We start from the raw sequence: 57,671 nt of genomic DNA, 5'->3' as shown, positions 1-57,671 counted from the left end.
TCCCAAGCGACCTTCTAATTGGCCTGCGGTATTTAAATTTATTGCTTCCCTGGCGGATCAACTGAGAAATAAAGGTGTTTTCAATATGCTGTTGTCAGACGGGCAGTTTGTCATGGCTTACTGTTCTACTCAATTGCATTGGATTACTCGTCGTGCCCCTTTCGGCAGGGCTAAATTACTTGATCAGGATGTTGAAATCGATTTCCAGCAGCACACCCAGCCAGGGGATGTCGTATCCGTGATTGCCACCCAACCTTTAACCGGAAATGAAGTCTGGCACCGTATTGAATCAGGTGACTATGTGCTATTTCATTTTGGAGAGAGAATAATTTGATTCGCTGTTCCAAAAGGGTAACGGGTTTTCTGGTTTTACATTAATAACATATTGCCCGTCTATGACGTTAACTGTGGCAGGAATGCTATTTTGGACAAAATACTCATAGGCGGGCTGTGATTGTTTCCAAAACAAGTCATTGTCGTTATTTTGGTGCCGCTTCCATTAAATTCCTGCCGGAATATCCTTTTGATTTATCGAACTCATTGGGAAGACTCAAATTAACGGCGCGATAATTAATTTTTGATTAAAAATCGCCCTGGCGTAGAGAAAAGTGATAGAAACATTCGTCTTTATCGAATGGTTGACGGTTTAGCAGAGAAATTATTTTTATTTGCTTGAACTGTGTCACTTGATTAATCAGACAGTCAGTGGGGGAGGTGTTAGAATTACTCCGGCGAAAATTAAGAGAAACTTTGTAACGATTATCGGAGTGAATAACTTGAGACATACTATTGCTCAAGGTTTTTTGTATTACTAGAGTCGCTGCATTACCTCACGGGAATACCGCAAGGTAGTCTGTAGTATATGATTTAACTGATAAACTTGTGCAAATCTTATGATTAAAATTAAAAAAGGACTCGACCTCCCGATAGCAGGAGCGCCTGCCCAAGTTATAGAAGATGGTCCGACAATTCGCCATGTTGCTTTACTGGGTGAAGAATATGTTGGAATGCGTCCTTCTATGCTGGTTAAGGAAGGTGAGCATGTCAAAAAAGGGCAAATTCTTTTTGAAGATAAGAAGAATCCAGGGGTTGTTTTCACTAGTCCTGCAAGCGGGAAAGTTGTCACCATTGGACGTGGAGAACGTCGTGTTTTGCAATCCGTTGTTATTGAAGTGAGTGGTGATGAGAAAGTCACATTCGATCGCTATGAGCGTGCTGAACTTGCTGGCCTGAGCCGTGAAAAAGTAGAGAAAAATCTGCTTGCGTCAGGATTGTGGACAGCGTTGCGTACACGTCCTTTCAGTCGTACCCCTGTCTCCGGTTCCACACCAAAGGCAATCTTCGTTACGGCAATGGACACCCAGCCACTGGCTGCTGATCCACTCGTCGTTATCGCAACTCAGGAAGAGGCTTTTGTTGATGGCCTGAATGTTCTGTCAATATTGACAGAGGGGAAAATCCACGTTTGTTACGGCGCTGGAAATATTCCAACAGTGGGAAATAACGCTCAAATCACCTACAACCAGTTTATTGGTCCACACCCAGCCGGTTTGGTGGGCACTCATATTCATTTCATTGAACCTGTTAGTGCCCAAAAAATGGTTTGGCATCTGGGTTATCAGGATGTTATTGCTATCGGTAAACTGTTTACTACGGGTGAGCTTTACACTGATCGTGTGGTGTCTCTGGCGGGACCACAGGTTAAATCGCCACGCTTGGTACGTACTCGGTTGGGGGCTGATTTGCTGGAATTGACGCAAAATCAGTTGCAAGAGGGTGAAAACCGTATTGTTTCTGGTTCCGTACTGTGTGGTGCAAAATCAGATGACGTTCGTCATTATCTTGGCCGCTTCCATACGTCAGTTTCTGTACTTGCTGAAGGCCGGGAAAAAGAGCTGTTTGGTTGGATTGCGCCAGGCGCTAATAAGTTCTCGATTACCCGCACCACAATCGGCCACTTCCTGAAAAAGAAACGTTTTGCTTTCTCAACCACGACAAACGGTGGGGAACGTTCTATGGTGCCAATTGGCAACTATGAGCGTGTCATGCCACTGGATATTATGGCAACTCACTTACTGCGTGACTTGCTTGCAGGTGATTCTGATAGCGCTCAGGCGCTGGGTTGTCTGGAGCTGGATGAAGAAGATTTGGCATTGTGTACCTATGTTTGCCCAGGCAAATATGAGTACGGTCCAGTACTGCGTGAAGTGCTGACGAAGATTGAGCTGGAAGGGTAATTCATGGGCCTGAAAAATTTATTTGAAAAAGTAGAGCACCACTTTGAGGCCGGTGGCAAACTGGAAAAGTATTATCCTCTCTATGAGGCAGTAAGCACCGTTTTCTATACGCCGGGCACAGTGACAAAAGGAAATGCCCATGTCCGTGATGCCATCGATCTCAAGCGCATGATGATCCTGGTGTGGCTGTCTGTTTTCCCTGCGATGTTTTGGGGCATGTATAACGTCGGGAATCAGGCAATACCAGCCCTGACTCATTTATATAATGGAGATGCCTTACAGCAGGTTTTGGCTTCTGATTGGCATTACATGCTTGCTCAGTATCTTGGTGCATCATTAACACCAGATGCAGGGTGGGGCAGTAAAATGCTGTTAGGAGCAAGCTACTTCCTGCCAATTTATGCGGTTGTATTTGTCGTGGGTGGCTTCTGGGAAGTTTTGTTTGCCATTATCCGCAAACATGAAATCAACGAAGGTTTCTTTGTTAGCTCCATTCTGTTCGCGTTGATTGTTCCACCAACACTGCCATTGTGGCAGGCGGCTTTGGGGATTACTTTCGGCGTGGTGATTGCGAAAGAGATCTTTGGTGGTACTGGTCGTAACTTCCTTAACCCGGCTTTGGCGGGTCGTGCTTTCCTGTTCTTTGCTTACCCCGCCCAGATTTCTGGTGATTTGGTTTGGACTGCGGCTGACGGTTTTTCTGGTGCAACGCCTTTGTCCCAATGGGCAACTGCGGGTAGCCACGGCTTGATAAATACCGTTACCGGTCAGCCAATCACTTGGATGGACGCTTTTATTGGTAACATTCCAGGTTCAATTGGTGAAGTATCCACTTTGATGATTTTTATCGGTGGGGCCATCATTCTGTTTTCCCGTATTGCTTCATGGCGCATCGTTGCTGGTGTGATGATCGGTATGATTGCAACGTCTTATCTGTTTAATGCGATTGGTTCTGGCACTAACCCAATGTTCGCTATGCCGTGGTACTGGCATATGGTTCTGGGAGGCTTCGCTTTTGGTATGATCTTTATGGCGACTGATCCTGTATCCGCAGCGTTTACGGATAAAGGGAAATGGGCATACGGTATCCTGATCGGTGCTACGTGCATTTTGATCAGGGTTGTAAACCCAGCGTATCCAGAAGGAATGATGTTGGCGATCTTATTCGCTAACCTGTTCGCGCCACTGTTCGATTATCTGGTCGTACAGGCCAATATTAAGCGGAGAAAAGCCCGTGGCTGATAATAAACCAAAAAATAATGATAGCATCGGCAGAACATTCCTCGTTGTTTTTGTGCTGTGTCTTGTATGTTCGATTGTGGTTGCTGGTTCAGCCGTGGGTTTGAAAGCGCAGCAGCAGGAACAGAAGCTGCTGGATAAGCAGCGTAATATTCTGGATGTGTCTGGTTTGCTAAAACCTGGTATGACAACTGAGGAAATTAAAGAAGTCTATAACAGCCGTATCCAGCCTGAATTGCTTGACTTGAAAACAGCGATGTTGAAAGAGAGTAATGGCAATTTTGACCTGAATAATGCCCTGCGCAGTGACGAAACCAGTATTGCTTTGTTACCTGAGCAAGATCTGGCGAAGATCCGCCGCCGTGCCAATATGGCGGAAATCTATCTGGTCAAAGATGAAAGCGGCAAAACGACTGAACTGGTTCTGCCAATATATGGCTCTGGCCTATGGTCAATGATGTATGCCTTTATTTCCATTGATATAGATGGTGTCACTTCTCACGGCATTACTTACTACTCTCATGGTGAAACCCCAGGTTTGGGGGGGGAAGTTGATAACCCACAATGGCGTAAGCAGTGGGTAGGTAAAAAACTCTATAACCCGCAAGGTGTTCCGGCACTTAAGATCGTCCGTGGCGGTGCAGGTGATAACCCTTACGGTGTAGATGGGCTGTCCGGAGCAACCCTGACTTCTAACGGTGTTCAGCATATGTTTGATTTCTGGCTGGGTGATAACGGTTTTGGCCCGTTCCTGAAAAAAGTACGTGAGGGAGCCTTGAAAGATGGCTGATAGTAAAGAGATAAAACGCGTCCTGCTAGGGCCGCTGTTTGATAATAACCCAATTGCATTGCAGGTTCTGGGGGTGTGTTCAGCGCTGGCTGTGACTACCAAATTGGAAACTGCGTTAGTCATGACCATTGCAGTTACCCTGGTCACAGCGTTTTCTAGCTTTTTCATTTCATTAATTCGTAACTACATCCCCGGCAGTGTGCGAATCATCGTACAGATGGCGATCATTGCGTCTCTGGTTATCGTCGTAGACCAGATCTTGCGGGCTTATGCCTACGAAATTTCCAAACAGCTATCGGTATTTGTGGGCCTTATCATTACAAACTGTATTGTCATGGGACGTGCTGAAGCTTATGCCATGAAAGCACCACCCGTTGAAAGTTTTATGGATGGTATCGGCAATGGTTTGGGCTATGGCGTCATCCTGTTGCTGGTTGGTTTCTTGCGTGAACTGTTTGGTTCAGGAAAATTGTTCGGTGTTACGGTGCTGGAATCTGTCAAGAATGGCGGTTGGTATCAACCCAATGGTTTGTTCCTGCTGGCACCGAGTGCATTCTTCATTATTGGTATGCTGATTTGGGGTTTACGGACTCTGAAACCTGCGCAGGTTGAGAAGGAGTAACAAACAAAATGGAGCATTATATTAGTTTGTTTGTCCGCGCAGTCTTTATCGAGAATATGGCGTTATCTTTCTTTCTCGGTATGTGTACGTTTTTGGCGGTATCAAAGAACGTTAAGACGGCTTTTGGCCTTGGTGTAGCTGTAACCGTTGTATTGGGCATTTCCGTTCCTGCCAATAACCTCGTCTACAATCTGGTACTCCGTGATGGAGCGCTGATGGATGGGGTGGATTTGAGCTTCCTGAATTTCATTACCTTTATCGGGGTCATTGCTGCACTGGTACAGATTCTGGAAATGATCTTAGACCGTTATGTTCCGGCACTTTACAACGCATTGGGAATTTTCCTGCCGTTGATTACGGTGAACTGTGCAATTTTCGGTGGTGTTTCATTTATGGCACAGCGTGACTATAACTTCAGTGAATCCATCGTATACGGTTTCGGTTCAGGTATGGGCTGGATGCTGGCAATTGTTCTGATGGCTGCTATCCGTGAAAAAATGAAATATGCGGATGTTCCGGCAGGTCTGAAAGGATTGGGGATCACCTTTGTCACCACCGGTTTGATGGCATTGGGCTTCATGTCCTTTTCCGGTGTGCAGCTCTAAAGGCGAGAAGAATTCATGGATATAATTATTCTAGGCGTAGTCATGTTTACCCTGATTGTGTTAGTACTAACGGCAATGATTTTGTTCGCAAAATCTAAGTTAGTGAACACCGGGGATATTAAAGTTGAAATCAATGGCGATGAGGATAAAAGTTTCTCTGCTCCCGCCGGTGATAAGTTGTTGGGTATGCTTTCCAATCAGGGGATTTTCGTCTCCTCTGCGTGCGGTGGCGGTGGTTCTTGTGGCCAGTGCCGGGTGAAAATTAAGGAAGGCGGTGGTGATATTCTGCCAACGGAACTTTCCCACATCAACAAGCGTGAAGCAAAAGAAGGCTGCCGATTGGCATGTCAGGTCAATGTTAAACAAGACCTGAAAATCGAACTGCCAGAGGAAATTTTTGGTGTTAAGAAATGGGAATGTGAAGTTATCTCCAACGATAACAAAGCCACTTTCATTAAAGAATTGAAGCTGAAAATTCCTGATGGGGAAGTGGTGCCATTCCGTGCCGGTGGTTACATTCAGATTGAATGTCCTCCCCATGTTGCCCGTTATGCTGATTATGATGTTCCACAAGAATATCGTGAAGATTGGGATAAATTTAATCTGTTCCGTTATGTCTCTGAAGTCAAAGAGCCGACGGTTCGTGCATATTCAATGGCGAACTATCCAGAAGAGCATGGCATTATCATGCTGAACGTGCGTATTGCAACGCCACCACCAAGAAACCCAGATGTTGCTCCGGGTATCATGTCTTCTTATATTTGGTCGCTGAAATCAGGTGATAAGGTAACGATTTCTGGTCCGTTTGGTGAATTCTTCGCGAAAGACACGGATGCAGAAATGATCTTCATCGGTGGGGGTGCAGGTATGGCACCAATGCGTTCTCACATCTTCGACCAGCTTAAACGTTTAAACTCCAAACGTAAGATTTCCTTCTGGTATGGTGCGCGTTCTAAGCGTGAAATGTTCTATACCGAAGATTTTGATCAGTTGGCAGCAGAAAATGAGAACTTCACATGGCATGTGGCACTGTCAGATGCTCTGCCGGAAGATAATTGGGATGGCTATACAGGCTTTATCCACAATGTCCTGTATGAAAACTACCTGAAAGATCATCCAGCACCTGAAGACTGTGAATTCTATATGTGTGGGCCTCCAGTCATGAACGCTGCGGTCATTAAGATGTTGAAAGATCTTGGCGTAGAAGATGAAAACATCATGTTGGATGATTTTGGCGGTTGATGGTATACCCAATAAATTTTGGGTTGCAGCTAACATGATTTAACGATAAGCGCCCACATTTTGTGGGCGCTGCGATTTAGAAAAGCCACAATAAGTCAGAAAGAGTAAGTTATGCTGAGTAAAAAAATTATCAATTGGGGTGCATTGCTGTTTGCAACTATGATGCTGGCGGCATGTGATGGCCCTAAACAGCAAAACCTGAATGGACAGACAATGGGGACTTATTACTCCGTTAAATATGTTGCTGATTCGTCTGTACCTGCCCCAGAAGTTCTGCAAAAAGAGATTGATCGTCTGTTAGAAGAAGTGAACGATCAGATGTCCACTTATCGGCCAAATTCTGAATTGAGTCGTTTTAATCAAAGCCGTGAAGTGAATAAACCATTTCCGGTATCTGCTGCTACGGCAAAAGTTGTCAAAGAAGCTATTCGAATTAATAAACTGACAGACGGTGCACTGGATGTGACTGTTGGCCCGTTGGTAAATCTATGGGGATTTGGGCCGGAAGGACGCATTACCAAGGCACCGACGGATGAAGAATTAGATATACGCCGTGCCTGGACGGGGATCGATAACTTGTCTGTTGAAGGCAATAATCTGATTAAATCCATCCCTGAACTGTATGTTGATCTCTCTTCCATCGCCAAAGGTTATGGTGTTGATGTTGTTGCTGAATATCTGGAATCTCGTAACATCAAAAATTACATGGTTGATATTGGCGGTGAAGTTCGCACATCGGGCAACAATGGCAAGAAAAATCCATGGCGGATAGCGATTGAAAAACCATCAGACAACGGCATGGCACAGAGCGCTCAGGAGATTATTGAACCGGGCAATATGTCTGTGGCAACATCGGGTGATTACCGCAACTATTTTGAACAGAATGGCGTGCGTTATTCTCACACTATTAATCCGAAAACCGGTAGGCCGATAACGCATAATTTGGTTTCAATTACCGTGATAGCACCGACGTGTATGAGTGCTGATGGTTTTTCTACAGGTTTAGATGTATTAGGGCCAGAGAAAGGTATGGAAGTGGCTGAGAAGCTGAATATTCCGGTCTTTATGATTGTTAAAACCAAAGAAGGCTTTGAAGAGCGCTATAATACCGCTTTTAAGGCATATTTACAGAAGAAATAAGAAAGGGGGAAAGGCGATGGAAGTCTTTATTGCCACTTTTATCTTTTTCTTGCTGGCTTTTGCAGGCATGGCACTGGGCTATATTTTTAAGCGCAAAAGCATTCAAGGAAGCTGTGGTGGCTTGGGAAGTATTGGCGTAGAAAAAGTGTGTGATTGTCCTGAACCTTGTGATGCCCGCAAAAAACGTATGGCGAGGGAAACTGCCCGTCAAGCCCAGTTGGAGAAGAATCGCATTCTTTGACACTGTTTTTCCGTCAAGTAAATTTGCAGTTAAAACAAATGCCCTGCTGCCAGATAAACAGCGGGGTTGTTTGTTCAGGGATGGCTGTTCAATGCGTATTAAAAAGGTGACATTCCCTGTGGGCTTGATGCAAATAATTTTTCACTGAGCTTATTGAGATACCCAAACTTTCCGCAACTTCTTTATAACGCCAGCCCTGGAGTTGAATGAGTAGAAATGTCTGCCGGACTTTTGCCGGAAGCTCATCCAGGGTTTTATCTATCTTTTCTAACTGTTCTAACAGCATAAGTTGATTCTCAGAAGAATTTGCTGAGATTTTAGGCTGTTCACTGACATATTTCAGATAATTATCTTCCAGTTTTTTTCTGCGCCAGTAATTGGAGAGAGTTCTGCGCGCTATCGTCATTAAAAAGGCTCTTGGCTGGCGGATATTTTCAAGATCCGAAGATTGCATCAATTTGATGAAAACCTCATGAACGAGATCTTCAGCCTGATTGGGATAAACACTGTTTTGTCTGAGCCAGTTGCATAACCAATGATGGTAATCGGCATAGAGTTTCTGGGTGATTTGATTGTGCTTAAATGTGCTTTTTTGCACCGCCATAATGATATTGCCTGATAGGATATAACTGATAATAGTTATTATTTGTATTTGATAAGCGGAAGTCAATGCAGCGTTTGGAAACCTAACCCTCTTAAGGTAAGAGGGTTAGGGATTGGATGGTTAAGTGTCAGTTAGAATTGTTGTGAAATACTGAATTTGTAATTCCGGCCAATACCTGAAATCTTATCTCCTAAGTAAGGATAGTAATCACGGTTGAACAGGTTATCGATAGTGACTCGTGCTTCAAATCCTTTTATAAAAGAAGGACGCCAGCTTGCAAACAGACCGTGCAGGGCGTAGCCCTTACTTTTATGGAATGACCAAGAACCTGCGTCTGGATCTCCATCTACGGGGGATCGATCTTGTTTGCGGATAAAATCACCTTTCCATCCCATTGCCATCTGCCATTGCGGAATTTTAAACCCTAACATGGCATGTGCAGAAGTTGGCGGTATTTCTGCAATCCAAGTTTTATGCCCTAACCATGGATCACGTGGAGAAGCGTCACGCTGTCCACGAATAGTAGAGAACGAGAATTTTCCAAACAGCGTGCGGCTGTCGTAGAAGGTTTCTATTTCTAAGCCTTCAATAGTATATCCCGGTAAGTTGCGGTAATTTCCCAATGATGTTCTACATGAATTGGTTGAGCCACTATCAAGTTGGGCTTTACAGTAAATACCACGCCTTCTAAAGATCTCATCTTTACCACGGTTACGGAATAATGTGGTACGAATTTGCAGGCTATCATCTTCAAGTATTAAGTTATCGAAATCGAGAATTGCACCGAGGCGTATTCCTGCCATTCTTTCAACGGCAAGATCGCGGCTGGAGCCTCTAAGGTTACTATTGCTCCCTTGTACCTCATATTGTTCATCGACTATTGGAGCACGCCATGTACGGCTGATATCTGCAAACAATGAAAGGTTTTTATTGGTTTGCCACAGAATGCCTAAATGAGGTGACCAACCAGTATAGGTTACATTGCTATAGTCATGATTAACTTCTGGTGATGCATCGTTATATACGGATGCGTTATTTTCTTTCCCCCTATTTTTGACATGATCATAGCGAACACCCGGCGTGACGGTGACGCTGCCTATTTTCAGGGAATCTTGAATATAGAAGCTGTAAGCTAATTGAGTTCCAGCAGGCATATAGCCTGGTTGATAATAACCATAGTTATAGTTTTTATTCTTTATTTTGCCTTTATCGAACATCAGTACATTACGTTCGTTTTTATGCCAACGGGTTCCCACCAATAATTCATGTTCAATGATACCTGTTGAGAATATGCTTTTATTGTTGATATCAACCAGATTATCGGTGTAATCAACCCAGCTTTTATTACCCATTAATACACTGAAATAGGAGGAAGCATTTTCTGGGCGACTATCGTCTTGTTTGGTTTTGGAATACGCATAGAGCATCGTCAGGTTTAGCCATGGATTATTTTCTGGTGCGATATTCCATTTGGCAGTGTAGTTTTGATCAATTTGATCACGAAAGACCAATTTTCTTTTCCAGGCGCCATCCCAACCGTATTGCTTTACATCAAGGGCTGATGGAACGGCAATCTTACCTCGTTTAGCCGCCCAAGGCTGCCAGCCATCCGATTCAGATCGCATAGCGGACAGACTAATCGTATGAGCGTCACTGGGATAAAAGTTGGTTTTCAATAAATAAGATGTTTGGTTGTTTTGTGAAAACTCAAAACGTGTGCCATCAGGGAGTTTAATATTGTGTCCATCCCGCTTGCTTACATAAAGCAACCCATCAGCAAAGCCGTTAGGATCTCTGCCGTATATTGCGCCACTATTGATCCACTGCCTGTCATTCGTATGGTAGCTTTGTTTAACAAAGCCACCCCAATTCTCATCAGGACGCAGTAAGTCATTCGCATCTTTTGTCACGAGTTTGACAGAACCACCAAATCCACCATTACCGTTGAGTAAATTGTGTGGCCCTTTATCAACTTCGACCCGTTTGATTAATTCAGGCTCAATAAAGATGGAACCCTGCATATATTTCTCGAATCCTTTTGGTGCATCGTCCAGCGTGATTTTGATATCTTCCTGGTCTCCCATTCCCCAGATATTCAGCGTTTGTCCACCAGGGCGCGGGGAGCCTGACATTGAAACACCAGGGAGTTGGTCGAGTAACTGAGCAACATTGTCGGCTTGAGTGCGGTCAATATCCTCCTTTTTGAGCACTGAACTTCCTGCATTGGTGCTGTTGTGTAAACTTTTAACAACGGAAAGTGTGGGTAATTTTATCACCTCATTTTTCTTTTCAGATTTTTGTTCTTTGAGATCTTCAGTTGCGTAAACAGCGCTGGAGAATGCCGCTCCCAATACTAATGTACCGGTTAAAATTTTCTGAACCATGGTAGCGATTGGGCGTTTTTCTAATTTTTGACTATTATTTGCCATAAATTTCCTGAAATGTGATCAAATGAAATACTTTCAAAGTAATAAGTCACCTGAGAAATTAAAAAAGGTAAATAAAAATGAGAATTATTTTTGTTTGCTTGGGGTTTTGGGAAGCATACCATACGATGATGAGGTTTATCCCATGGATAGTGAGATTTTTGGCATTGAAATTTAAGTTCAATTTCCTTACGTACAAGGGGGTCGTCAATGAAGAAAAAGATTCTTGGTTCTCTGATCTTGGCTGCTATCGTAGCCTTGCTCGCTGGCTGTGATGACGCATCTAAAAAAGCGGAAGATCCGGGCCAGCAAACTGAAAAAAGCGCACAGGAGATAAAGGAAAACGCTTCGCGCGAAGGCCATAGTTTGGTTGATAAATCGAATGAAGTTGCTGAACAAATGAAATCCAAGGTAACGGATATACAGAGTCAAGCGACTAAAACAGCGAATGATGTGATGGAGGCGATGAAAGCGAAAACAGATGATATCCAGCATCAGGCTAATGATAAACTCGATCAGCTTTCAGATACTATGAAGTCGAAGACGGAAGAAATAAAGTCTGAGGCTGATAAAAAGGCAGATGACTTAATTAATCGTCTTAAAAGTAATGATCTTAAAGGTGACAGTGATAAAAAAGAGGAAAATTAATTTATCTTCTTACTTCAATATATTATTGGTATAAAGTGGATTGCATCATAAGGGTGATCTAACAAGGGTCGCCCTTATTATTTGTAACTTAAATCGAGTCTTGATTTATTATTTTGGCTTGACTTACTTATCTATTTAAAAGTAGGTTGTGGATAGATTTTGTAAATTATAATCAGGATATAATAATGAAAATAAAGTACAGCATAGGAAGACAAAATCCCGAATTAATTCAGCAAGCATTTGCCATTCGCAAACAAGTATTTACGGATGAACAGGGATTTGATGCAGAGATTGATATTGATGAATATGATGATATTGCTTTGCATGTGGTGGTATTTGATGGTGAAAAATCAATAGGGGTATTACGGGCGATCCCGAAAGATAATAACATGCTCAAAGTTGGACGTGTTGCGGTATTGAGGTACTATCGCGGGCAGGGAATAGGTCGTAAAGTTATGGAATTTATTGAAGATTATGGCAGGAAAAATAACATTGAGACTATCGTTCTATCTGCACAATGCCATGCCCAGCCATTTTATGAAAGCCTTGGTTATCAGGCCCAAGGTGGAATTTATTTGGAAGAAGGTGCAGAACATATCTTTATGACTTTGAATTTAATATCGTAACAAGATAATTATTACTATTCGTAATATAAATACGGGAAAGATGAGTGTTCAAATAATATTGCTTGAATATCTCAATTTCCCGTATTAGTGATTTATTCAGTTTTTGTGAGAATAAATTGATTGATCAACTGTTTTTACTCATTGCCGGACAGGAACATCACTGGCAACATAATATTTTGCCTGACTGCGGGGCAGAGGAGAAATTCCCCTGATTTTATCAGCAATTTTTTCAGCCATCATAATTGTTGTAGCATTTAAATTACCGGTAATAATTATTGGCATAATAGAGGCATCAATAACACGTAGATTTTCAATGCCATGCACTCGTCCTTGACCATCCACGACCGCCATTTCATCTGTTCCCATTTTGCAACTGCATGATGGGTGAAATGCGGTTTCGGCATGTTGACGAATAAAGGTATCTAACTGCTCATCTGATTGATTTTCAACACCTGGGCTGATTTCACGTCCACAATATGGCGCCAGTGCAGGTTGCGCCATTATTTCCCGTGTAATGCGAATAGCAGCACGGAACTCCTGCCAATCTTGTTCTGCTGACATGTAGTTGAATAAAATACTGGGATGCTGACGAGGGTCTCGCGATTTAATTTTTACCCGACCACGGCTTGGGGAACGCATAGAGCCTACATGGGCCTGAAAACCATGTTGATTGATGGCATTACTGCCATTGTAATTAATGGCAACAGGCAGGAAATGAAATTGAATATTTGGCCAGGCAAATTTTTCATCGGTACGAATAAAGCCACCTGCTTCAAATTGATTGCTGGCACCAATACCTGTTCCTTTGAATAGCCATTCAGCACCAATTTGAGGTTGGTTATACCATTTCAATGCGGGATAGAGGGAAATGGGTTTGAGGCATTCATACTGCAAGTACATTTCAAGGTGATCTTGCAAGTTTTGCCCAACACCTGGTAAGACATGCACCGCAGGAATACCAAGCTCGTTTAATACTTCTTCGGGGCCAATACCTGAACGTTGCAAAATCTGTGGAGATGCGATCGCACCGGCGCAGAGTAAAACTTCTTTACGCGCTTTTGCCTGGGTTAAATCTGAGCTATTGCCTTGATAAAAATTGACGCCAACGGCTGCTTTTCCTTCAAATACGAGGGTATCCGTTAACGCATGAGTCATGATAGTGAGATTGGAGCGTGAACGTGCTTGATCCAGGTAACCGCGGGCTGTACTGGAGCGGCGTCCTTGAGGGGTAACGGTGCGATCCATCGGCCCAAAGCCTTCTTGCTGATAGCCATTCAGATCGTCAGTACGTGGATAACCAGCCTGGACACCGGCTTCTACCATCGCGTGAAAGAGTTCATTGTTTCCTGCCTTGGGTGTTGTGACACTGACAGGCCCGTCTGCACCATGATACTCATTTTCGCCAATATCCCTTGACTCAGCTTTGCGAAAATAGGGTAAGCAATCAAGATAAGTCCAGTCTTCCAGACCAGATAGTGTTGCCCAATGATCAAAATCCAGCGCATTGCCACGGATGTAGCACATGCCATTGATGAGTGAAGATCCACCCAGCCCCTTACCGCGCCCGCATTCCATGCGCCGGTTATTCATATAGGGTTCGGGATCGGTTTCATAAGCCCAGTTATAACGGGTTCCCTGCAAGGGATATGCCAGCGCTGCTGGCATTTGAGTACGGAAGTCGAATCGGTAATCTGGCCCACCTGCTTCCAGCAGCAGGACAGTCACATTGGCATCTTCCGTTAAACGAGTTGCAAGCACGTTACCCGCTGAACCAGCACCGATAATAATGTAATCAAAAACCATTGTTATCTCCTCTGTTTCAGGCGTGGATTAAAATAGGGATTCAAAATTGCCTAATTCCACCTGTATTGATTTGGTTTGTGTGTAATTTTGTAGTGTGACCAGCCCATTTTCCCGGCCAACACCAGAATGTTTATAGCCACCGACAGGCATGGCTGCCGGAGATTCTCCCCAGGTGTTGATCCAACAGATCCCGGCTTCTAGCTGGTGGATCACGCGATGTGCGCGGGAAAGATCTTTGGTGACTAATCCTGCACCCAGGCCATAATGTGTATTATTGGCACGGACAATGACTTCATCTTCCGTTTCATAAGTCAGGATAGACATCACGGGCCCAAAGATTTCCTCCTGTGTGATCAACATATCATCGGTACAGTCACTGAATACTGTCGGTGCAACAAATGCACCTTTTGCTAATTCGCCCTCCATCAGACGCTTGCCACCACAAAGCAGGCGGGCATTGCTGTTTTTACCGCTTTCGATATAGCGTAAAACAGACTCCATGTGTGGAAAGCTCACCAGCGGACCAAAGTTAGTGTTGGGATTGAGAGGTGAACCAATTCGGATGCGTTTAACACGCTCAAGAATTTTTGTTTCAAATTGTGGGAGCAGTGCCCTGGGGACAAAGACTCGTGTTCCGTTCGTACACACCTGACCTGAACTGAAAAAGTTTGCCATCATGGCAATATCAGCAGCACGATCCAGATCGGCATCATCAAAAATGATCAGCGGGGATTTGCCACCTAATTCCATCGTGACTTCTTTTAGGGTGGAAGCGGAAGCATTTGCCATCACCTTTTTGCCGGTCACAATCCCGCCGGTAAAAGACATTTTGGCGATTTTAGGGTGAACAGTCAGATAATGTCCGACTTCATGACCGGCTCCGGTTAACACATTGAAAACACCATCAGGCAAACCGGCTTCAGTATAGATTTCAGCCAACTTCAAAGCGGTAAGGGAGGTGACTTCACTGGGTTTAAAAATCATGGCATTGCCGGCAGCCAGAGCGGGTGCTGATTTCCAGAGGGCAATTTGGATAGGGTAGTTCCATGCGCCGATGCCTGCTACGATCCCCAATGGTTCACGGCGTGTATACACAAAAGAAGATTCACGTAATGGGATCTGCTGACCTTCAAGGGCTGGAATTAAGCCAGCATAGTATTCCAGTACATCGGCACCCGTGACGATATCAACCTGCCGGGTTTCAGAAAGGGGTTTGCCGGTATCCAGTGTTTCCAATTCAGCCAGTTCATCATTGTGTTCACGCAAGATGTTCACCGCCTTGTGTAAGATCCGTGAACGTTCCACCGTGGTCATGGCTGCCCAGATTTTCTGTCCTTTATGGGCACTTTCAACTGCTAGATCAACATCTTGTTTTGTCGCAGACTGAAATTGAGCAATAACTTCACCATTAGCTGGGTTAATTGCGTCAAAAATTGTATTATCAGGATTGGTGCTATCAACATAAGCACCGTGGATATAAAGTTTTTGTAATCCAAAATGAGCCATAGATTCTCCTTAAGAGTCTATCCATTAGGTGATAAGTCAGAACTTATCAGATGCTCCGAGTTTCTGTTCGATATAATCGATAGTAATTTTGAATGTCCCTGCTATATCAAAAGGCTTCCTGCTTAATGCACTTCGCAGCCAAATGCCGTCAATCAATGCAGCAAGACCTTGTGCAGCTAGCCGTGCTTCTGCTTTTGGCATGGCACGTTTAAATTCAACACACAGATTGGAATGCAAACGGCGTTCATTGACTTGTTGTAACCGATACAGGTTTGGTTGATGCATACTACTCGCCCAGAATGCTAACCAGGTTTTCATTGCTGCGCTGTTGATCTGGCTGGGATCAAAATTGCCTTCGACAATGGCTTTCAACCTTTGCGTGGGAGTTGCGTTATCTAGCAAGCGTAATCGGCGTGCTACAGCCATTCTCAGCTGATGTAATAGATAACGCATGGTAGCTTCCAATAAGCCGTCTTTGTCCTTGAAATAGTGGCTGATAATTCCGTTGGAAACCCCCGCTTTTCGGGCTATTTGCGCAATAGTTGCTTCCTGCATTCCAACTTCATTCACAACGATTAATGTTGCATCAATGAGTTGCTGTTTTCTTATCGACTGCATTCCAATTTTGGGCATGATTTTATGCTCAGAAAATCAATTATTCGGACAGTATTAAACTTTTTTTTAATTGAATATTCAATCAAAATTAAATATGTTTTATCACAATAATTTTACAATGAGGGAGTGAATTTGTTTAAGATATCTTAAATTTTATATTTAATTCAATATGTTATATGAATTATGCTTTTCATCTGTTTTAATGCTATTAATTTCAGGAACTGCCTATGAATACACAAGACAGTCCAAAAAACACCCAGAAGGACACCCTGAATTCTGTCGTTTTTTTCACCTCTGCCGGACTGATTATTGCATTTTCTTTGTTCACTATTTTTTTCACAGATGCAACCAGTGTTTGGATAAAAAATACACTGAATTGGGTGTCTAAAACTTTTGGTTGGTACTATTTATTGGCCGCGACACTTTACATTGTGTTTGTTGTTTTTGTTGCGGCTTCCCGTTTCGGTTCAATCAAATTGGGACCGGAGCAATCTAAGCCGGAATTCAGTTTGCTGAGTTGGGCGGCAATGCTGTTTGCTGCTGGGATCGGCATTGATTTGATGTTTTTCTCGGTGGCTGAACCTGTTACGCAATATATGCGACCGCCAACGGGTCAAGGGGAAACCATTGAAGCAGCTCGTCAGGCGATGGTGTGGACACTGTTCCACTATGGCCTGACGGGCTGGTCTATGTACGCTTTGATGGGAATTGCACTGGGATATTTTAGTTATCGTTATAATTTGCCCCTGACTATCCGCTCGGCACTTTATCCTATTTTTGGTGACCGCATTAAAGGATTAATCGGTCATACTGTGGATATTGCAGCCGTAATAGGGACCATTTTTGGTATTGCAACGACGCTGGGAATTGGGGTTGTGCAGTTGAATTATGGTCTGAAAGTACTTTTCGGATTACCGCAAGGATTGGGGGTTCAGGGAGGATTGATATCATTATCTGTGGTGATAGCCATTATCTCTGTCACTTCTGGAGTAAACAAAGGCATTCGATTTTTGTCTGAATTAAATGTCCTGCTGGCTCTTGGCTTGGTTTTGTTCATTTTGTTTATGGGCGATACCGAATTCCTGCTTAACGGATTAGTGCAGAACGTCGGGGATTATATCAGCCGTTTTATGAGCATGACACTGAACAGTTTTGCATTTGAACGCCCAACTGAATGGATGAATAACTGGACGCTGTTTTTCTGGGCATGGTGGGTGGCCTGGTCGCCGTTTGTAGGGTTATTCTTAGCGCGTATTTCCCGTGGCAGAACCATTCGTCAGTTTGTTATGGGAACATTAGTCATTCCATTTGTTTTTACACTGCTGTGGCTATCGATTTTTGGTAACAGTGCGTTGTATGAAATTCTGCATGGTAATCGTCAACTGGCTGAGACCGTGCTACAACACCCAGAACAAGGTTTTTATAATTTGCTGTCACTTTATCCGGCATTCACATTCAGTGCTTCTGTGGCTACCATTACCGGACTACTGTTTTATGTCACATCGGCCGATTCTGGCTCGTTAGTGTTAGGAAATTTCACCTCTAATCTGAGTGATATTAATAATGATGCACCGAATTGGTTGCGTGTTTTTTGGTCTGTGGCAATTGGCGTATTAACGTTAGGTATACTCATGACGGATGGTATTTCTGCTTTGCAAAATACCACGGTCATCATGGGGCTTCCTTTTAGTTTTGTGATCTTCTTTGTGATGGCGGGGCTATACAAGTCTTTGCGGGTGGAAGATTTCCGTAAAGCCAGTTCACTGCAAAATACCTCACCCACTCTTATGCATGACAATGGTTCATTGAACTGGAAGCAGCGTTTGAGCCGTATGATGCACTTTCCTGGTACGAAAAACACTCAGCGAATGCTGGATATGGTGTGCCGCCCCGCGATGTTAGAAGTGGCTAAAGAGTTAGTTGTGCGTGGTGCAAAAGTTCAGTTTAATGCACTGCCAGCCAAAGAGGACAAGCGGCTGAATCCATTAGAATTGATTGTTAATTTAGGTGATGAACAGAATTTTATCTATCAAATCTGGCCGCAACGCTATTCTGTGCCTGGATTTACCTATCGAGCGAGGGCGGGCAAGTCTCACTATTATCGGTTGGAGACTTTTCTGATGGAAGGAACTCAGGGCAATGATTTGATGGACTATACGAAAGAGCAAATCATTAGCGATATTCTTGACCACTATGAAAAACATCTGAATTTTATTCACTTGAACAGAGAAGCACCGGGGCAAACACTGATTTTTCCTAGTTGAGGATAAGTGGAAGAAAGATAAGTGGAATATAGTAGAGAATAAGAGTAGCTGATAAAAAATCGTCTGTGTTATAGGAAGTGACAGGCGATTTTTTTACTAAAATAAATCATGTATTGATTTTATCATTCAATCTTGACGGGAGTTGAGTACATGTTTGCATTCGGAAAAATCAACGCGTTGAATTTTTGCTGAAAAATTAGCTAGAGTTTCATGATCTCTTTCTGTATATTTATACAGTTGTTTGGCATGGGGAGAGCAGATGCGAAAAATTATTCATATTGATATGGATTGCTTTTTTGCTGCCATCGAAATGCGGGATAATCCTTCCCTTCGCGGTATTCCGGTTGCAGTTGGCGGGAGCGCTGATCGAAGGGGGGTAATTAGCACGGCAAATTACCCTGCCCGTCGTTTTGGGGTGCATAGTGCGATGTCCACCGCCATGGCATTAAAGCTTTGCCCCCAATTGAAAGTTATTCCTGGCAGAATGGCGCATTATAAAGAAATATCTCAACATATCCGCCAAATTTTTTCCCGTTACACTGAATTGATTGAACCTCTTTCTTTAGATGAAGCCTATTTGGATGTGACGAATTGCCATTATTGTCATGGTTCTGCCACGTTGATTGCTCAAGAAATTCGTCAGATAATTTTTGATGAATTGCAGTTAACCGCTTCCGCAGGCGTTGCACCCGTCAGGTTTTTAGCCAAAATTGCTTCTGATATCAATAAACCCAATGGGCAATATGTTATTTCTCCTGAACAAGTAGAGGCTTTTGTTAACTCATTGCCATTACGCAAAATTCCTGGTGTCGGAAAAGTCACAGCCAAGCGTTTATCAGACATGGGATTGGAAACCTGTTCTGATGTGCAACGTTATGACAAGCTGACACTAATAAAAAGTTTGGGTAAGTTTGGATTGTCACTTTGGGAACGCTGTCACGGTATTGATGAAAGACCAATTACACAGGAACGCTTGCGTAAATCGGTTGGGGTAGAAAGAACTTTGGCGCAGGATATCCATCAATGGCATGAATGTGTGGAGCTGATTGAAAAACTTTATCCTGAACTGAAAAAACGGCTAGAAAAGGTAAAACCCGATCTCCGCATTGCCCGTCAAGGTATCAAATTAAAGTTTGATAATTTTCAATTGACGACACAGGAACATGTCCATCCTATGTTGGATAAACTCGATCTGATTCAAATAGCAAAACGGGCCTGGGAAACACGCAGGGAAGGGCGAGGAGTCAGGTTGGTTGGGCTGCATGTGACATTACAAAACCCACAACTGGAGCGTCAGCTTTTATTGGAATGGTAAGATGTAAAGAACGAAGTCTCCCCCACAATCAGATGGCAGGGGAGAGGCAATATAACTTTCTATTACTCGTTAGCTGGAATAGCTTTTAGAATTGCAGTGAGTAGCTGCCAATATTGACCGACACTCTTAATATGTACTTTCTCATCAGGGGAATGGGCACCCCGAATGGTTGGGCCGATAGAAACCATGTCCATAGCAGGATACGGTTTTTTGAATAGGCCACACTCTAAACCAGCGTGGATCACCATAATATTCGGCGTTTTATCGAAGAGTTGGTGATAAGTTTCGCGTACTAAATGCATGATTGGAGAATTGGCGTCAGGCTGCCAGCCTGGATAGCTGCCACTTGCCACGGTTTCTGCTCCAGACAGTTTTGCCAGAGAATGCAACATTTCAGCAACGTACACCTTGCCACTTTCAATAAGTGAACGGATCAGGCAGATAATTTCGACTTTCTCTTCGTCCATGGTGACAACGCCTACGTTCAGTGAAGTTTCTACAACACCTTTGGCAACATCACTCATACGAATAACACCATTCGGCATGCTATTGAGCATGGATATAAAGCGAGCCTGGCAATCCATTGTTAGCGTTTGTGATGGTGCTTCGGTTTCATCTAACAAGAGAGTGAGGTTATGTTCAACCACGGAGTATTCGTTTTTCAATGTCTCCAGATAGCTGTCTTTTATTTGACAGAGTTTTTCAACTTTATCAGCAGGAACAGCAATCACGGTAGAACCTTCACGAGGAATGGCATTGCGCAGGGTTCCACCTTGCAGATGAATTAATTTCAGACCCAACTCATCGGAATACGCAGCTAGGAAACGAGCCAGTAATTTGTTGGCATTACCCAATCCAAGATGAATATCGCCACCAGAGTGACCACCTTTTAATCCCTTAATAGTTAATTGCAGCGTTTTATAGTTAGTCGGCAGCGCTTCGCGGGACAGGCGTAAGGTGGTGAAAAAATCAATGCCACCCGCACAACCCATGTAGATTTCGCCTTCTTCTTCCGAATCGGTATTGATCAGAATATCAGCTTGCAGCCAGCCGGATTTCAAGCCGAATGCGCCATCCATACCTGTTTCTTCAGTCATGGTCAGTAAAACTTCCAATGGGCCGTGTTTAACGGATTCGTCCGCCAAGACCGCCAGAGCGGAAGCCATACCAATACCGTTATCCGCGCCTAAAGTTGTACCATCAGCTGTAATCCAATCACCATCGATATAAGGGCGAATAGGATCTTTTGTGAAATCGTGTTGGGTATCGTTATTTTTCTGTGGAACCATATCAAGGTGCGCTTGCAGTACAACAGCCTTGCGATTTTCCATACCTTTTGAAGCTGGTTTTCTGATCAAAATATTACCCACTTCATCCCGCTCTACATGGAATCCTTTATTTTTTGCCCACTCAATAATATGGGATGCGAGCGCTTCTTCATGATAAGAAGGATGAGGAATGGAACAAATTTGGGCAAAAATATCCCATAAGGGTTGTGGGGATAGCGTTGATAATTCGGACACGGCGAATCTCCTGTAACTGGATCTTAGTGAGAAGAAAGTGGTAATGTTTGACATATCAGGGAATTTTTGTCATCTGCATTGACCTAATATCCATGCTATGCTTGAGAATATCATTTTATTACCAGCAATGGGCAGTAAGAATGAGGGCTTACCTTGTTTTTACTGGTTTTTGTTGGTTCAAATCACTATAATCTCGCGCAACCTTTTTTCCGCAAAAACACTTTTCTGAAATATTCTTTATTTAGTTTCCAGGATCTAATTTTATGAGTGAAAAATATGTTGTAACGTGGGATATGTTGCAAATACATGCCCGTCAATTGGCGCAACGTTTACTTCCCGTAGAACAGTGGAAAGGCATTATTGCCGTTAGCCGTGGTGGCCTTGTTCCGGGAGCGTTACTGGCTCGTGAATTGGGCATTCGCCATGTCGATACTGTCTGCATTTCCAGCTATGATCACGATAATCAGCGCGAGTTGAAAGTGTTGAAAAAAGCAGAAGGTGACGGCGAAGGGTTTATTATCGTTGATGATCTGGTTGATACCGGAGGCACTGCCCAGGCAATCCGTGAAATGTATCCGAAAGCTCACTTTGTAACAATTTTTGCTAAACCCGCCGGTCGCCCTCTCGTGGATGATTATGTTATTGACATTCCCCAAAACACATGGATTGAGCAGCCATGGGATATGGGAGTCGTGTTTGTTCCACCAGTTTGTGAAAAGCAGTAAGATTTTTCTTTTGTCATGACGAAACAAAACCTTTCAGAATCGCTGTTTAAGCCTCGGTTTAAACATCGGGAAACTTCTACACTGGTGAAATATACTCGCCCACAATCTGTAACTACCAGTGATAGTATGCTTGGTGGGGAGCGCCGCGAGCGTTGGTATCGTATGATTAATTGGCTCGCTTGGATCTGGAGGGGAGTCAATCCGCTAGAAATTCAAGATGTCCTCAGTCGGATTGCTGTGACAGATGCCGAACGCAGCACTGAACATTTGTTGGATACTGTGGTCGGCTATCGGAAAGGAAACTGGGCATTTGAGTGGTCTCAGCAGGCAATGTACTGGCAACAGGAAGCGTTGCATACTGAAGAGACGGAAAAAGCCGGAGCATGTTGGTTAAAGGCTGCAACGCTATATAGTATTGCAGCTTATCCTCATTTACGCGGTGATGAACTGGCAGATCAGGCCATTGTGCTGGCTAATAAAGCCTATGAAAACGCGGCACGTTTTTCTGACTATGAATTAAAAAAACTGGAATTCCAGCTGGAAGGGGGTAAAAGTGTTACTGGGTTATTGCACTTGCCTTCCCATATACAGGGGCCTTGTCCAACGATATTAGTTTGTGCCAGCCTTGATAATGTCCAGAGTGATTGCTGGCGGTTGTTTCGTGAACATTTCTCGCCTCTTGGTTTTGCCATGTTAACGCTGGATATGCCTTCTGTTGGTTATTCCGCTAAATTTACCTTGACGCAGGATACATGTGTACTTCATCAACAAGTTTTACAACAACTAAATAGCGTGCCGTGGATTGATCATACCCGTGTAGGTGTATTTGGTTTTCGTTTTGGGGCAAATATCGCGGTTCGGCTTGCTTATCTGGAGCCGAAACTTATTAAAGGAGTATCGGTGGTAGGCCCGATTGTGCATGAATTACTGCATGATGAAAAATTACAGCAGAAAATTCCGTCAATGTATATCGATGTCTTGGCCAGTCGCTTAGGGATTTATCACGTTGATGAAAAGAGATTGCGTTCAGAATTAGCGTGTTATTCGTTGAAGAATCAAGGGTTATTGGGCCGTCGTTGTACTGTACCCATGTTTTCGGTGTATTGGGAAGATGATATTTTCAGCCCAAGGAAAGACTCGAAGTTGATTGCTATGTCATCAATAGAGGGTTCAGTACGAGCTATTCCTGCAACATCAGTTTATAGTGGTTTTAATAAGGCATTACACGAAATACGTGTATGGTTGAAAGATAAAGTTTTATAAAACAAAATTTATAACTTGATATTTTTTAATCGTTTGATACAAAGGTGTTCTGTATATAAGGAGACCTTGGTATGACTTTACCTGTAAGTTATTCTAAAAATAGGTTGTTAAAGCGTTTTTCTGCATTAGGGCCGTATGTACGTGAATTAAAGTGCCAAAACGGTTATTTTTTCTTCGACTGTTTGGCCGTTTGTGTCAGTGCCAAAGCGGCCCCGGAAAAACGTGAATTTTGGGGATGGTGGTTAGAGCTGGAAGAGCAGGATCAAGGTTTTGTTTATCACTATCAGATAGGCTTGTTTGATAAGCAGGGTGAATGGAATATCATGAATATCAAAAAAAAGGCCGATCTTGAGCATCTTGAATCAACACTACAGGCATTCCACAAACGTCTGGTTGATTCTTTTGCAACTCTCAAACTGACATTGATCCCATCTGAGAATACCGTCACCCTGCAAACGCAAGTGATAGCGTGATTTTGTTTTTAACCTGCTTTTGCTAAATTTTGCGTTATGTCAGTTGGCATAACGCTTCTCTCCTGTTAAAACTGAACGTTGTTTTTTTAAAAATTGTTTTTTCAAATTAACTGTAATGGCAGAAATATGATGAATGGCAGCCAAACATTGGTTGTAAAACTGGGAACGAGTGTTTTGACCGGTGGCTCTTGTCGTTTGAATCGTGCCCATATTGTGGAACTGGTTCGTCAATGTGCTCAACAGCATGAAAAAGGTCACCGTATTATTATTGTGACTTCTGGTGCGATTGCCGCTGGGCGTGAGCACTTAGGATACCCTGATCTTCCGGCAACTATTGCTTCAAAACAATTGCTGGCAGCCGTTGGGCAAAGTCGCCTGATCCAATTGTGGGAGCAGCTTTTCTCTATTTATGGTATTCATGTTGGGCAAATGCTCCTGACCCGCGCAGATTTAGAAGATCGTGAACGCTTTCTGAATGCAAGAGATACCCTTCAGGCTTTGCTTGATAATCACATCGTTCCCATTATTAATGAAAATGATGCCGTTGCGACAGCAGAGATTAAAGTGGGTGACAATGACAATCTTTCTGCACTGGCTGCTATTTTGGGTAGTGCAGATAAGCTATTGCTTCTGACAGATATAGCAGGGCTTTATACCGCAGATCCTCGTAGTAACCCTGATGCAAAATTGATCTCTGAGGTGCATGACATCAGTGATGAGCTGAAAATGATGGCCGGGGACAGTGTTTCGGGATTAGGGACGGGAGGAATGGCAACAAAACTTCAGGCGGCAGGTGTGGCAGGGCGTGCTGGAATTGATGTCATTATTGCTGCGGGTAATAGGCCGGATGTTATTGCTGATGTTATTACAGGAAAGTCGGTTGGAACACGCTTTCATGGCCTGGCTAGCCCAATGGAAAACCGTAAGCGTTGGATTTTTGGGGCACCTCCGGCAGGGGAAATTATTGTCGATCATGGTGCAGAAGCGGCGATTATTGGGAAAGGCAGTTCGTTGCTGCCAAAAGGGATCAAAAACGTTAAAGGTGATTTTTCCCGCGGTGAAGTTATTTGTATCCGTAGCTTATCGGGCAAAGATTTGGCTCATGGCGTGTGCCGTTACAACAGTGATGCATTACGCCTGATTGCAGGCCATCATTCACAGCAAATTAGCCAGATATTAGGTTATGAATATGGCGCTGTTGCGGTTCACCGTGATGATTTGATCGTAATTTAATGCATTGATCGTGAGTTAAGGATTTCACCATGCTAGAGCAGATGGGAAAAGCAGCCAAAGCAGCATCGTGGCAGTTGGCGCAATTGAGTACCAACCAGAAAAACCAAGCGTTGAATCACATTGCTGATTTGTTGGAGACGGAGATTGAAGTGATTCTTGCTGCCAACCAGCAAGATATGAAGCAAGCCCGCGAACAGGGAATGAGTGCAGCACTACTCGATCGGTTATTACTGACACCGGAACGGCTGAATACCATTGCCAATGACGTGCGCCAAGTCTGCCGTTTGGCTGATCCTGTAGGGCAAGTTATTGATGGGCAATTATTGGATAATGGATTGCAATTGAGCCGTCGCCGAGTTCCATTGGGCGTGATTGGCGTGATATATGAAGCCCGCCCCAATGTTACCATTGATGTGGCGTCGTTATGTCTGAAAACGGGTAATGCAGTGATATTGCGTGGTGGCAAAGAAACTCACCATACAAATCAAGCGATGGTTAAAGTCATCCAGCAGGCATTGGAACAAAGTGGATTGCCGGCAGCTGCGGTTCAGGCTATCAATAAACCTGATCGTGAATTGGTGGCTGCATTGCTGAAAATGGATCGTTATGTCGATATGTTGATCCCTCGAGGCGGGGCTGGGTTACATAAATTGTGCCGGGAACAATCGACTATTCCCGTGATTACTGGCGGTATTGGCGTTTGTCATACATTTGTGGATGAAACCATCAATATTGAAAAAGCACTGGAAATCATTACTAATGCGAAAGTCCAGCGTCCAAGTGCCTGTAATTCACTGGAAACATTATTGGTGCATGAAAAAATAGCAGCCGATTTTCTGCCAGTTTTGAGTACCAAAATGAAAGAGCAGAGCGTGATATTACACGCAAGCAAATCAGCAATGACATTGCTGAAAGATGGCCCTGCAACTGTCGTTGAAGTGGCAGAGGAAGATTACTGTGATGAATGGTTATCTTTAGATATGAATGTGGAAATTGTTAGCGATATCGATCGAGCTATTGAGCACATTCGTACTTATGGCACAGCCCATTCCGATGCGATACTGACGGAATCTTTGCAGCAAGCTGATTACTTTGTACGCCATGTGGATTCAGCCGCAGTATATGTAAATGCCAGCACGCGCTTTACTGATGGCGGACAATTTGGTTTGGGGGCTGAAGTGGCTGTCAGTACTCAGAAATTACACTCCCGAGGCCCAATGGGACTTGATGCACTGACAACGTATAAGTGGATCGGTTATGGTGATTATTTGCCTCGTAGTTGACCATATCCTACTTTAATTAGATTTTATTGAACTATGTTGGGTCACACTTAAATTTTCAGTGTGACTTTTTAATCCATCAAAAATACCTTTTTACACTAGTGTAAATATTTAGTGACTACACTCTGTGTTTAGGCTTAATTTTATAGACTCTTCGGGAAAACAACGAAATGAAACAAACTCTATTCATCGTAGGTGCACGAGGTGCAGGGAAGACGACAATAGGTAAGTTGTTGTCTGAAGCGCTGTCGTATAAATTTATTGACACCGATGAAAGTATTCAGACCATGAGTAAAATGACGATAGCTGATCTTGTTGAACAATATGGCTGGGAACATTTCAGAAAATTAGAAAGCCAAACGTTGAAAGCAGTTAGCCAAAGTGAACGTATCATTTCAACAGGTGGAGGAATGGTGCTGTCGCTTGAGAATCGCCAGTATATGCAACAAAATGGTATTGTGATTTATTTACAGGCATCCGCAGAAGTTTTGAGTCAGCGATTATCTCTTAACCCAGAAAATTCACAGCGTCCCAGTCTGACAGGGAAGTCCATTATAGAAGAAATGGAGGGAATATTGGTTGAAAGAGAGCCGCTATACCAAGAGTGTGCCAATTTCATCGTTGATGCCAATCTCGCAACAGAAGATATCGTATCTCACGTTAAATCTTATATTTTAAACCAGAAAAACAAACGAATTTGATATATCAACGGCGTTTAAGTTTATTTTCTAACTGACAGGGAAATCTGATATAACAAATCGCCCATACAACTTATAGTATCGTTCTATTTACTCACTTTAATTTTATTAATTATATTTGAGATATGGATATGCTCTTAAATTTTATTCGATTACTTATTCGTGTACTCTTCAGGGTTACCATTGAAGGTGATACCAAACAGTTACAACAACACACCAAATGCATTATTACTCCCAATCATGTTTCATTTCTGGATGGCCTGTTAATTGGGCTATTCCTGCCGATAAAGCCTGTATTTGCTATTTATTCTAATATTGCAACTCGCGGCTTTCTCAAATTTATCAAATCTTATGCGGATGTTGTACCTTTGGATCCTAATAACCCAATGGCAGTCAGGACATTGGTTAAAGAAGTGGAGAAAGGGCGTCCGATTGTGATTTTCCCTGAAGGGAGGATCACCGTAACTGGCTCCCTTATGAAAATTTATGATGGTGCCGCTTTTATTGCCGCGAAATCAGGCGCAAAAGTGGTACCAATCCGAATTGAGGGGGCAGAACAAACGGTTTTTGGTCGGTTAAAAGGCATTGTGAAGCTGCATTGGTTCCCGAAAATCACCCTCAAAATTTTACCTGCCGTTGATCTGCCAATGCCGGATGCACCTGATTCAACAACACGTCGTCGTTTAGCAGGAGAACATCTCCACGCTATTATGATGGATGTGAGAATGCAGACGCGCCCAAAGGAGACGTTATTCAGCGCTTACCTAACTGCACAAAAACGCTTTGGCCGTTTTAAGTTCTGTATTGAAGATGTGAATTTTAAAGAAGATAGCTATCATTCATTACTGAAAAAAATATTGGGAATTAGCCGGATCTTAGAACGCTTTACACAAGAAGGTGAACACATCGGCCTGCTGTTGCCGAATGCGACTGTGATGGCGGCTACCATATATGGTGCTTCGTTAAAAGGGCGAGTACCGGCTCTTTTGAACTATACGGCAGGAAGCCGCGGCATTAAGAATGCCATGCAGGCGGCAACCATTAAAACCATCGTAACATCCCGCCAATTTCTGGAAAAAGGACAATTGTCTCATCTGCCAGAACAGGTGACTGAAGCTAATTGGGTATATCTCGAAGATTTAAAGGACACGATCACGCGGGAAGATAAGCTTTGGATATTGTGGCATTTGATTTTCCCTTCCAAAGCCATTTTGACTTCGCAAAAGCCGGATGATGATGCATTGATCCTGTTTACGTCAGGCTCAGAAGGTGCACCAAAAGGTGTTGTTCACAGCCATACCAGCTTATTGGCGAACGTGGAGCAGATAAAAACTGTTGCTGATTTTACTCCGCTGGATCGCTTTATGTCTTCATTACCACTGTTTCATGCTTTTGGCCTAACAGTTGGTCTATTTACTCCATTAATGACAGGCAGTCGTGTATTCCTTTATCCAAGCCCCTTACATTATCGTGTCGTGCCTGAACTGGTCTATGACCAAAATTGTACCGTGTTATTCGGAACTTCGACTTTCTTAGGCAATTATGCTCGTTTTGCCCATCCTTATGATTTTGCCCGTCTGCGTTATGTGGTGGCTGGAGCAGAAAAACTGTCCGAAAACACCAAGCGAGTTTGGCAAGATAAATTTGGTATCCGTATTCTGGAAGGTTATGGGGTGACGGAGTGTGCGCCGGTAGTGGCAATCAATGTACCGATGGCGGCAAAAACGGGAACAGTCGGGCGGATCTTACCTGGTATGGAAGCCCGTTTGTTGCCTATACAGGGTATTGAAGGAGGAGGCCGCTTACAGCTACGTGGGCTAAATGTTATGAAAGGATATCTGCGAGTTGAAGCACCTGATCGTTTGGAACCACCATCTGCCGAAGACGCCGAAGGGAATAATCAAATCGGGTGGTATGATACCGGAGATATCGTTTCTATTGATGAAGAGGGTTTCTGTACGATCAAAGGACGGGTGAAACGATTTGCCAAGCTTGCAGGGGAAATGGTTTCTCTTGAAGCGGTAGAACAAATAGCTTCTCACGTTTCTACTGATGCGCTACATGCGGCTACAACCAGGAGTGATCGAAGCAAAGGCGAAGCACTGGTATTGTTCACTACAGATGCGAATCTAAATAGAAACAGAATGCTGGGAGTGGCGCGTGAAATAGGGATGCCTGAGTTGTCGGTTCCACGTGATATTCGTTATGTGAAGCAACTTCCTTTGCTTGGCAGTGGCAAACCGGATTTTGTCACCCTAAGAGAAATGGCCGAACAGGAGTAAGGAAATGGAGACACAACCTCTACTAACCCGCGGAATGAAAGCAGTATTGCTGTCACAATTTCTTTCTGCTTTTGCTGATAATGCTCTGTTCTTTGCCATCTTAGCCCAATTAAAGGCAGAGTCTTACCCTGAATGGAGTTGGCCAGCACTGCAAATTGTTTTTGTTCTGGCTTATATCATATTTGCCCCTTTTGTCGGGCAAATTGCTGATCGGTTTGCAAAAGGGCGTGTCATGCTCTTTTCTAATGGCGTCAAATTGCTTGGCGCCATCAGCATTTGTATCGATATGAATCCTTTTCTGGGATATACCTTAGTGGGAATTGGGGCAGCGGCCTATTCTCCTGCTAAGTATGGGATATTGGGGGAGTTAACAGATGGTGGGCGTTTGGTAAAAGCCAATGGCATGATGGAGGCTTCTACTATTGCAGCTATCTTGATTGGCTCAGTTGCTGGCGGTTTCCTCTCTGATGTTAGCCTGGTACTGGCATTAGGGCTTTGTGCCTTATCGTATGGTGCTGCAGTCGTATCCAATTTCTTTATACCTCGCCTGGCGGCGGCTCGTAAAGGAAAGGGTTGGAATCCCAAAAAAATGTTGGGGGATTGCATGACGGTTTGTGCTTCACTTTGGCGTAATCAGGAAACGCGCTTCTCACTGGTAGGTACTAGCCTATTTTGGGGAGCGGGTATCACGCTGCGCTTCCTGTTAGTAGCATGGGTTCCTGTTATGCTGGGGATTGATGGCAATACGACCCCTACATTGATGAATGCAGTAGTTGCGATTGGTATCATTGTTGGAGCAGGTTTAGCTGCGCGGTTTATTACATTGAAAACCGTGCGTCGCTGTATGCCTGCGGGGATCTTAATTGGGTTCATGGTCATTCTTTTTGCTACTCAGCAATCAATCATATTTTCCTACTTAATTTTGATCGTCCTTGGCGTATTTGGTGGCCTTTTTGTCGTTCCATTAAATGCGCTATTGCAAGAACATGGAAAGCATTCGATGGGGGCAGGCAAAGCCGTTGCTGTGCAAAATTTGGGCGAAAATAGTGCTATGCTGGTAATGTTAGGGCTGTATTCGGTTTCCGTTATGGCGGGAGCTTCGGTCGTTGCTGTTGGCATTGGTTTTGGTATCTTGCTTTCTTTGGCAATTGGGGGGCTGTGGATTTGGGATCTGCTTCGGAAAAATTAATTTCTTATAGAATTGAAGGCCTGTTATGGATGAAAAAATCCTGAATCAGCTTAGTATTGAACTTGGAAAGAGATTAAAACGGAAAAAATTATCCGTGACCTGTGCAGAATCTTGCACAGGGGGTTGGATAGCTAAAGTGATCACAGATATTGCGGGAAGTTCAGCCTACTTTAATCGTGGTTTTGTGACTTACAGTAATGATGCTAAGCATGAAATGCTGGGCGTCTTGCCAGAGTCATTGGCGCAATTTGGTGCGGTAAGTGAGCAGATCGTAAAAGAGATGGCTACAGGGGCATTAATTGTCGCTAAGGCCGATGTTTCTGTTGCGGTCAGCGGCATTGCTGGGCCAGAAGGAGGAAGTGAGGAAAAACCGACTGGCACAGTTTGGTTTGGGTTTGCCTTTTACGTTAATGAAAACATCCAGACTGTAACATATCGCCAGCATTTTTCGGGGGGGCGCAATGCTGTGCGTCTGCAAGCCGTCCTTTTTTCTTTGAAAACCTTATTGGATGAAATCATAAAAAATTAGCTTGATGCTGTATGATTATACAGTATAATCATACGGCACTTTGGTATCAGAAACAGTTTATCAGCAGTGAGGCAGCCCCTTCATTGCTTGCGAAGGAGTAAACATGGCTAACGATGAAAACAAACAAAAAGCACTAGCAGCAGCGCTGGGCCAAATTGAGAAACAATTTGGTAAAGGTTCCATCATGCGTTTGGGTGAAAACCGCTCAATGGATGTTGAAACCATCTCTACCGGTTCCCTGTCACTGGATATTGCATTGGGTGCGGGTGGTTTGCCAATGGGCCGTATTGTTGAAATATACGGACCAGAATCTTCCGGTAAAACAACGCTGACACTGCAAGTCATTGCCGCTGCCCAGCGCGAAGGCAGAACTTGTGCTTTTATTGATGCCGAACATGCTCTTGATCCGGTTTATGCGAAAAAACTGGGTGTAGATATTGATAATCTGTTGTGTTCTCAGCCTGATACTGGCGAACAGGCATTGGAAATCTGTGATGCCCTATCACGTTCTGGTGCGGTTGATGTGATTATTGTTGACTCTGTTGCCGCATTAACACCAAAAGCAGAAATTGAAGGTGAAATCGGCGATTCTCATATGGGCCTGGCTGCACGTATGATGAGCCAAGCGATGCGTAAGCTAGCGGGGAATTTGAAAAACTCGAATACTCTGTTGATTTTTATCAACCAGATCCGCATGAAAATTGGTGTAATGTTTGGTAACCCCGAAACGACCACAGGTGGTAATGCGCTGAAGTTCTACGCATCTGTCCGTTTGGATATTCGCCGTACTGGTTCGGTGAAAAATGGCGACGAAGTGGTTGGTAGCGAAACGCGTGTGAAAGTGGTCAAGAACAAGGTTGCTGCACCATTTAAACAGGCCGAATTCCAAATTCTCTATGGTGAAGGCATCAACACTTTTGGTGAGTTGGTCGATCTGGGTGTTAAACACAAAATGGTAGAAAAAGCAGGTGCATGGTATAGCTATAATGGTGAAAAAATTGGACAAGGTAAAGCCAATGCCACTATGTATTTGAAAGAACACTCAGAAATTGCATCCGGGTTGGATAAAAAACTGCGCGACTTATTGTTGAATAATACAGGTGAGTTCAGTAGTGCAGCTACGGATTACGTGACAGATTATGAAGACAACGGCGAAGAAGTGAATCACGAAGAGTTTTAATTACTTATTTGTCTTCCAATTCAGTCATAATACAGAACTAATTTGGCTTTTAAAAACCACATCCATATCCGGTGTGGTTTTTTTTATGCCTGTTTTCCTGGAGGAAATAAACATCCTTGAAATAGGCGTATTGAAACAGGTGTAACGAACAGACTTTCAGAAAATCTTTAGACGAATTACAATGCTGGAAAGCGAATGGATTTATATGGGATTTTACTTCTTATGGAAGACACTCTATCTTAACCCTACTTTAATTTATTCGTGAGTTGAAATGGTGACGCGATATACCACCTCAACCATTCATAGATCTGTTTTTTCAGCTTGATTTCGGGACAATTATGAGCAAAAGCACCGCTGAGATCCGTCAAGCGTTTCTTGACTTTTTTCATACTAAAGGGCACCAGATAGTACCAAGCAGCTCGTTGGTGCCAACCAATGATCCAACATTGTTGTTCACTAACGCAGGGATGAACCAGTTTAAAGATGTTTTTTTAGGATTGGATAATAGACCTTATTCTAGAGCAACAACGGCTCAGCGCTGCGTTCGTGCTGGCGGTAAACATAACGATTTAGAAAATGTGGGTTATACAGCCCGTCACCACACTTTCTTCGAAATGTTGGGTAACTTCAGTTTTGGCGATTATTTTAAACAAGATGCAATTAAATACGCATGGGAGTTATTGACCAGCGAAGAGTGGTTTAACCTGCCAAAAGAAAAGCTGTGGGTTACTGTCTATGAGACAGACGGTGAAGCTTATGACATTTGGCATAAAGAAGTCGGTGTTCCAGCAGAAAGAATCATTCGTATAGGGGATAACAAAGGTGCTCCATATGCGTCAGATAATTTCTGGCAAATGGGGGATACTGGGCCATGTGGTCCTTGTACGGAGATTTTCTACGACCACGGTGAACATATTTGGGGAGGCCCTCCAGGCAGCCCAGAAGAAGACGGTGACAGATATATTGAAATTTGGAACATCGTTTTCATGCAATTCAATCGTCATGCCGATGGCACTATGGAGCCGTTGCCAAAACCTTCCGTTGATACTGGCATGGGGCTGGAGCGTATCACAGCCGTCTTGCAACACGTCAACTCCAACTACGAGATTGACCTATTCCAAAGCTTAATTGCTTCGGTTGCAGAAGTGACAGGAGCAAGAGATCTTACCAATAAATCTCTGCGTGTTGTTGCAGACCATATTCGTGCATGTGCGTTCCTGATTTGCGATGGGGTTATTCCATCCAACGAAAACCGTGGCTATGTACTTCGTCGTATCATTCGCCGTGCTGTTCGTCATGGCAACATGTTGGGGGCAAAAGAGGCCTTCTTCTACAAGCTCGTTGCACCATTGATTAAATTCATGGGGGCGGCTGGTGAAGAGCTGAAACAGCAGCAGACTTTGGTTGAGCAGGCATTAAAAACCGAAGAAGAACAGTTTGCTCGTACTTTGGAACGTGGTTTGCAGTTGCTGGATGAAGAGCTGGCTAAATTATCTGGTGATACGCTCGACGGCGAAACCGCTTTCCGCTTGTATGATACCTATGGTTTCCCTGTTGACCTGACTGCGGATGTTTGCCGCGAACGTAATATTAAAGTAGATGAGGCTGGTTTTGATGCAGCGATGGAAAACCAGCGTCGTCGTGCTCGTGAATCCAGTGGCTTTGGTACTGATTACAATGAACTGATCAAAGTTGATGGACGTAGTGATTTTTGTGGTTATGAACATAATTCACAGCAAGCTGCTGTTATCGCTATCTTCCGCAATGGCCAAGCCGTTGAGCAAATTCACGCTGGTGAAGAAGCGATCATTGTACTTGATAAAACTGCATTCTACGCTGAATCTGGTGGACAGGTTGGTGATACGGGTAAATTGTCGTACGACAATGGTGTATTCGACGTCGTCGATACACAAAAATATGCTCAGGCAATCGGTCACATTGGTAAATTAACAAGTGGTAGTTTGAGCGTTAATCATACAGTTAATGCTGAAATTGATGTGGTACGCAGAGGTGCGATTCGTTTGAATCACTCAGCGACCCATTTGTTACATGCGGCATTACGTCAAATTTTGGGAGAACATGTTGCCCAGAAAGGTTCTTTGGTAAATGATAAGTATCTGCGCTTTGACTTCTCTCACTTTGAAGCCATGAAGCCAGAACAGATCCGTCAAGTCGAAAACTTGGTGAATGAAGAGATTCGCAAAAATTCACCAATTGTTACAGAATTAATGGAGCTGGAAGAAGCAAAAACCAAAGGTGCTATGGCGCTGTTTGGCGAGAAGTATGACGAAAAAGTACGTGTACTTAGCATGGGAGGTTTTTCTACCGAATTATGTGGTGGTACTCATGCGAGTCACACAGGTGATATAGGGTTGTTCCGTATATCCAGTGAATCAGGTACAGCAGCAGGAATTCGCCGTATTGAAGCTATTACGGGGCAAACTGCATTAAACTCTATCTATCAGCAGGCTGATTTACTGCAAGACATCGCTCATCTGGTGAAAGGTGATATCAGTAGCCTGAATGAGAAAGTGAAAACGACACTGGATAGAACGAAACAGTTGGAAAAAGAGTTGCAACAGTTGAAATCTCAGCAAGCAGCTCAGGAAAGTTCTTCCTTGGCAAACCAAGCCAAGGAAATCCAAGGTGTTCGTCTACTGGTGACACAATTAGGTGATATAGAACCGAAAATGCTTAGGACGATGGTTGATGATCTAAAAAATCAGTTAGGATCAGCAATTATTGTGCTTTCTACAGTGACTGGTGATAAAGTCAGTCTAATTGTTGGTATAACGAAGGATTTGACTGCTAGAATAAAAGCAGGCGATTTAATCTCTTTTGTTGCCCAACAGGTTGGAGGTAAAGGAGGAGGACGTCCTGATCTGGCTCAGGCTGGCGGGACCGATGTAACAGCTCTTCCTTCCGCATTAGCTAGTGTAGAAGAGTGGGTAACATTGCGGTTATAGTTGGTATTGCCGTGACAGCAGTGGCACCATGAAAGCATTTTTTTATGGTGTCAAATGTTTTTTGTTGTGAAATTGTTGAAATGTTGGGCACATACTTATATTTTAGCTATCCTATAGATATAGGAAATGTGTTCAAAACTGCTTATACTTTAAGTAGATACCATTGCTTTACGTTTTCACGGTGTTTGATGGATAATAGCGGGGAAACCTAGAGACCCGACTCTTTTAAATTTTCAAGGAGCAAAGAATGCTTATTCTGACTCGTCGAGTTGGTGAAACGCTCATGATAGGCGATGAGGTAACAGTCACAGTACTGGGAGTTAAAGGCAACCAAGTTCGCATTGGTGTAAATGCGCCCAAGGAAGTTTCTGTTCACCGTGAAGAAATTTATCAACGGATTCAGGCGGAGAAATCTCAGCCTACAACTTTTTAATTCAAGAATGGCGTCCATGCTTTTTTAAGACTTGGGCGCTACTCTACTTCCTTCTTTTGTCACCCTACTATGTTTATCTCTTTTTGATACCTTGATTCTATTCTCTCATGTCTTTTTATTTTCTATCTGTTGAAAAAGCATCGTTCATGAGGCCATAGAGATGAATAATCATTTTCATCAATTTTAACGGTTTTTAGACAATTTCATTGTTGATAAAACAGTCCGTTAGATGCTAAACCAAGCATTTTGTGTGCTAAGTGTTCAAACGGAAAAAAGTTTCGAAAAATTGTTTGACTTATCAGGCAGGGAAAGTAATATGTGCGCCATCGCAGCGACGAAGGGCTTGAAGAGAAGCTTCTGAGTAAATACCGGAAGTAAAGATTCGAAGAGCTACGAAGTGAAAACATCTAAGTCGCAGGTTTTAAAAATGGTGAGGTGGCCGAGAGGCTGAAGGCGCTCCCCTGCTAAGGGAGTATGTGGTTAAGAGCTGCATCGAGGGTTCGAATCCCTCCCTCACCGCCATTAATATGCATCCATAGCTCAGCTGGATAGAGTACTCGGCTACGAACCGAGCGGTCGGAGGTTCGAATCCTCCTGGATGCACCATTTAAACACCGCGATTTTTTAGGTATCTTCAATTCTAGTCAGGCAATAAACAGCGCCTGAGCAGAAATAGAAAACCGACAATGCATCCATAGCTCAGCTGGATAGAGTACTCGGCTACGAACCGAGCGGTCGGAGGTTCGAATCCTCCTGGATGCACCATTTTAGATGTCCCGATTTTGGGAGATCCTAATTCTATCAAGTCAGGCAATCAACAGCGCCTGAGTAGAAATAGAAAACCGACAATGCATCCATAGCTCAGCTGGATAGAGTACTCGGCTACGAACCGAGCGGTCGGAGGTTCGAATCCTCCTGGATGCACCATTTTAGATGTCCCGATTTTGGGAGATCCTAATTCTATCAAGTCAGGCAATCAACAGCGCCTGAGTAGAAATAGAAAACCGACAATGCATCCATAGCTCAGCTGGATAGAGTACTCGGCTACGAACCGAGCGGTCGGAGGTTCGAATCCTCCTGGATGCACCATTTTAAATATCCTGATTTTTGGGATGACCTAATTCTATCAAGTCAGGCAATCAATAGTGCCTGAAAAGAAATAGAAAACCGACAATGCATCCATAGCTCAGCTGGATAGAGTACTCGGCTACGAACCGAGCGGTCGGAGGTTCGAATCCTCCTGGATGCACCAGCTTAAAACCCTTGCCCGATAAGGCAGGGGTTTTTCTTTTTATTTCCGTTCAAATATAACATTTGTTTTATTAATTCTGTTTATAATTTGGGCGGAAGTGCATTGCTACCTCTATGTAATCAGCGACAACTTGACTTGTTTCATATAAAGTAAACTTTTAGTAATAATCTTTTAAACTCCACGGGAGGACAAATTGATCCCGGACGTATCAAAAGCATTGTCATGGTTAGAGGCAAACCCAACTGTATTAAACGGTATTTGTCGTGGCATTGAGCGTGAAACATTGCGTGTTACTCCAGACGGTCATTTAGCTAAGACGGAGCATCCAAAATCACTTGGTGCTTCTTTAACGCATAAATGGATTACAACTGATTTTGCTGAATCTCTATTGGAGTTTATTACCCCTGTTGATAGTAATATAGATAGAACCATTGCTTTCCTTAAAGATTTGCATATCTATACCGCCCGGAATCTGGACAATGAAAAAATGTGGCCTTTAAGTATGCCATGTTTTATCGACGAAGAAGAAAATATCACTTTGGCTCAATATGGTACGTCTAACTTGGGCCGCTTTAAGACCTTGTACCGTGAAGGATTAAAGAGCCGTTATGGCGCACTAATGCAAACAATTTCTGGTGTGCATTATAACTTTTCTCTGCCAATGAGTTTTTGGCAGGCGTGGTTAGGTATTAAAGACGCCGAAACAGGAAAAGAGCAGATTTCAGATGGCTACCTTCGTTTAATTCGTAATTATTACCGCTTTGGCTGGGTGATCCCTTATTTATTTGGTGCATCACCGGCAATCTGTTCTTCATTCTTACGTGGGCGAAATACAGCATTATCTTTTGAGGAAACAGAAAGAGGGACTTGTTATCTGCCTTATGCGACTTCGTTGAGGATGAGTGACTTGGGGTATACCAATAAATCGCAAAGTGATCTGAATATTACTTTTAATCATCTTCATACCTATGTAGAGGGGCTTAAGAAAGCAATTCATAAGCCATCTGAAGAATTTGCGGCAATCGGTATCAAAAAAGGAAATAAGTACTTACAGCTCAATACTAATGTTCTTCAAATTGAAAATGAGTTGTACGCACCAATTCGGCCAAAACGAGTCACGAAAGAGGGAGAATCACCTTCAGATGCTTTGTTGAGAGGTGGTATAGAATATATTGAAGTGCGTTCTTTAGATATTAATCCTTTTTCCTCCATTGGGGTTGATGAGACGCAAATTCGTTTTCTTGACTTATTTTTGATATGGTGTGCTCTGGCTGATGCCCCTGAAATGGGAAATGAGGAACTTGCCTGTTGTCGTGGAAACTGGAATAAGGTTATCTTAGAAGGGCGCAAACCAGAGTTATCTATCGACCTTGGTTATGGGGTTGAGCAACAGCCGCTGAAGATCGTAGGACAGGAGTTATTCAGGGATTTAGAGCGAGTCGCTGAAATTCTGGATGCCTGTTCAGGGACTCAATATCAATCAGTCTGTAAAGAATTGGTTAACATGTTTGAAGATCCATCACTGACGTTTTCAGCGCGTGTCCTGGACAAGATGAAATCTCAGGGGATAGTTGGTTTTGGGTTGGAACTGGCAGGTCAGTATCATAACGAATTGATTGAAGAACATTATTCAATTCTGAATGATGAAAATTTTTCTGTTGAGCGTGAAGCTTCTGTGTCGCGTCAGCATGACCTTGAACAGCAAGATAACATGAGCTTTGAAGAGTATTTAAAACTTCATGCAGGGCGTTAAAAAAGAAAATGGCCACCACTGGTGGCCAAATAAAATATCTTAGAGAATAGGGATGATAACAATTTTGCGCGTCTTCATATCTTATGACCAGCCGCAAATGAAAAGGTTTCATCTATCTGAAAAAATCTTCGTAAAAAATCTGATACCTTAGGAGGTAGTATTATGCCTTTGTTGGATAGTTTTACAGTTGACCATACTCGTATGGCGGCACCTGCTGTTAGAGTTGCCAAGACAATGAAAACGCCTCACGGCGATACTATCACAGTATTTGATTTACGTTTTTGTGTTCCTAATAAAGCAGTGATGCCAGAACGAGGTATTCACACACTTGAGCATTTGTTTGCGGGTTTTATGCGCAATCATTTGAACGGTGACGGTGTTGAAATCATTGATATTTCTCCAATGGGATGTCGTACTGGTTTTTATATGAGCTTAATTGGTGCTCCAGAAGAATTGAGAGTGGCTGAGTCTTGGAAAGCGGCAATGGAAGATGTGATAAAAGTTCAAGATCAGAACCAGATCCCAGAATTAAACATTTATCAGTGCGGTACATATGAAATGCACTCATTGAAAGAAGCTCAAGATATTGCTCAGCGTATCCTTGATTCTGGTGTTCGTGTCAATTATAACGATGAATTGGCATTGCCTGAAGAAAAACTGGTGGGGCTTCAAGTTTAGTTTGTTAGATATGGTACCTCAACGACTATTACATTTGGTGATGGAGCTTTTGGTTAAGTAGTCAGATCTGTTTTATATTATTGAGGGGCTAGCTTATTCTGCTAGCCCTGCATTGGTGTTCTTTTCTCTTTATATTTTTGAAATTACCAGATTTTTTTGATTATTTTCCTTTAGTTACATAGACAAATTAGATTGAGTATTAATTTGAATGTTTTATAGTGGTTAAATTATTCACTGAATTAATTTTATACTTTATTCTGTATTTTGGTGTATCGGCGTTACACGAACTTGCTTGATAACATTATCTTGCACCGCAATAACCTCAAAATTGTATTTATTAATCTGTACGTTAGCATTTAATTCAGGAATTTCACCTAGTTCTTCCAAAATCATTCCATTCATTGTCCTTGGACCGTTTTCGGGAAGCGCCCAACCGAAAGCCTTATTTAATTCACGGATATTGGCTGTGCCATCAACCAGAACGGAGCCGTCACTTTGTGGAAGGACTTCTTCTGCCAGAGTTGGTGACATGGAAGTGGTAAAATCGCCGACAATTTCTTCCAAAATATCCTCGACAGTCACTAATCCTTGAATATCGCCATATTCATCAACGATTAGGCCAGCTTTTTGTTTGTTACGTTGGAAATTAATAAGCTGGATATTTAATGGCGTGCTAACTGGGATGAAATAGATTTTATCTGCGGCTTTGAGTAAATTTCTTTTTGTAAATTCTTTTTTCTCCATCATCAGTCGATAGGCCTCACGTACTCGGAGCATACCGATAGCATCATCAAGGGAATCTCGATATAACACAATACGTCCATGTGGAGAGTGTGTCAGTTGCTTGATAACGCACTTCCAATCATTGTTAATATCAATACCGACAATTTCATTACGTGGGATCATAATGTCACCAACGGTGACTTTCTCAAGATCTAATATTGAGAGCAGCATATCTTGATTTCGGCGTGATAGATTGACGTTTGATTCATTTACAATTGTGCGTAGCTCGTCTTTACTGACGGCATCACTGCGGATATTAGAGGTTTTGATACCCAAACAGCGCATAAACAGCAAACTGATCTTATTAAATGACCAAACAAGGGGCAGCATAATTTTTTCTAGTGGGCGTAACAGGAAGCTACTTGGGAATGCAATTTTTTCAGGGTAAAGCGCTGCAATGGTCTTTGGCATCACTTCAGAAAAAATAAGAATAATGAATGTGAGTACACCTGTTGCAATAGCAACACCGGCATCGCCATAGAGTCGCATACCAACGATAGTAGCAAGGGAGGACGCCAAAATATTGACAAGATTATTACCGATAAGTATCAGGCTAATGAGTCTGTCTGGATGACGCAGCAGAGATTCCACCCTGCGTGCGGGATTGCTCCCTTGTTTAGCTAAATGGCGTAAGCGATATCGGTTGATTGTCATCATGCTAGTTTCAGAGGCAGAGAAATAAGCCGAAACAATAACCATAACAACAAGAATTATAATCAGTGTACTTGTTGAGACATTCTCCAAAACAGAATTCCTTCCTAATAATTATATAGATTGGCGATGATAAATTAACTTATTAATAAACCATCATTTCCTGTAATAGCCTGCTACCGAAAAAAGCAAGTGTCAGAATAAATGCACCAATCAAATTGAACCAAATAACACGCTTGCCACGCCACCCTTCATGATAATGCCCCCAAAGCAAAATAACGTAAATAAACCATGCAATAATAGATAAAACAGATTTATGGATATTTTCTTTACTGAAAATATCATCCATGTACATAATGCCAGTACAGAGCGTCAATGTTAGTAAAATTACACCAACCTGGGTAATGTGAAACATTTTCCGCTCAATTGTCATCAATGGAGGAATACCAGAGGTAAATGTGAGTTTTTTCTTTTTAAGCTGATGATCCAACCAACCAAGTTGCAATGCATAAAGAGCTGCAATGAGTAAAGTAGCATAGCCAAGTAATGCCAGCCCAATATGAATAAATAATTCGATACTATCTTCAAGATGAGTAATGAATTCTCCCGGCATCATGCTAGCCAGTATCAAATTGATCATGGCGAAACTGTAAACAACCGGCAGTAAAAACCATGCACGTCCACGGAAAGCGACGACTGTCATGATGATGCACATAAGCAAGCTAACAATTGAGCCTAAATTCAATAAAGTGAGATTTTGCCCGCTGCTGACATGAAAAACTTGGTATTTTAATGCAATCGCGTGAGCGACTAACGCTACAATGGCAAAAGAAAGTGCCAGTTTTTGATAACTGTTTTGTTGGCGCAATAAACCTGGCACGATGAGCGTCAGGCTAATGAGATAGGCAAATAAAGCAATAATTGAAAATATCAGCATAACATTTATCGTTTTCGCAATGAAATCCATTGGGTATGGATTGAACCTGAAATTTAAGTATACCGCTAGCAGGAGTAGCCTCCAACCGCTGTTAATCATACTTGGGAATCTCTTTGCAGAGATCACATAATCATCGTGCTATAATTTGCGAAATTTGCCTTACAGGTAGACCCACTTGTAGATATCTGAGCTGAGACAATGTTTGATAATTTAACTGACAGACTATCGCGCACATTGCGCAATATCAGCGGTCGCGGACGGCTGACTGAAGATAATATTAAAGATACGCTGCGCGAAGTTCGTATGGCTTTGCTCGAAGCGGATGTTGCATTACCTGTCGTGCGTGATTTTATTGCACGAGTCAAAGAAAGCGCTGTGGGACATGAGGTTAACAAAAGTCTGACTCCAGGTCAGGAATTCGTCAAAATCGTTCAAAATGAATTGGTTAAGGCGATGGGAGAGGTTAACAGTGAACTGAACCTTTCCACACAGCCTCCCGCTGTGATTCTTATGGCCGGTTTGCAAGGTGCAGGTAAAACGACCAGCGTTGCTAAATTAGGTAAGTTGCTGAAAGAGAAAAACAAGAAAAAAGTCTTGGTTGTTTCTGCTGACGTATATCGACCCGCGGCGATCAAACAGCTTGAAACCTTGTCTGAAACAGTTGGAGTTGACTTTTTCCCTTCTGATCCACAGGAAAAACCTGTTGATATTGTCAATAAAGCGATCCAACATGCTAAGCTGAAATTTTATGATGTATTGTTAGTCGATACAGCAGGCCGTCTGCATGTTGATGAAGCTATGATGGATGAAATCATAGCGATTCATGCGGCTATTAATCCTGTTGAAACCCTGTTTGTTGTTGATGCAATGACGGGTCAAGATGCAGCAAATACAGCAAAAGCATTCAATGAAGCATTGCCATTAACTGGGGTTGTGCTGACCAAGGTAGATGGTGATGCGCGTGGCGGTGCTGCGCTTTCTATCCGTCATATCACTGGTAAGCCTATCAAATTCCTCGGCGTTGGTGAAAAAACGGATGCATTAGAACCTTTCCATCCTGATCGCATTGCATCCCGCATTCTGGGTATGGGGGATATGCTTTCACTGATCGAAGAACTTGAAAGCAAAGTTGATCGTACCCAAGCGGAAAAATTGGCATCTAAACTGAAAAAAGGTGACGGCTTTGATTTAAGCGATTTTCTGGAACAGCTTAAACAGATGCGTAATATGGGCGGAATGGCTAGCATGTTGAGCAAAATGCCGGGAATGTCGCAGATCCCTGATGCCGTCAAATCGCAAATGGATGACAAGCTTCTGGTTAAAATGGAAGCCATCATTAATTCCATGACCCGTAAAGAGCGGGAAAAACCAGAAATCATCAAAGGTTCGCGTAAGCGCCGTATTGCGATGGGATCGGGCACACAGGTGCAGGATGTCAACCGTTTGCTGAAACAGTTTGATGAAATGCAACGTATGATGAAAAAGATGAAGAAAGGTGGTTTGGCAAAAATGATGCGAGGCATGAAAGGTATGCTGCCACCGGGATTTATGGGGCGATAATCGACAAAGTTGCGAAAGAAAATGTTCTTTGGATTGCTTTTTGCGCCAAAGTGAGTAAAATTTTCGGGCTTTTAATGGACAGCCGGACTCCATTCCTCGATGGAGTCTGGTTGTTTTGCTAACTAATGAGGATGTTATGGTAACAATTCGTTTAGCTCGTGGCGGCGCAAAAAAGCGTCCGTTTTATCAAGTAGTCGTGACCGATAGCCGCAATGCGCGTGATGGTCGTTTTATTGAGCGTGTTGGTTTCTTCAACCCAATCGCTTCAGGAAAAGCAGAAGCTCTGCGTTTAGATCTGGACCGTATCGAACACTGGGTTGGTCTGGGTGCATCTGTGTCTGATCGTGTTGCTACACTGATCAAAGACGCTAAGAAAGCAGCTTAATCTGTCGCGGTGGTAACAATGAGCAAACAATCTGGCCTGAAGCACCCTGTTGAGCCAATTGTATTGGGGAAGTTAGGGTCTGCATATGGCATTCGTGGTTGGCTCAGAGTTTTTTCTTCCACCGAACACACCGAAGACATTTTTGAATATCAACCGTGGTTTATTCAACGCTTAGGCCAGTGGCAACACATTGAACTGGAAGCATGGAAATACCATAACCAAGATATTATCGTCAAAATCAAAGGTATTGACGATCGGGATGCGGCGAATTTATTCACTAACTGTGAAGTTGTGGTGGATTGTAGCCAGTTACCAGCACTGGAAGAGGGTGATTATTACTGGAAAGACCTTATTGGCTGCCAAGTAATAAATACAGTCGGTTATAACCTTGGAACTATTCATGACATGATGGAAACAGGTTCTAACGATGTGATGGTAATAAAAGCAAACCTGAAAGATGCATTCGGTATCAAGGAGCGGTTGGTTCCGTTTCTTGATGGGCAGGTTATCAAGAAAGTTGATCTCGCTACCAAAACCATCGAGGTAGATTGGGATCCTGGTTTTTAATCTCCGGTAAAAACGGTTTAAATGAGTGGGACACAGTATGTGGATTGGGGTTATTAGCCTGTTTCCTGAAATGTTCCGCGCAATAACCGATTACGGGGTAACTGGTCGGGCAGTAAAAAATGGCCTGTTGAGTATCGAATGCTGGAATCCAAGGGATTTTACCTACGACCGGCATCGTACTGTTGATGATCGCCCTTATGGCGGTGGTCCAGGCATGCTGATGATGGTGCAACCATTACGAGAAGCCATTCATGCAGCTAAAGCTTCGGCAGGTGATGGTGCAAAGGTGATTTATCTTTCACCTCAGGGACGCAAACTCGATCAACAGGGAGTTTGTGAGCTGGCAGCAAATGAGAAATTAATTCTGGTTTGCGGGCGTTATGAAGGTATTGATGAGCGTATCATCCAAACCGAAATTGACGAAGAATGGTCTATCGGTGATTACGTTCTTAGCGGGGGAGAGCTTCCTGCAATGACGATGATTGACTCGATATCGCGGTTTATTCCGGGCGTATTAGGGCGTCAAGCATCGGCAGAAGAAGACTCATTCGCTGATGGATTGTTGGATTGCCCACATTATACTCGCCCTGAAGTGTTAGATAGTATGGAAGTCCCCCCAGTTTTGCTGTCGGGAAACCATGCTGAAATTAATCGCTGGCGAATGAAACAGTCGCTTGGTCGAACCTGGCTAAGAAGGCCCGAACTTCTAGAAAACCTAGCTCTGACTGACGAGCAAAGGATGTTGCTATCTGAGTTCCAACGGGAATATCAAGATCAAGCAACGAATTAATCCAGACATATCCTAAAGGGATGTCTTTGATATATCAGTTTACCTAGGGTAAGAGAGTTATTATGAGCAACATTATTAAACAACTTGAACAAGAGCAGATGAAGCAAGACGTACCTTCATTCCGTCCGGGTGACACCTTGGAAGTTAAGGTATGGGTCGTTGAAGGTTCTAAAAAGCGTCTGCAGACATTCGAGGGCGTGGTTATTGCGATTCGTAACCGCGGTCTGCACTCTGCATTCACTGTTCGTAAGATTTCTAACGGCGAAGGCGTTGAGCGTGTATTCCAGACTCACTCCCCAGTCGTAGACAGCATCAGCGTTAAGCGTCGTGGTGCTGTTCGCAGAGCTAAACTGTACTACCTGCGTGAGCGTTCTGGTAAGGCTGCTCGTATTAAAGAGCGTCTGAACGCAAAATAATACGCTTTCGCTACATCCGAAAGTTATCAAAGGCCAGCGCATATGCTGGCCTTTTTACATGCTATAAATCAGGAAACTTATTTTTTCAGTTGTAAGTCAGGTTAGGGAGACAGTAAGTTACATAAACGTACTGGCTAAAATATATCCTACTGTACAAGCGCCACTGACGCCAAGCAATCCTGGTAAAAGAAAGCTGTGGTTGATAATGAATTTCCCGATTTTTGTTGTACCTGAACGGTCAAAACCAATACAAGCCAAATCGCTTGGATAAGTAGGCAAAACAAAATAGCCATAGGCAGCAGGAAAGAAAGCAATCAGAAGTTTAGGATCAACTCCAAGTTGTAATCCCATTGGCGCAATGGCCGTTAAGGCGGCGGCTTGGCTGTTAACCAGTTTTGATACTAAAAACAGTACAAGGGCATAAGTCCACGGCTGTGCCTGGACCACATCTTCTAGGACTAGTTTTAATTCACCTAAATGTGAGTGGAAGAAGGTATCACTCATCCATGCCACACCAAAGACAGAAAAAATCGCAACCATACCTGCTTTGAACACGGCACTATTGGCGATTTCACTGGTTTTGATTTTACAGGCCATCAATATAATGGAGCCTGCAATTAACATCATCATCTGGATCACCAGATTCATAGAAAGGGGTTTTAGTGTACCTTTTACTTCAAAAGCAGGACGTAATTCGGTGAATGCACCAAATAAGACTACGACAGCAATTGCGGTAAAGAAAATCCAGGTTGCCCAATAAGCTTGCTTAGGAAAGACTTGATTCAATAGAGTGTCAGAACCACCATAAATAAACTCACGTTGCTTTGGATCTTTGATTTTCGCCTGGAATTCTTCGTCCTGATCAAGATCTTTTCCTCGACGTAAGCTCCATAATGCAGCAAGTATTACTCCAGTGAGTGATGCTGGTATTGAAACAGCCAAAATGTCCAAGATCCCGTACGCCTGCCCAATACCATGACTGGCAGCAATAATTGACACCAAAGAAACAACGGCGACAGATACAGGAGAAGCGGTAATTGCCATTTGGGAAGCGACAGAAGCAACAGCCATTGGCCGTTCAGGGCGAATACCTTTTTTCAAGGCAATATCGCCAATGATTGGGAACATGGTATAAACCACATGACCGGTACCGCAAAGAAAAGTGAGCATCCAAGTAGTCAGTGGTGCCAAAATGGTGATATGTTGCGGGTGACGACGCAGTAAGCGTTCTGCAAATTGCATCATAACATTTAGCCCACCTGCTGTTTGTAAAACGGATGCACAACCGATTACAGCAAGAATAGTCAGCATTACATCAACGGGAGGGTTACCTGGTTCCAAGCCAAAGACAAATGTCAGTATAAAGAGTCCAATACCACTGATCAGTCCCAATCCCATTCCCGCATAACGCGTACCTATCAATAAGCAAATGATTATTACAATAAATTGCAGCGTTATCATATCTATCCTTAACAAATGTTTAAAAAATAAATAAAAGTTGGTAATACGGATTTTTGCATCTGCATGACTTATATACATGCTGTTAGTCATAGCTTTAGATCTATTGGATATGGCTATTGTTTATAAAAATTTTTTTATAGTTTCATATAAACATTAAAAACACATATTTAATATTATTAGAATATTTATATAAAAATGAGATTGAGATCTTGTTTTTATTATTTGATTATAAAGGTATTTATTTGTGTAATAAATTATATGTAAGTGGTTAATAAATTATTTCTATTTTGATGCGATTGTTAGTTGTCATTTACAATGAATTAACTTTAAAAATTATTTATATATTTTGACATGAAAATAAAATTCAATGGATTGTTAGTATCTCCACTATATCAATAGTCTTTGCATTTTAATGTAAAATATTATTTACGGTATGTGGAAAATATTTACGTTTTTGGATTGTATTCTTTACGGCTCATGGTATGTTATCCAGCAGACACTTAGACAAACATTAAACAGACAAGGCAGGTAGAAATGATCATGCAAAAAGACGCTCTGAATAACGTTCATATCCTTGATGAGCAAGTCCTCATCACACCGGAAGAGTTGAAACAGAAATATCCGTTGAATAGCCATGATCGACATGCCATCACAAACGCGCGTAATACTATCGCTGACATTATTCAGCATCGTGATCCTCGTTTATTAGTGGTATGTGGTCCATGTTCAATTCATGATGTGGATGCTGCCCTGGACTATGCCAGTCGTTTGAAAGCGCTTTCTTCTGAATTGAGTGATTGTCTGTATATTGTTATGCGTGTCTATTTTGAAAAGCCTCGTACAACCGTTGGTTGGAAAGGGCTAATTAGTGATCCCTATATGGATGGTTCATTTGATATGGATGCGGGGCTGCATATTGCCCGTCGCCTGCTGTTGAACCTAGTAGAAATGGGATTGCCTTTGGCTAATGAGGCACTTGATCCCAATAATCCACAATACTTAGGGGATCTATTTAGTTGGTCAGCAATTGGTGCTAGAACAACGGAATCTCAAACTCATCGTGAAATGGCATCAGGATTGTCTGTACCCGTCGGATTTAAAAATGGCACAGATGGTAGTTTGAATACCGCAATTAATGCCATGAAAGCAGCAGCAATGCCTCATCGCTTTATGGGGATAAATCAGTCAGGTCAAGTTTGTTTGCTGCAAACTCAGGGTAATCCGAATGGACATGTGATATTGCGGGGCGGCGTAGGGCCGAATTACAGTGCAGAACATGTTGCTGATTGTGAACGACAAATGATTAAAGCAGGGCTGATACCATCACTGATGATTGATTGCAGTCACGGTAATTCCAATAAAGATTTTCGTCGCCAGAGTATCGTTGTGGATTCTGTTGTTGAACAGATGATGTCCAAAAACCAATCCATCATTGGGATTATGTTGGAAAGCCATATTAATGAGGGCAACCAATCCTCCGAACAGCCTCGCTCTGAGATGAAATATGGTGTTTCGGTGACAGACGCCTGTATTAACTGGCAGACTACGGAGCAAATATTGAGAAAACTGCACCAACAAATCGCTCCATATTTGGTTAATCGAAACATAATGATGGAAAAAGCAGGATAACCAATATGACAACAGAATTGTCACAGTTGAGAGCTCAAATTGATGAGGTAGATAAAACCTTATTATCGTTGCTGGCAAGAAGAATGAATTTAGTAGCGCAAGTTGGTGAAGTTAAAAGTCAACTCGGCTTACCGATTTATGATCCTGATAGGGAGGCTACTATGTTGGCCTCCCGCCGTCAGGAGGCGGAAAATATGGGAATTCCACCTGATTTGATTGAAGATATATTACGCCGAATTATGCGAGAGTCTTATGTCAGTGAAAATAACAAGGGCTTTAAAAAACTCGGTACTCATTTGGGATCTGTGGTCATTGTAGGTGGTTCAGGCAAAATGGGCCGATTATTCAGTCGATTGTTGACGCTGTCTGGCTATGAAGTCAGGGTGCTCGAAGCTGACGATTGGGATAACGCCGAACATATATTAGCCGGAGTAGGGATGGTGATCGTCAGTGTTCCTATTCACTTGACAGACAAGATTATCCGTCGATTACCTCCTTTGCCAGAACAGTGCATTCTAGTTGATTTGGCTTCAATCAAGCAAAGACCGTTAAATGCGATGCTTGAAGTACATAAAGGGCCTGTTTTAGGGTTGCACCCTATGTTTGGGCCAGATGTAGGTAGCTTTGCTAAGCAAGTGGTTGTGTATTGCGATGGACGCTATCCAGAGTCGTATCAATGGTTTTTGGAACAGATATCAGTATGGGGAGCGAGGTTGCATCAAATCACCGCAGAGAAGCATGATAAAAATATGAGTTTCATTCAGGCGTTGCGTCATTTCACTACCTTCTCTTACGGACGACATCTTGCAAAGGAAAATATCGACTTACAGCAATTGCTTTCACTATCTTCACCGATATATCGATTGGAGCTAGCGATGGTAGGACGATTATTTGCACAAGATGCCCAATTGTATGCTGATATTATTATGTCTAGTCCTGAAAATATTGCACTTATACGTCGGTATTACCAAAGTTTCGGGCAGGTGCTGGAAATCTTGGAACATCAAGATAAGTCAGCTTTTATTGAGAGCTTTAACCAAGTGAGTGATTGGTTTGGCGATGAAGCAGCTCGATTTATGAAGGAAAGTCGAGTGCTCTTGCAGCAGGCAAGTGACAACCGAGTATAGGTTTTATTTTAAAACCGGATAGAAATATCCGGTTTTGTTTTTTTACTTTAGATAGGATCGATAGGAATGACATTTTCTGATGGGTAAGATCCTAACACTTTCAGAAAACGAGTAATTTCCGTCAATTCTTTCAATGCTTGTTGCATTTTCATGGAACGTAGATTGGCTTGTACATCAATATAAAACATCTCTTCCCACGGTTTGCCATTTATTGGGCGAGACTCCAATTTACTCATAGGGATATCATGTTTCTTTAGGATAATGAGAGCATCAACCAGTGCTCCTGCTTGCTGTCCGGTTGACATAATAAACGTGGTTTTGGCAGGAACTTGCTCGGATACGTCAATAGATTTGCGGGAAACAACAATAAAGCGAGTGCTATTCTCTTGCTGATTTGCTAGGTTGTTTTCTAAAACATGTAATCCATAAAGAGTGCCGCCAGCCTCACTGCCTAATGCTGCTATTTCTGGTGAGTTGAGTTCTGCCACTTTTTGCATAGCAGCAGCAGTGCTTTCACAGTAAACAATATTCCAGTCAGGATATTTATTGAGATATTGGCTACATTGTTGAAAAGGTTGGGAATGGCTATAAACGGTTTTTATCCTTGAGATATCAGTTTGCCCAGCAATCAATAGACAGTGGTTGATTGGCAGAGTTATCTCTCCAACAAGGGATAAGGGGGTATGTTGCAATAAATCATAAACCTCATTAATTGCCCCTGAGCTGGTATTTTCCAGTGGCAGGATGCCATAATCAGCCTGACCAATCTCAACCAGTGAGAAAATATCTGAGAATTTGTGACAACTGCATTCAACCAACTGATTAAAGTGACGAGCAGCAAATTGTCGAGCTGCAATATGAGAATATGAACCTTTTGGCCCTAAAAAAGTAATACGGGCAGAATCGTAAGGTGTCTGATTCAGATATTGTTGTAATAATGCCTGTTGGGTGAGAACAGAATCCTCAATGATCATCTGAAATAATCGTGTAATGTAAAATCCATCTAATCCACGTGATTTTCCTTTATCAATCAATACATTCAATAACTCTCGTTCACGATTTTTATCTCGGATAGGGCGATGATCGAGCAGTTTTGTCTGGGCGATGTCACTGGCTAATTGTCGGCGTTTAGCAAGTAGATCCAGCAATTCCGCATCAATATGACTAATTTCTTCTCGTAAACTCACTAAGTCTCGTTCCATAGTATGTTCCTGATATTCTTATTATGAGTGTAGCCTGTGTATCGTAGATATGTTTGTGATCAGTAAAACAAAAAACCTCCCTGTCGATGGGAGGCTTTTATTCGTCTTCTTAAAGTTTCTTTGAAACGAATCAACCTCCTTATGAGAAGGTGAAAAAAAAGAAAAATAACAAAGACGGTTTGATAATCATTTGACCTGTTAGCATGCTACTTTATGGTTTCAATAATGTATTTTAATTAACCTATTTAGCTTGGAGTGTCAACAGGCAGTAAAAACGCGCTCAATGAGCGCGTTAGGACAAGAATCAGGGGGGATTATACTTCTAAGTTGATATTGGACTCTTTAACACTATTGTCTGTGCGACGAGCTTCTGCTTTATGCTGCACTTTATTGAGCTGGCGCTCTAATTTTGTCAGTAGATCATTGATTGCTGCGTACATATCTTCATGTTTAGCGCTGGCCACTAACGTGCCATTTGGTGTGCCAATTGTGGCATCAACTAAGAATCCTTGCGGTTCTTTTGATAGTACGATATGTGGATTGATTAGATTAACTTGCCATTTGCTCAACTTACTTAGACGGTCTTCTACATGGCTACGAATTGCGGGGGTAATTTCCATTTGTTTGCTGGTAATGTTCACTAACATATAGTTACCTCTTTGATGTTACTCCGTCTCTGATGTATTCAGCATAGCGCCATTTGGCATAAAAAGAATGATCTAAATCACTTTTATTGAGTGATTTTGGCAGTAAGTGACGGAATTGTGATAGCTAAGGAAGATATGGAGAATATTTGTTGCGAAGGAAAGAGTTATGCGTCATTATTAGTCAGTTATGGGATTATTAAATCAAGTTATAATTACAGAGCTTGAGTTATTTTCAAGGTGAAAATAATGAAGATATAGCCAAACATGAACAAAATGTGCTGATGCGTTCGGTTTGTTGGCTAAACAAAACAAAAAGGCAAGTCTTACAAAATCACATCCCAGCAGTGATATTCCTGGCAACTTCATGATTAGATAAAAAACAATAGATAAAAAAACAGCAGCCATTTAGCTACTGTTTTTGATTACTTGTTCAAACCTGATGGAATGAGATTTTATACGGGGTTGGCAGCGATCAGTTGTGCCACTTTATTGGCTTCAGCCGTCAATCCTAATTCTTTATAAGCTAACTCCATATAAGGGAGTGCTTTCCGAGTTGCATTAGCATCAGGGTAGTCTCGTAGCATCTGTTCTACCCGATTGACAACAGCTACGTAAGCATTGCGTTTAGTGTAATATTGAACAACTTCAAGTTCATATTTGGCTAAACGTTCTTTGAGGAAGATTAACCGCTTGGTAGCATCAGTTGAATATTGACTGTTTGGGTAATAGCGTACCAGTTGGTTGAAATCACGGAATGCCGCACGGGCATGTTCAGGATCACGATTTGATCGATCAATGCCGAAAAGGCCTTGTAATAGACTGTCATCCAGAGCTTGCGAAACCAAACCACGCATATAGAGTACATAGTCGATATTAGGATGGGTTGGATTTAGGCGCATGAAACGGTCAATGGATGCGAGAGCCAATGGGTATTCCGCTGATTTGTAATAGGCGTAGATCAGATCAAGTTGAACTTGCTGGGAGTAAGGGCCAAAAGGATATCGGTTATCAAGGGATTCCAATTGCTTGATAGCCGCTTTATAGTTACCTTCTTGCAGCATTTCCTGTCCAATTGAATAAATTTGAGATGGCGGAATATCAGGAACAGCATCTTTATTGCTGGAGCATCCAGATAGAACCAAGCTCAATGTGGTCGCTGCCACCAGATATTTCATGCGAATCATCACGTGTTGATTATCCTCTGAGTGTTTTCTGGGAGACTGTCCGTGAAGCTCCCGGCAAAATATGGGGTTACAATAACACACTATTTTAAATGAAACGGCCTCGCCGTCAAAACTCAACGTAAAATATAGAAGTTATATATGGCACAACAAATCCGACTTAATGCAATAGTCGCTGAATCTCAGCTTGGTCAACGTTTAGATCAAGCTTTGGCTGAATTGTTCCCTGATTACTCCAGGTCACGTATAAAAGAGTGGATCTTGGATAATAAAGTTCAAGTTAATGGCAAATTAATTAGCAAACCAAAAGAAAAAGTCCTGGGCGGTGAAGAAATCTCCGTTGATGCTATCATTGAAGAAGATGCACGTTGGGAGCCTCAGGATATCGAACTGAATATTGTCTATGAAGATAACGATATTTTGGTAATCAATAAACCACGTGATTTGGTTGTTCATCCGGGAGCAGGTAATCCTGACGGTACAGTGTTGAATGCCTTATTATATCATTATCCTGAAATTGCAGATGTTCCCCGTGCAGGTATTGTTCATCGTCTTGACAAAGATACGACAGGGCTAATGGTTGTGGCAAAAAACGTTCCGGCACAAACTCGTTTGGTGGAATCTTTGCAATTACGTGAAATAACCCGTGAATATGAAGCGGTTGCTCTGGGATGTATGACGGCTGGAGGAACGGTAGAAGAACCTATCTCCCGCCATCCAACAAAACGGACACACATGGCAGTACACCCTATGGGTAAACCTGCTGTTACCCATTATCGTGTTATGGAACATTTCCGGGCGCATACTCGATTGCGTCTGCGTTTGGAGACAGGCAGAACACACCAAATTCGTGTGCACATGGCACATATAAAACACCCGTTGGTGGGTGATCCTCTGTACGGTGGGCGGCCTCGTCCCTTAAAAGGAGCTTCTGATGAATTTCGCGAAGCGATGCGCAATTTTGATCGTCAGGCATTGCATGCAACCATGTTACGTCTTTACCATCCGATCACTGGAATTGAGATGGAATGGCATGCTCCATTACCGGACGATATGGTTAAGTTGATTGAAGTGATGAAAGTGGATGCTGAGACTTTCAAAGACGAGATGGATTGGTAGGTAAATGACGCCACTGATTTTTCCTGATTGGCCACAGCCTGATAATGTTGGTGCTTGCAGTACTACCCGTTTAGGTGGAGTAAGCCAGCCCCCATATGACAGTTTAAACCTGGGTAATCATGTTGGGGACGTTCCAGAATACGTGGAACGGAATAGAACGCTATTGGTTGAATATGCCCAATTACCGCAGCAACCTACATGGTTGGAGCAAGTACACGGAACACGTGTGATCACACTTGATGGTCAGCCATTGGTGAATAATCAGGCCGATGCTGTTTACACGAATATACCTGATCAGGTTTGTGCTGTGATGACAGCAGATTGTTTGCCAGTTCTTTTTTGCAGTATTTCTGGTGATGAGGTTGCGGCGGCTCATGCCGGATGGCGCGGATTATGTGCCGGAGTGTTGGAGAATACTGTGTCTCGATTTAGCGCAAAACCTGACATGATCCGTGCGTGGTTGGGGCCTGCTATTGGCCCTGAAAAATTTGAGGTGGGGGCTGAGGTTAGGGAAGCTTTCATCGCAACCAATCCTGATCTGGAACAAGCTTTTACGCCTTATGGCGATAAGTTTCTGGCAAATATTTACTTACTGGCTAAATTAAAGTTACAGTCAGTAGGAATAACAGAAATTTTTGGTGGAGCCGCATGTACAGTCACGGAGGGGGAAAACTTTTTCTCCTATCGTCGTGATGGTAATACCGGGCGAATGGCAACTTTAATCTGGTTGCGATAACCTACTTTACAGGACGATCTTTGGCGTATAGCGGTAAGTTTCCAATTAACTTTTCAGAAGACCTTGAATATTTAAGGAATGACCTTATCTAGTCTCCAGTAGCAAATTCTGACCAGTATTGGAGGTGTTATGCGTCTGGATCGTCTTACCAATAAATTCCAGCTTGCTCTTGCTGACGCCCAATCCCTCGCATTAGGGCGTGATAATCAATTCATCGAACCTATCCACTTGATGAGTGCATTAATTAATCAAGAAGGCGGTTCAGTGCGTCCTTTATTGGCCTCGGCAGGGGTGGATACGGGAAACTTCAATAATCAACTGAATCAAGCTCTGAACCGATTGCCGAAAGTAGAAGGCAATGGTGGAGATGTGCAGGTATCCAACGAGTTGGGACGTTATTTAAACCTGTGTGACAAACTTGCACAAAAATCAGGTGATAACTTCATTTCTTCTGAACTCTTTGTTCTGGCAGCGATAGAAGAACGTGGAACATTAAGTGACATGTTGAAAGCGGCGGGAGCAACCAAAGATAAAATCACTAAGGCAATAGAACAAATGCGCGGTGGTGAAAAAGTGAATGAGCAAGGCGCAGAAGATCAGCGCCAAGCGTTAAAGAAATATACCATTGATCTGACTGAGCGTGCTGAACAAGGAAAATTAGATCCTGTGATTGGGCGTGATGAAGAAATTCGTCGAACTATTCAGGTATTGCAGCGCAGAACCAAAAATAACCCAGTTCTCATTGGTGAGCCAGGAGTTGGGAAGACCGCGATTGTTGAAGGTTTGGCACAGCGTATTGTCAATGGTGAAGTTCCAGAGGGGCTGAAAAACAAACGTGTTCTGTCTCTTGATATGGGAGCATTATTAGCCGGTGCTAAATACCGTGGTGAATTCGAAGAGCGTTTGAAAGGTGTTTTGAACGATCTTGCCAAACAGGAAGGTTCAGTCATTCTATTTATTGATGAATTGCATACCATGGTAGGAGCTGGCAAAGCCGAAGGCGCAATGGATGCAGGTAACATGTTAAAACCCGCTCTGGCTCGTGGAGAACTGCATTGCGTTGGGGCAACAACACTTGATGAGTATCGTCAGTATATAGAAAAAGATGCGGCCTTAGAGCGTCGTTTCCAGAAAGTTTATGTGGCAGAACCTACGGTTGAGGACACGATTGCTATTTTACGTGGACTGAAAGAGCGATATGAATTGCATCATCACGTCCAAATCACTGATCCGGCAATCGTGGCGGCTGCAACACTATCTCATCGCTATATTTCTGATCGTATGCTACCTGATAAAGCCATTGATCTGATTGATGAAGCAGGGGCAAGCTTGCGTATGCAGATGGATTCTAAACCAGAAGCATTGGATCGCCTTGAGCGCCGCGTTATTCAATTAAAGCTTGAGCAGCAGGCACTGAAAAAAGAGTCTGATGATGCCAGTAAAAAACGGTTAGAGATGCTGAACGAAGAATTAGCAGAAAAAGAACGTGAATATTCTGAATTGGAAGAAGAGTGGAAAGCGGAGAAAGCTGAACTTAGTGGCACCCAGAATATCAAGGCTGAATTAGAAAATACTCGTATTGAATTAGAGAAAGCTCGCCGTAGTGGTGACTTGGCCAAAATGTCTGAAATTCAGTACGGAAAAATTCCGGAATTGGAAAAACGTTTAGCGACAGCAACAACAGCAGAAAATCGTCATATGAAGCTGCTGCGTAACAAAGTCACAGATGCTGAAATCGCTGAAATACTCGCACGCTGGACAGGGATCCCTGTATCCAGAATGCTGGAAAGTGAAAAAGATAAATTACTGCGCATGGAGCAAGAATTGCATAAGCGCGTAATAGGGCAGAATGAAGCGGTTGATGCTGTATCGAATGCAATTCGTCGTAGTAGAGCGGGATTATCTGATCCCAATCGTCCGATCGGTTCTTTCATGTTTTTGGGGCCGACTGGGGTGGGTAAAACAGAATTGTGTAAGGCGTTGGCTAATTTCTTATTCGACAGTGATGATGCTATGGTGCGCATTGATATGTCGGAGTTTATGGAAAAACACACCGTTTCAAGGTTGGTGGGAGCGCCTCCCGGATATGTTGGATATGAAGAAGGTGGGTATCTGACAGAAGCGGTGCGTCGTCGTCCTTATTCTGTCATTTTGCTGGATGAAGTAGAGAAAGCCCACCCAGATGTTTTCAATATCTTGTTGCAGGTATTGGATGATGGCCGTTTGACTGATGGTCAAGGAAGAACAGTTGATTTTCGTAACACCGTTGTAATTATGACCTCTAACTTAGGCTCCGATATGATTCAAGAACGCTTTAGTACATTGGATTATATAGGTATGAAAAATATGGTGATGGAAGTGGTTAGTCACCATTTCAGGCCTGAGTTTATTAACCGGGTTGATGAAGTTGTTGTGTTTCACCCATTAGGAAAAGAGCATCTGAAGTCTATTACGAATATTCAATTGCAGCGTTTATATCAGCGTTTGGAAGAGCACGGTTATCAGGTGGAGATAACACCTCCAGCGCTGGAAAAACTAAGCGAAGCTGGTTTCGATCCTGTATATGGAGCCCGTCCATTGAAACGAGCTATCCAGCAAGAGATTGAAAATCCACTGGCCCAGCAAATTCTTTCTGGCAAATTGATCCCAGGTAAATTAGTGACTTTAGGGTTAGAAGACAATCGTATTGTTGCAACACAATGATATTGATTACTTAGAAAGTTTTTAAGAGGTGTTTTTTGCACCTCTTTTTTCTTTTTCTAGATTGGAAAAACACCAAATCGGGTTGTTTTGGATGATAAATAAGCGGTTGAGGCTTTTTTTCAAAATAACTATTGCCAGTATCATAAAACTCCCTATAATGCGCTTCCGTTGTCACGACAAACACACAAACCTGTCGGGATGACAACGTGAAAAGCCTTGGAAAATAAGGCTTGACACGATAAGAGGAAAGCGTAAGATACGCAGCCTCGCAACCCGGAAGGCACTTCCGGTTGCCAACGCTCTTTAACAAATTAATCAGACAATCTGTGTGGGCACTCGCAAGACACTATCGATATGCCGAAAGGCAAAAAAGATTAAAGTCTTAAAGAGTGACCTG

Annotated in this window: 50 protein-coding genes and 6 tRNA genes (1 of these 56 cut by a window edge); 44 read left to right on the top strand and 12 right to left on the bottom strand. The window is 42.9% G+C overall.

Annotation, left to right across the window (positions count from 1 at the left end; genetic code table 11):
* From Xets_RS27515 to nqrM, 9 genes are all read left to right on the top strand, one after another.
* Nucleotides 1–334 carry the final stretch of a class II glutamine amidotransferase gene (locus Xets_RS27515; protein ID WP_099131031.1) on the top strand. 434 nt of this gene lie to the left of the window's left edge, so the window shows 334 of its 768 coding nt (coding positions 435–768); the start codon falls outside the window, past its left edge; it ends in the stop codon at nucleotides 332–334.
* Between the two features lie 559 nt (nucleotides 335–893).
* The gene (locus tag Xets_RS27510; protein WP_187651081.1) at nucleotides 894–2,237 is read left to right on the top strand and encodes a Na(+)-translocating NADH-quinone reductase subunit A; all 1,344 of its coding nucleotides are present in this window, start codon (nucleotides 894–896) and stop codon (nucleotides 2,235–2,237) included.
* A 3-nt stretch (nucleotides 2,238–2,240) separates the two neighbouring features.
* On the top strand, nucleotides 2,241–3,479 hold the full coding sequence (locus tag Xets_RS27505) for an NADH:ubiquinone reductase (Na(+)-transporting) subunit B (RefSeq protein WP_187651080.1): 1,239 nt from the start codon (nucleotides 2,241–2,243) through the stop codon (nucleotides 3,477–3,479).
* Nucleotides 3,472–4,266, top strand: a complete 795-nt coding sequence (locus Xets_RS27500; protein WP_099131034.1) for a Na(+)-translocating NADH-quinone reductase subunit C — start codon at nucleotides 3,472–3,474, stop codon at nucleotides 4,264–4,266. The genes Xets_RS27505 and Xets_RS27500 overlap by 8 nt, the downstream gene beginning before the upstream one ends.
* Nucleotides 4,259–4,888 (top strand): NADH:ubiquinone reductase (Na(+)-transporting) subunit D, encoded by a 630-nt coding sequence (locus Xets_RS27495; protein ID WP_047769693.1) that lies wholly within the window; start codon nucleotides 4,259–4,261, stop codon nucleotides 4,886–4,888. Before Xets_RS27500 ends, Xets_RS27495 begins: the two co-directional genes overlap by 8 nt.
* An 8-nt stretch (nucleotides 4,889–4,896) precedes the next feature.
* On the top strand, nucleotides 4,897–5,493 hold the full coding sequence (nqrE, locus tag Xets_RS27490; RefSeq protein WP_038235359.1) for an NADH:ubiquinone reductase (Na(+)-transporting) subunit E: 597 nt from the start codon (nucleotides 4,897–4,899) through the stop codon (nucleotides 5,491–5,493).
* Nucleotides 5,494–5,508: 15 nt separating this feature from the next.
* The gene (gene nqrF / locus Xets_RS27485) at nucleotides 5,509–6,735 is read left to right on the top strand and encodes an NADH:ubiquinone reductase (Na(+)-transporting) subunit F (RefSeq protein ID WP_099131036.1); all 1,227 of its coding nucleotides are present in this window, start codon (nucleotides 5,509–5,511) and stop codon (nucleotides 6,733–6,735) included.
* A gap of 159 nt (nucleotides 6,736–6,894) precedes the next feature.
* Nucleotides 6,895–7,875, top strand: a complete 981-nt coding sequence (locus Xets_RS27480; RefSeq protein WP_370588194.1) for an FAD:protein FMN transferase — start codon at nucleotides 6,895–6,897, stop codon at nucleotides 7,873–7,875.
* A gap of 16 nt (nucleotides 7,876–7,891) precedes the next feature.
* On the top strand, nucleotides 7,892–8,116 hold the full coding sequence (gene nqrM, locus Xets_RS27475; protein ID WP_074020165.1) for a (Na+)-NQR maturation NqrM: 225 nt from the start codon (nucleotides 7,892–7,894) through the stop codon (nucleotides 8,114–8,116).
* A gap of 88 nt (nucleotides 8,117–8,204) precedes the next feature.
* On the opposite strand, the gene Xets_RS27470 is transcribed toward nqrM, so the two are convergent.
* Both Xets_RS27470 and Xets_RS27465 read right to left on the bottom strand, forming a co-directional pair.
* On the bottom strand, nucleotides 8,205–8,720 hold the full coding sequence (locus tag Xets_RS27470; RefSeq protein WP_187651078.1) for a sigma-70 family RNA polymerase sigma factor: 516 nt from the start codon (nucleotides 8,718–8,720) through the stop codon (nucleotides 8,205–8,207).
* Nucleotides 8,721–8,851: 131 nt separating this feature from the next.
* Nucleotides 8,852–11,149 carry a TonB-dependent hemoglobin/transferrin/lactoferrin family receptor gene (locus tag Xets_RS27465; protein WP_099131039.1) on the bottom strand — a complete coding sequence of 766 codons (2,298 nt, stop codon included), beginning with the start codon at nucleotides 11,147–11,149 and terminating at the stop codon, nucleotides 8,852–8,854.
* A gap of 22 nt (nucleotides 11,150–11,171) precedes the next feature.
* Here Xets_RS27465 and Xets_RS27460 point away from each other — a divergent pair, with 22 nt between their 5' ends.
* The 3 genes from Xets_RS27460 to Xets_RS27450 all read left to right on the top strand — a co-directional run bounded on the left by Xets_RS27460 (nucleotide 11,172) and on the right by Xets_RS27450 (nucleotide 12,420).
* On the top strand, nucleotides 11,172–11,324 hold the full coding sequence (locus tag Xets_RS27460) for a hypothetical protein (protein WP_167450544.1): 153 nt from the start codon (nucleotides 11,172–11,174) through the stop codon (nucleotides 11,322–11,324).
* A 32-nt stretch (nucleotides 11,325–11,356) separates the two neighbouring features.
* The gene (locus Xets_RS27455) at nucleotides 11,357–11,794 is read left to right on the top strand and encodes a YtxH domain-containing protein (RefSeq protein ID WP_187651077.1); all 438 of its coding nucleotides are present in this window, start codon (nucleotides 11,357–11,359) and stop codon (nucleotides 11,792–11,794) included.
* A 185-nt stretch (nucleotides 11,795–11,979) separates the two neighbouring features.
* A complete protein-coding gene (locus Xets_RS27450; RefSeq protein WP_099131041.1) occupies nucleotides 11,980–12,420 on the top strand; it encodes a GNAT family N-acetyltransferase in 441 nt (146 codons plus the stop codon).
* 138 nt (nucleotides 12,421–12,558) lie between these two features.
* Here Xets_RS27450 and betA read toward each other — a convergent pair whose 3' ends face one another.
* Genes betA through betI form a run of 3 tightly spaced genes read right to left on the bottom strand, consistent with a single transcriptional unit; the run spans nucleotide 12,559 to nucleotide 16,362 of the window.
* The gene (gene betA / locus Xets_RS27445) at nucleotides 12,559–14,223 is read right to left on the bottom strand and encodes a choline dehydrogenase (RefSeq protein WP_099131042.1); all 1,665 of its coding nucleotides are present in this window, start codon (nucleotides 14,221–14,223) and stop codon (nucleotides 12,559–12,561) included.
* 27 nt (nucleotides 14,224–14,250) lie between these two features.
* Entirely contained in the window at nucleotides 14,251–15,729 is a 1,479-nt protein-coding gene (gene betB / locus Xets_RS27440; RefSeq protein WP_099131043.1) for a betaine-aldehyde dehydrogenase, read from the bottom strand.
* A 36-nt stretch (nucleotides 15,730–15,765) separates the two neighbouring features.
* Complete coding sequence (betI, locus tag Xets_RS27435; protein ID WP_099131044.1) at nucleotides 15,766–16,362, bottom strand: transcriptional regulator BetI; 597 nt, start codon at nucleotides 16,360–16,362, stop codon at nucleotides 15,766–15,768.
* Between the two features lie 209 nt (nucleotides 16,363–16,571).
* Here betI and Xets_RS27430 point away from each other — a divergent pair, with 209 nt between their 5' ends.
* A complete protein-coding gene (locus Xets_RS27430; RefSeq protein WP_187651076.1) occupies nucleotides 16,572–18,608 on the top strand; it encodes a choline transporter in 2,037 nt (678 codons plus the stop codon).
* A gap of 259 nt (nucleotides 18,609–18,867) precedes the next feature.
* Nucleotides 18,868–19,923, top strand: a complete 1,056-nt coding sequence (gene dinB / locus Xets_RS27425; protein WP_187651075.1) for a DNA polymerase IV — start codon at nucleotides 18,868–18,870, stop codon at nucleotides 19,921–19,923.
* Nucleotides 19,924–19,985: 62 nt separating this feature from the next.
* Here dinB and pepD read toward each other — a convergent pair whose 3' ends face one another.
* Nucleotides 19,986–21,446: a beta-Ala-His dipeptidase gene (pepD, locus tag Xets_RS27420; protein WP_187651074.1), complete on the bottom strand. Its 1,461-nt coding sequence runs from the start codon at nucleotides 21,444–21,446 to the stop codon at nucleotides 19,986–19,988.
* Between the two features lie 263 nt (nucleotides 21,447–21,709).
* On the opposite strand from pepD, the gene gpt reads away from it, so the two are divergent.
* The 20 genes from gpt (at nucleotide 21,710) to luxS (ending at nucleotide 39,380) form a co-directional block, all read left to right on the top strand.
* Nucleotides 21,710–22,171 (top strand): xanthine phosphoribosyltransferase, encoded by a 462-nt coding sequence (gene gpt / locus Xets_RS27415; RefSeq protein WP_099131051.1) that lies wholly within the window; start codon nucleotides 21,710–21,712, stop codon nucleotides 22,169–22,171.
* A 15-nt stretch (nucleotides 22,172–22,186) separates the two neighbouring features.
* On the top strand, nucleotides 22,187–23,434 hold the full coding sequence (frsA, locus tag Xets_RS27410) for an esterase FrsA (protein WP_187651073.1): 1,248 nt from the start codon (nucleotides 22,187–22,189) through the stop codon (nucleotides 23,432–23,434).
* Nucleotides 23,435–23,505: 71 nt separating this feature from the next.
* Nucleotides 23,506–23,907, top strand: a complete 402-nt coding sequence (gene crl, locus Xets_RS27405) for a sigma factor-binding protein Crl (RefSeq protein ID WP_099131053.1) — start codon at nucleotides 23,506–23,508, stop codon at nucleotides 23,905–23,907.
* Between the two features lie 129 nt (nucleotides 23,908–24,036).
* On the top strand, nucleotides 24,037–25,140 hold the full coding sequence (proB, locus tag Xets_RS27400) for a glutamate 5-kinase (protein ID WP_099131210.1): 1,104 nt from the start codon (nucleotides 24,037–24,039) through the stop codon (nucleotides 25,138–25,140).
* A 29-nt stretch (nucleotides 25,141–25,169) separates the two neighbouring features.
* Complete coding sequence (gene proA / locus Xets_RS27395; protein ID WP_187651072.1) at nucleotides 25,170–26,423, top strand: glutamate-5-semialdehyde dehydrogenase; 1,254 nt, start codon at nucleotides 25,170–25,172, stop codon at nucleotides 26,421–26,423.
* A gap of 167 nt (nucleotides 26,424–26,590) precedes the next feature.
* A complete protein-coding gene (gene aroL / locus Xets_RS27390) occupies nucleotides 26,591–27,121 on the top strand; it encodes a shikimate kinase AroL (RefSeq protein ID WP_099131055.1) in 531 nt (176 codons plus the stop codon).
* A gap of 128 nt (nucleotides 27,122–27,249) precedes the next feature.
* Nucleotides 27,250–29,400, top strand: coding sequence for a bifunctional acyl-ACP--phospholipid O-acyltransferase/long-chain-fatty-acid--ACP ligase (gene aas, locus Xets_RS27385; RefSeq protein WP_187651071.1), 2,151 nt, complete (start codon nucleotides 27,250–27,252; stop codon nucleotides 29,398–29,400).
* A gap of 4 nt (nucleotides 29,401–29,404) precedes the next feature.
* A complete protein-coding gene (gene lplT, locus Xets_RS27380; protein WP_187651070.1) occupies nucleotides 29,405–30,589 on the top strand; it encodes a lysophospholipid transporter LplT in 1,185 nt (394 codons plus the stop codon).
* Nucleotides 30,590–30,614: 25 nt separating this feature from the next.
* The gene (gene pncC / locus Xets_RS27375) at nucleotides 30,615–31,118 is read left to right on the top strand and encodes a nicotinamide-nucleotide amidase (protein WP_099131058.1); all 504 of its coding nucleotides are present in this window, start codon (nucleotides 30,615–30,617) and stop codon (nucleotides 31,116–31,118) included.
* A 103-nt stretch (nucleotides 31,119–31,221) separates the two neighbouring features.
* Nucleotides 31,222–32,298 (top strand): recombinase RecA, encoded by a 1,077-nt coding sequence (gene recA / locus Xets_RS27370; protein ID WP_099131059.1) that lies wholly within the window; start codon nucleotides 31,222–31,224, stop codon nucleotides 32,296–32,298.
* 338 nt (nucleotides 32,299–32,636) lie between these two features.
* Nucleotides 32,637–35,264 (top strand): alanine--tRNA ligase, encoded by a 2,628-nt coding sequence (gene alaS, locus Xets_RS27365; RefSeq protein WP_187651069.1) that lies wholly within the window; start codon nucleotides 32,637–32,639, stop codon nucleotides 35,262–35,264.
* A 247-nt stretch (nucleotides 35,265–35,511) separates the two neighbouring features.
* Nucleotides 35,512–35,697 (top strand): carbon storage regulator CsrA, encoded by a 186-nt coding sequence (gene csrA, locus Xets_RS27360; RefSeq protein ID WP_010845367.1) that lies wholly within the window; start codon nucleotides 35,512–35,514, stop codon nucleotides 35,695–35,697.
* A gap of 429 nt (nucleotides 35,698–36,126) precedes the next feature.
* Nucleotides 36,127–36,219 (top strand) — tRNA-Ser (locus Xets_RS27355).
* 7 nt (nucleotides 36,220–36,226) lie between these two features.
* Nucleotides 36,227–36,303, top strand: a tRNA-Arg gene (locus Xets_RS27350).
* An 82-nt stretch (nucleotides 36,304–36,385) separates the two neighbouring features.
* Nucleotides 36,386–36,462, top strand: a tRNA-Arg gene (locus Xets_RS27345).
* An 85-nt stretch (nucleotides 36,463–36,547) separates the two neighbouring features.
* Nucleotides 36,548–36,624 (top strand) — tRNA-Arg (locus Xets_RS27340).
* An 85-nt stretch (nucleotides 36,625–36,709) separates the two neighbouring features.
* Nucleotides 36,710–36,786, top strand: a tRNA-Arg gene (locus Xets_RS27335).
* A gap of 86 nt (nucleotides 36,787–36,872) precedes the next feature.
* A tRNA-Arg gene (locus tag Xets_RS27330) sits at nucleotides 36,873–36,949 on the top strand.
* 193 nt (nucleotides 36,950–37,142) lie between these two features.
* Nucleotides 37,143–38,702, top strand: a complete 1,560-nt coding sequence (gshA, locus tag Xets_RS27325; RefSeq protein WP_099131061.1) for a glutamate--cysteine ligase — start codon at nucleotides 37,143–37,145, stop codon at nucleotides 38,700–38,702.
* Nucleotides 38,703–38,864: 162 nt separating this feature from the next.
* Nucleotides 38,865–39,380: an S-ribosylhomocysteine lyase gene (gene luxS / locus Xets_RS27320; RefSeq protein WP_099131062.1), complete on the top strand. Its 516-nt coding sequence runs from the start codon at nucleotides 38,865–38,867 to the stop codon at nucleotides 39,378–39,380.
* 252 nt (nucleotides 39,381–39,632) lie between these two features.
* Here the strand turns inward: luxS and Xets_RS27315 are convergent, their stop codons facing one another.
* Nucleotides 39,633–40,907 carry an HlyC/CorC family transporter gene (locus Xets_RS27315; protein WP_143707506.1) on the bottom strand — a complete coding sequence of 425 codons (1,275 nt, stop codon included), beginning with the start codon at nucleotides 40,905–40,907 and terminating at the stop codon, nucleotides 39,633–39,635.
* Between the two features lie 52 nt (nucleotides 40,908–40,959).
* On the bottom strand, nucleotides 40,960–41,751 hold the full coding sequence (locus Xets_RS27310) for an inner membrane protein YpjD (protein WP_099131212.1): 792 nt from the start codon (nucleotides 41,749–41,751) through the stop codon (nucleotides 40,960–40,962).
* Nucleotides 41,752–41,949: 198 nt separating this feature from the next.
* Here Xets_RS27310 and ffh point away from each other — a divergent pair, with 198 nt between their 5' ends.
* From ffh to rplS, 5 genes are all read left to right on the top strand, one after another.
* Entirely contained in the window at nucleotides 41,950–43,311 is a 1,362-nt protein-coding gene (gene ffh, locus Xets_RS27305) for a signal recognition particle protein (protein WP_099131063.1), read from the top strand.
* 136 nt (nucleotides 43,312–43,447) lie between these two features.
* Complete coding sequence (gene rpsP, locus Xets_RS27300; protein WP_074020141.1) at nucleotides 43,448–43,696, top strand: 30S ribosomal protein S16; 249 nt, start codon at nucleotides 43,448–43,450, stop codon at nucleotides 43,694–43,696.
* 18 nt (nucleotides 43,697–43,714) lie between these two features.
* A complete protein-coding gene (rimM, locus tag Xets_RS27295) occupies nucleotides 43,715–44,263 on the top strand; it encodes a ribosome maturation factor RimM (RefSeq protein ID WP_099131064.1) in 549 nt (182 codons plus the stop codon).
* Nucleotides 44,264–44,300: 37 nt separating this feature from the next.
* Nucleotides 44,301–45,053, top strand: a complete 753-nt coding sequence (gene trmD / locus Xets_RS27290; RefSeq protein ID WP_099131065.1) for a tRNA (guanosine(37)-N1)-methyltransferase TrmD — start codon at nucleotides 44,301–44,303, stop codon at nucleotides 45,051–45,053.
* A 62-nt stretch (nucleotides 45,054–45,115) separates the two neighbouring features.
* Nucleotides 45,116–45,469 (top strand): 50S ribosomal protein L19, encoded by a 354-nt coding sequence (gene rplS / locus Xets_RS27285; RefSeq protein WP_074020138.1) that lies wholly within the window; start codon nucleotides 45,116–45,118, stop codon nucleotides 45,467–45,469.
* A 117-nt stretch (nucleotides 45,470–45,586) separates the two neighbouring features.
* Here the strand turns inward: rplS and Xets_RS27280 are convergent, their stop codons facing one another.
* On the bottom strand, nucleotides 45,587–46,930 hold the full coding sequence (locus tag Xets_RS27280; protein WP_187651068.1) for an anaerobic C4-dicarboxylate transporter: 1,344 nt from the start codon (nucleotides 46,928–46,930) through the stop codon (nucleotides 45,587–45,589).
* A gap of 534 nt (nucleotides 46,931–47,464) precedes the next feature.
* Here Xets_RS27280 and Xets_RS27275 point away from each other — a divergent pair.
* Both Xets_RS27275 and tyrA read left to right on the top strand, forming a co-directional pair.
* Nucleotides 47,465–48,559 (top strand): 3-deoxy-7-phosphoheptulonate synthase, encoded by a 1,095-nt coding sequence (locus tag Xets_RS27275; RefSeq protein WP_304952506.1) that lies wholly within the window; start codon nucleotides 47,465–47,467, stop codon nucleotides 48,557–48,559.
* A 5-nt stretch (nucleotides 48,560–48,564) separates the two neighbouring features.
* Nucleotides 48,565–49,686, top strand: a complete 1,122-nt coding sequence (tyrA, locus tag Xets_RS27270) for a bifunctional chorismate mutase/prephenate dehydrogenase (RefSeq protein WP_099131067.1) — start codon at nucleotides 48,565–48,567, stop codon at nucleotides 49,684–49,686.
* Nucleotides 49,687–49,733: 47 nt separating this feature from the next.
* On the opposite strand, the gene pheA is transcribed toward tyrA, so the two are convergent.
* The 3 genes from pheA to bamD all read right to left on the bottom strand — a co-directional run bounded on the left by pheA (nucleotide 49,734) and on the right by bamD (nucleotide 52,710).
* Nucleotides 49,734–50,888, bottom strand: coding sequence for a bifunctional chorismate mutase/prephenate dehydratase (gene pheA, locus Xets_RS27265; RefSeq protein WP_099131068.1), 1,155 nt, complete (start codon nucleotides 50,886–50,888; stop codon nucleotides 49,734–49,736).
* Nucleotides 50,889–51,202: 314 nt separating this feature from the next.
* A complete protein-coding gene (gene raiA, locus Xets_RS27260; RefSeq protein ID WP_099131069.1) occupies nucleotides 51,203–51,535 on the bottom strand; it encodes a ribosome-associated translation inhibitor RaiA in 333 nt (110 codons plus the stop codon).
* Nucleotides 51,536–51,987: 452 nt separating this feature from the next.
* Nucleotides 51,988–52,710, bottom strand: a complete 723-nt coding sequence (bamD, locus tag Xets_RS27255) for an outer membrane protein assembly factor BamD (RefSeq protein ID WP_187651095.1) — start codon at nucleotides 52,708–52,710, stop codon at nucleotides 51,988–51,990.
* Nucleotides 52,711–52,857: 147 nt separating this feature from the next.
* On the opposite strand from bamD, the gene rluD reads away from it, so the two are divergent.
* From rluD to clpB, 3 genes are all read left to right on the top strand, one after another.
* Nucleotides 52,858–53,835, top strand: a complete 978-nt coding sequence (gene rluD, locus Xets_RS27250; protein ID WP_187651066.1) for a 23S rRNA pseudouridine(1911/1915/1917) synthase RluD — start codon at nucleotides 52,858–52,860, stop codon at nucleotides 53,833–53,835.
* Nucleotides 53,836–53,839: 4 nt separating this feature from the next.
* The gene (gene yfiH / locus Xets_RS27245) at nucleotides 53,840–54,571 is read left to right on the top strand and encodes a purine nucleoside phosphorylase YfiH (protein WP_099131072.1); all 732 of its coding nucleotides are present in this window, start codon (nucleotides 53,840–53,842) and stop codon (nucleotides 54,569–54,571) included.
* Nucleotides 54,572–54,700: 129 nt separating this feature from the next.
* Complete coding sequence (gene clpB, locus Xets_RS27240; protein WP_187651065.1) at nucleotides 54,701–57,274, top strand: ATP-dependent chaperone ClpB; 2,574 nt, start codon at nucleotides 54,701–54,703, stop codon at nucleotides 57,272–57,274.
* The last annotated feature ends 397 nt before the right edge of the window (nucleotides 57,275–57,671 follow it).

It is taken from the genome of Xenorhabdus sp. TS4, from assembly GCF_014467265.1.
GTDB lineage: Bacteria > Pseudomonadota > Gammaproteobacteria > Enterobacterales > Enterobacteriaceae > Xenorhabdus > Xenorhabdus ehlersii.
This window is presented reverse-complemented; position numbering and strand designations above follow the sequence as displayed.

Coding starts and splice junctions, on each gene's coding strand:
- nqrE (WP_038235359.1), top strand. CDS start 4,897: ATGGAGCATTATATTAGTTTGTTTGTCCGCGCAGTCTTTATCGAGAAT.
- Xets_RS27275 (WP_304952506.1), top strand. CDS start 47,465: ATGATCATGCAAAAAGACGCTCTGAATAACGTTCATATCCTTGATGAG.
- proA (WP_187651072.1), top strand. CDS start 25,170: ATGCTAGAGCAGATGGGAAAAGCAGCCAAAGCAGCATCGTGGCAGTTG.
- rpsP (WP_074020141.1), top strand. CDS start 43,448: ATGGTAACAATTCGTTTAGCTCGTGGCGGCGCAAAAAAGCGTCCGTTT.
- pncC (WP_099131058.1), top strand. CDS start 30,615: ATGGATGAAAAAATCCTGAATCAGCTTAGTATTGAACTTGGAAAGAGA.
- Xets_RS27510 (WP_187651081.1), top strand. CDS start 894: ATGATTAAAATTAAAAAAGGACTCGACCTCCCGATAGCAGGAGCGCCT.
- alaS (WP_187651069.1), top strand. CDS start 32,637: ATGAGCAAAAGCACCGCTGAGATCCGTCAAGCGTTTCTTGACTTTTTT.
- Xets_RS27310 (WP_099131212.1), bottom strand. CDS start 41,751: ATGCTGATATTTTCAATTATTGCTTTATTTGCCTATCTCATTAGCCTG.
- tyrA (WP_099131067.1), top strand. CDS start 48,565: ATGACAACAGAATTGTCACAGTTGAGAGCTCAAATTGATGAGGTAGAT.
- rluD (WP_187651066.1), top strand. CDS start 52,858: ATGGCACAACAAATCCGACTTAATGCAATAGTCGCTGAATCTCAGCTT.
- crl (WP_099131053.1), top strand. CDS start 23,506: ATGACTTTACCTGTAAGTTATTCTAAAAATAGGTTGTTAAAGCGTTTT.
- frsA (WP_187651073.1), top strand. CDS start 22,187: ATGACGAAACAAAACCTTTCAGAATCGCTGTTTAAGCCTCGGTTTAAA.
- gpt (WP_099131051.1), top strand. CDS start 21,710: ATGAGTGAAAAATATGTTGTAACGTGGGATATGTTGCAAATACATGCC.
- Xets_RS27280 (WP_187651068.1), bottom strand. CDS start 46,930: ATGATAACGCTGCAATTTATTGTAATAATCATTTGCTTATTGATAGGT.
- clpB (WP_187651065.1), top strand. CDS start 54,701: ATGCGTCTGGATCGTCTTACCAATAAATTCCAGCTTGCTCTTGCTGAC.
- betB (WP_099131043.1), bottom strand. CDS start 15,729: ATGGCTCATTTTGGATTACAAAAACTTTATATCCACGGTGCTTATGTT.
- rplS (WP_074020138.1), top strand. CDS start 45,116: ATGAGCAACATTATTAAACAACTTGAACAAGAGCAGATGAAGCAAGAC.
- pheA (WP_099131068.1), bottom strand. CDS start 50,888: ATGGAACGAGACTTAGTGAGTTTACGAGAAGAAATTAGTCATATTGAT.
- Xets_RS27465 (WP_099131039.1), bottom strand. CDS start 11,149: ATGGCAAATAATAGTCAAAAATTAGAAAAACGCCCAATCGCTACCATG.
- Xets_RS27455 (WP_187651077.1), top strand. CDS start 11,357: ATGAAGAAAAAGATTCTTGGTTCTCTGATCTTGGCTGCTATCGTAGCC.
- yfiH (WP_099131072.1), top strand. CDS start 53,840: ATGACGCCACTGATTTTTCCTGATTGGCCACAGCCTGATAATGTTGGT.
- Xets_RS27495 (WP_047769693.1), top strand. CDS start 4,259: ATGGCTGATAGTAAAGAGATAAAACGCGTCCTGCTAGGGCCGCTGTTT.
- dinB (WP_187651075.1), top strand. CDS start 18,868: ATGCGAAAAATTATTCATATTGATATGGATTGCTTTTTTGCTGCCATC.
- Xets_RS27430 (WP_187651076.1), top strand. CDS start 16,572: ATGAATACACAAGACAGTCCAAAAAACACCCAGAAGGACACCCTGAAT.
- lplT (WP_187651070.1), top strand. CDS start 29,405: ATGGAGACACAACCTCTACTAACCCGCGGAATGAAAGCAGTATTGCTG.
- Xets_RS27505 (WP_187651080.1), top strand. CDS start 2,241: ATGGGCCTGAAAAATTTATTTGAAAAAGTAGAGCACCACTTTGAGGCC.
- raiA (WP_099131069.1), bottom strand. CDS start 51,535: ATGTTAGTGAACATTACCAGCAAACAAATGGAAATTACCCCCGCAATT.
- luxS (WP_099131062.1), top strand. CDS start 38,865: ATGCCTTTGTTGGATAGTTTTACAGTTGACCATACTCGTATGGCGGCA.
- aas (WP_187651071.1), top strand. CDS start 27,250: ATGCTCTTAAATTTTATTCGATTACTTATTCGTGTACTCTTCAGGGTT.
- aroL (WP_099131055.1), top strand. CDS start 26,591: ATGAAACAAACTCTATTCATCGTAGGTGCACGAGGTGCAGGGAAGACG.
- Xets_RS27450 (WP_099131041.1), top strand. CDS start 11,980: ATGAAAATAAAGTACAGCATAGGAAGACAAAATCCCGAATTAATTCAG.
- betA (WP_099131042.1), bottom strand. CDS start 14,223: ATGGTTTTTGATTACATTATTATCGGTGCTGGTTCAGCGGGTAACGTG.
- recA (WP_099131059.1), top strand. CDS start 31,222: ATGGCTAACGATGAAAACAAACAAAAAGCACTAGCAGCAGCGCTGGGC.
- ffh (WP_099131063.1), top strand. CDS start 41,950: ATGTTTGATAATTTAACTGACAGACTATCGCGCACATTGCGCAATATC.
- nqrM (WP_074020165.1), top strand. CDS start 7,892: ATGGAAGTCTTTATTGCCACTTTTATCTTTTTCTTGCTGGCTTTTGCA.
- nqrF (WP_099131036.1), top strand. CDS start 5,509: ATGGATATAATTATTCTAGGCGTAGTCATGTTTACCCTGATTGTGTTA.
- betI (WP_099131044.1), bottom strand. CDS start 16,362: ATGCCCAAAATTGGAATGCAGTCGATAAGAAAACAGCAACTCATTGAT.
- trmD (WP_099131065.1), top strand. CDS start 44,301: ATGTGGATTGGGGTTATTAGCCTGTTTCCTGAAATGTTCCGCGCAATA.
- csrA (WP_010845367.1), top strand. CDS start 35,512: ATGCTTATTCTGACTCGTCGAGTTGGTGAAACGCTCATGATAGGCGAT.
- Xets_RS27470 (WP_187651078.1), bottom strand. CDS start 8,720: ATGGCGGTGCAAAAAAGCACATTTAAGCACAATCAAATCACCCAGAAA.
- Xets_RS27480 (WP_370588194.1), top strand. CDS start 6,895: ATGATGCTGGCGGCATGTGATGGCCCTAAACAGCAAAACCTGAATGGA.
- Xets_RS27460 (WP_167450544.1), top strand. CDS start 11,172: ATGAAATACTTTCAAAGTAATAAGTCACCTGAGAAATTAAAAAAGGTA.
- proB (WP_099131210.1), top strand. CDS start 24,037: ATGAATGGCAGCCAAACATTGGTTGTAAAACTGGGAACGAGTGTTTTG.
- rimM (WP_099131064.1), top strand. CDS start 43,715: ATGAGCAAACAATCTGGCCTGAAGCACCCTGTTGAGCCAATTGTATTG.
- bamD (WP_187651095.1), bottom strand. CDS start 52,710: ATGAAATATCTGGTGGCAGCGACCACATTGAGCTTGGTTCTATCTGGA.